At 62.2% G+C, this 56,887-nt stretch carries 51 protein-coding genes (1 of these 51 cut by a window edge); 31 read left to right on the forward strand and 20 right to left on the reverse strand.

Translation table 11 applies throughout. The features are described 5' to 3' along the window. Positions 1-114: 114 nt before the first annotated feature. Positions 115-2,268, reverse strand: coding sequence for a phosphate acetyltransferase (gene pta, locus OKC30_RS02445; protein ID WP_049637125.1), 2,154 nt, complete (start codon positions 2,266-2,268; stop codon positions 115-117). A 70-nt stretch (positions 2,269-2,338) separates the two neighbouring features. Beyond that, positions 2,339-3,541, reverse strand: a complete 1,203-nt coding sequence (locus OKC30_RS02450) for an acetate kinase (RefSeq protein ID WP_010673162.1) — start codon at positions 3,539-3,541, stop codon at positions 2,339-2,341. A 301-nt stretch (positions 3,542-3,842) separates the two neighbouring features. On the opposite strand from OKC30_RS02450, the gene yfbV reads away from it, so the two are divergent. Next, on the forward strand, positions 3,843-4,283 hold the full coding sequence (gene yfbV, locus OKC30_RS02455) for a terminus macrodomain insulation protein YfbV (protein ID WP_039040944.1): 441 nt from the start codon (positions 3,843-3,845) through the stop codon (positions 4,281-4,283). Positions 4,284-4,335: 52 nt separating this feature from the next. Here the strand turns inward: yfbV and OKC30_RS02460 are convergent, their stop codons facing one another. From OKC30_RS02460 to OKC30_RS02470, 3 genes are all read right to left on the reverse strand, one after another. After that, positions 4,336-4,836: a YfbU family protein gene (locus OKC30_RS02460; RefSeq protein ID WP_039040945.1), complete on the reverse strand. Its 501-nt coding sequence runs from the start codon at positions 4,834-4,836 to the stop codon at positions 4,336-4,338. A 195-nt stretch (positions 4,837-5,031) separates the two neighbouring features. Beyond that, positions 5,032-5,496, reverse strand: coding sequence for a thioredoxin-dependent thiol peroxidase (bcp, locus tag OKC30_RS02465; RefSeq protein ID WP_160838214.1), 465 nt, complete (start codon positions 5,494-5,496; stop codon positions 5,032-5,034). A 23-nt stretch (positions 5,497-5,519) separates the two neighbouring features. Beyond that, complete coding sequence (locus tag OKC30_RS02470; protein WP_010673166.1) at positions 5,520-6,053, reverse strand: glycine cleavage system protein R; 534 nt, start codon at positions 6,051-6,053, stop codon at positions 5,520-5,522. Between the two features lie 188 nt (positions 6,054-6,241). Between OKC30_RS02470 and dapA the strand changes: the two genes are divergently transcribed. The 3 genes from dapA (at position 6,242) to OKC30_RS02485 (ending at position 9,513) form a co-directional block, all read left to right on the forward strand. Then, positions 6,242-7,129, forward strand: a complete 888-nt coding sequence (gene dapA / locus OKC30_RS02475; protein ID WP_270661937.1) for a 4-hydroxy-tetrahydrodipicolinate synthase — start codon at positions 6,242-6,244, stop codon at positions 7,127-7,129. Further along, the gene (bamC, locus tag OKC30_RS02480; protein WP_270661939.1) at positions 7,122-8,240 is read left to right on the forward strand and encodes an outer membrane protein assembly factor BamC; all 1,119 of its coding nucleotides are present in this window, start codon (positions 7,122-7,124) and stop codon (positions 8,238-8,240) included. Before dapA ends, bamC begins: the two co-directional genes overlap by 8 nt. A gap of 169 nt (positions 8,241-8,409) precedes the next feature. After that, positions 8,410-9,513 carry a phosphoribosylaminoimidazolesuccinocarboxamide synthase gene (locus OKC30_RS02485; RefSeq protein WP_039040947.1) on the forward strand — a complete coding sequence of 368 codons (1,104 nt, stop codon included), beginning with the start codon at positions 8,410-8,412 and terminating at the stop codon, positions 9,511-9,513. A gap of 123 nt (positions 9,514-9,636) precedes the next feature. Here OKC30_RS02485 and OKC30_RS02490 read toward each other — a convergent pair whose 3' ends face one another. Continuing rightward, positions 9,637-10,239 carry a short chain dehydrogenase gene (locus OKC30_RS02490; RefSeq protein ID WP_041211120.1) on the reverse strand — a complete coding sequence of 201 codons (603 nt, stop codon included), beginning with the start codon at positions 10,237-10,239 and terminating at the stop codon, positions 9,637-9,639. Between the two features lie 97 nt (positions 10,240-10,336). Here OKC30_RS02490 and OKC30_RS02495 point away from each other — a divergent pair, with 97 nt between their 5' ends. The 4 genes from OKC30_RS02495 to OKC30_RS02510 all read left to right on the forward strand — a co-directional run bounded on the left by OKC30_RS02495 (position 10,337) and on the right by OKC30_RS02510 (position 13,268). Continuing rightward, on the forward strand, positions 10,337-11,239 hold the full coding sequence (locus OKC30_RS02495; protein WP_160838218.1) for a LysR family transcriptional regulator: 903 nt from the start codon (positions 10,337-10,339) through the stop codon (positions 11,237-11,239). Positions 11,240-11,313: 74 nt separating this feature from the next. Continuing rightward, positions 11,314-11,937, forward strand: coding sequence for a DUF2057 domain-containing protein (locus tag OKC30_RS02500; protein ID WP_128296945.1), 624 nt, complete (start codon positions 11,314-11,316; stop codon positions 11,935-11,937). Positions 11,938-12,010: 73 nt separating this feature from the next. Beyond that, positions 12,011-12,457 carry an HIT domain-containing protein gene (locus OKC30_RS02505; protein ID WP_039040966.1) on the forward strand — a complete coding sequence of 149 codons (447 nt, stop codon included), beginning with the start codon at positions 12,011-12,013 and terminating at the stop codon, positions 12,455-12,457. 118 nt (positions 12,458-12,575) lie between these two features. Continuing rightward, on the forward strand, positions 12,576-13,268 hold the full coding sequence (locus tag OKC30_RS02510; RefSeq protein ID WP_029313837.1) for a DUF3334 family protein: 693 nt from the start codon (positions 12,576-12,578) through the stop codon (positions 13,266-13,268). 61 nt (positions 13,269-13,329) lie between these two features. On the opposite strand, the gene OKC30_RS02515 is transcribed toward OKC30_RS02510, so the two are convergent. After that, complete coding sequence (locus tag OKC30_RS02515) at positions 13,330-14,328, reverse strand: DUF2860 family protein (protein WP_042881204.1); 999 nt, start codon at positions 14,326-14,328, stop codon at positions 13,330-13,332. Between the two features lie 202 nt (positions 14,329-14,530). Here OKC30_RS02515 and arcB point away from each other — a divergent pair, with 202 nt between their 5' ends. From arcB to OKC30_RS02545, 6 genes are all read left to right on the forward strand, one after another. Beyond that, a complete protein-coding gene (gene arcB, locus OKC30_RS02520) occupies positions 14,531-16,843 on the forward strand; it encodes an aerobic respiration two-component sensor histidine kinase ArcB (protein WP_103244292.1) in 2,313 nt (770 codons plus the stop codon). Positions 16,844-16,872: 29 nt separating this feature from the next. Continuing rightward, complete coding sequence (gene dgt / locus OKC30_RS02525) at positions 16,873-18,249, forward strand: dGTPase (RefSeq protein ID WP_160838212.1); 1,377 nt, start codon at positions 16,873-16,875, stop codon at positions 18,247-18,249. Positions 18,250-18,542: 293 nt separating this feature from the next. Continuing rightward, entirely contained in the window at positions 18,543-18,746 is a 204-nt protein-coding gene (locus OKC30_RS02530) for a hypothetical protein (protein ID WP_041211124.1), read from the forward strand. A gap of 144 nt (positions 18,747-18,890) precedes the next feature. Next, positions 18,891-23,093: a transporter substrate-binding domain-containing protein gene (locus OKC30_RS02535; RefSeq protein WP_442865831.1), complete on the forward strand. Its 4,203-nt coding sequence runs from the start codon at positions 18,891-18,893 to the stop codon at positions 23,091-23,093. A 62-nt stretch (positions 23,094-23,155) separates the two neighbouring features. After that, positions 23,156-24,367, forward strand: a complete 1,212-nt coding sequence (locus tag OKC30_RS02540) for an EAL domain-containing response regulator (protein ID WP_160839556.1) — start codon at positions 23,156-23,158, stop codon at positions 24,365-24,367. A 37-nt stretch (positions 24,368-24,404) separates the two neighbouring features. Next, positions 24,405-26,381: a methyl-accepting chemotaxis protein gene (locus OKC30_RS02545; RefSeq protein ID WP_270661949.1), complete on the forward strand. Its 1,977-nt coding sequence runs from the start codon at positions 24,405-24,407 to the stop codon at positions 26,379-26,381. A gap of 175 nt (positions 26,382-26,556) precedes the next feature. On the opposite strand, the gene rfaH is transcribed toward OKC30_RS02545, so the two are convergent. The 4 genes from rfaH to metN form a co-directional block, all read right to left on the reverse strand. Beyond that, positions 26,557-27,057: a transcription/translation regulatory transformer protein RfaH gene (gene rfaH / locus OKC30_RS02550; protein WP_270809554.1), complete on the reverse strand. Its 501-nt coding sequence runs from the start codon at positions 27,055-27,057 to the stop codon at positions 26,557-26,559. Positions 27,058-27,154: 97 nt separating this feature from the next. Next, positions 27,155-27,955 carry a methionine ABC transporter substrate-binding lipoprotein MetQ gene (gene metQ / locus OKC30_RS02555; RefSeq protein ID WP_010673183.1) on the reverse strand — a complete coding sequence of 267 codons (801 nt, stop codon included), beginning with the start codon at positions 27,953-27,955 and terminating at the stop codon, positions 27,155-27,157. Positions 27,956-27,981: 26 nt separating this feature from the next. Next, complete coding sequence (locus OKC30_RS02560) at positions 27,982-28,635, reverse strand: methionine ABC transporter permease (RefSeq protein WP_160837498.1); 654 nt, start codon at positions 28,633-28,635, stop codon at positions 27,982-27,984. Next, a complete protein-coding gene (metN, locus tag OKC30_RS02565) occupies positions 28,616-29,659 on the reverse strand; it encodes a methionine ABC transporter ATP-binding protein MetN (protein ID WP_103261496.1) in 1,044 nt (347 codons plus the stop codon). Before metN ends, OKC30_RS02560 begins: the two co-directional genes overlap by 20 nt. 472 nt (positions 29,660-30,131) lie before the next feature. Here metN and OKC30_RS02570 point away from each other — a divergent pair, with 472 nt between their 5' ends. Continuing rightward, complete coding sequence (locus OKC30_RS02570) at positions 30,132-30,587, forward strand: hypothetical protein (protein WP_010673186.1); 456 nt, start codon at positions 30,132-30,134, stop codon at positions 30,585-30,587. Positions 30,588-30,639: 52 nt separating this feature from the next. On the opposite strand, the gene ppgK is transcribed toward OKC30_RS02570, so the two are convergent. Together ppgK and queG are read right to left on the reverse strand one after the other, a co-directional pair. After that, the gene (ppgK, locus tag OKC30_RS02575; RefSeq protein WP_010673187.1) at positions 30,640-31,383 is read right to left on the reverse strand and encodes a polyphosphate--glucose phosphotransferase; all 744 of its coding nucleotides are present in this window, start codon (positions 31,381-31,383) and stop codon (positions 30,640-30,642) included. Between the two features lie 83 nt (positions 31,384-31,466). After that, the gene (gene queG, locus OKC30_RS02580) at positions 31,467-32,621 is read right to left on the reverse strand and encodes a tRNA epoxyqueuosine(34) reductase QueG (RefSeq protein ID WP_160837497.1); all 1,155 of its coding nucleotides are present in this window, start codon (positions 32,619-32,621) and stop codon (positions 31,467-31,469) included. A 99-nt stretch (positions 32,622-32,720) separates the two neighbouring features. Between queG and OKC30_RS02585 the strand changes: the two genes are divergently transcribed. The 10 genes from OKC30_RS02585 (at position 32,721) to OKC30_RS02630 (ending at position 43,353) form a co-directional block, all read left to right on the forward strand. Continuing rightward, a complete protein-coding gene (locus OKC30_RS02585) occupies positions 32,721-34,223 on the forward strand; it encodes a bifunctional ADP-dependent NAD(P)H-hydrate dehydratase/NAD(P)H-hydrate epimerase (protein ID WP_042016838.1) in 1,503 nt (500 codons plus the stop codon). Positions 34,224-34,240: 17 nt separating this feature from the next. Then, entirely contained in the window at positions 34,241-34,714 is a 474-nt protein-coding gene (gene tsaE / locus OKC30_RS02590) for a tRNA (adenosine(37)-N6)-threonylcarbamoyltransferase complex ATPase subunit type 1 TsaE (protein WP_109111729.1), read from the forward strand. A gap of 23 nt (positions 34,715-34,737) precedes the next feature. Continuing rightward, a complete protein-coding gene (locus OKC30_RS02595; RefSeq protein WP_202395083.1) occupies positions 34,738-36,255 on the forward strand; it encodes an N-acetylmuramoyl-L-alanine amidase in 1,518 nt (505 codons plus the stop codon). A 105-nt stretch (positions 36,256-36,360) separates the two neighbouring features. Further along, complete coding sequence (gene mutL, locus OKC30_RS02600) at positions 36,361-38,244, forward strand: DNA mismatch repair endonuclease MutL (protein ID WP_119197354.1); 1,884 nt, start codon at positions 36,361-36,363, stop codon at positions 38,242-38,244. A gap of 92 nt (positions 38,245-38,336) precedes the next feature. Then, entirely contained in the window at positions 38,337-39,254 is a 918-nt protein-coding gene (miaA, locus tag OKC30_RS02605) for a tRNA (adenosine(37)-N6)-dimethylallyltransferase MiaA (protein ID WP_119197807.1), read from the forward strand. Positions 39,255-39,326: 72 nt separating this feature from the next. Then, positions 39,327-39,590, forward strand: a complete 264-nt coding sequence (gene hfq, locus OKC30_RS02610; RefSeq protein WP_011704864.1) for an RNA chaperone Hfq — start codon at positions 39,327-39,329, stop codon at positions 39,588-39,590. Positions 39,591-39,653: 63 nt separating this feature from the next. Next, positions 39,654-40,940, forward strand: coding sequence for a ribosome rescue GTPase HflX (gene hflX / locus OKC30_RS02615; protein WP_010673194.1), 1,287 nt, complete (start codon positions 39,654-39,656; stop codon positions 40,938-40,940). Between the two features lie 93 nt (positions 40,941-41,033). Continuing rightward, positions 41,034-42,185: an FtsH protease activity modulator HflK gene (hflK, locus tag OKC30_RS02620; protein WP_010673195.1), complete on the forward strand. Its 1,152-nt coding sequence runs from the start codon at positions 41,034-41,036 to the stop codon at positions 42,183-42,185. Between the two features lie 3 nt (positions 42,186-42,188). Beyond that, positions 42,189-43,073 (forward strand): protease modulator HflC, encoded by an 885-nt coding sequence (hflC, locus tag OKC30_RS02625; RefSeq protein ID WP_010673196.1) that lies wholly within the window; start codon positions 42,189-42,191, stop codon positions 43,071-43,073. 91 nt (positions 43,074-43,164) lie between these two features. Continuing rightward, the gene (locus tag OKC30_RS02630) at positions 43,165-43,353 is read left to right on the forward strand and encodes a DUF2065 domain-containing protein (RefSeq protein ID WP_119197355.1); all 189 of its coding nucleotides are present in this window, start codon (positions 43,165-43,167) and stop codon (positions 43,351-43,353) included. An 88-nt stretch (positions 43,354-43,441) separates the two neighbouring features. Here the strand turns inward: OKC30_RS02630 and ispB are convergent, their stop codons facing one another. Further along, entirely contained in the window at positions 43,442-44,413 is a 972-nt protein-coding gene (gene ispB, locus OKC30_RS02635) for an octaprenyl diphosphate synthase (protein ID WP_270809555.1), read from the reverse strand. 242 nt (positions 44,414-44,655) lie between these two features. Between ispB and rplU the strand changes: the two genes are divergently transcribed. The 4 genes from rplU (at position 44,656) to OKC30_RS02655 (ending at position 48,371) form a co-directional block, all read left to right on the forward strand. Beyond that, complete coding sequence (rplU, locus tag OKC30_RS02640; RefSeq protein ID WP_005304210.1) at positions 44,656-44,967, forward strand: 50S ribosomal protein L21; 312 nt, start codon at positions 44,656-44,658, stop codon at positions 44,965-44,967. A gap of 17 nt (positions 44,968-44,984) precedes the next feature. Next, complete coding sequence (rpmA, locus tag OKC30_RS02645) at positions 44,985-45,242, forward strand: 50S ribosomal protein L27 (RefSeq protein WP_010673199.1); 258 nt, start codon at positions 44,985-44,987, stop codon at positions 45,240-45,242. Between the two features lie 189 nt (positions 45,243-45,431). Then, complete coding sequence (gene cgtA / locus OKC30_RS02650) at positions 45,432-46,634, forward strand: Obg family GTPase CgtA (RefSeq protein ID WP_010673200.1); 1,203 nt, start codon at positions 45,432-45,434, stop codon at positions 46,632-46,634. A gap of 366 nt (positions 46,635-47,000) precedes the next feature. Continuing rightward, positions 47,001-48,371: a YjiH family protein gene (locus OKC30_RS02655; protein WP_119197357.1), complete on the forward strand. Its 1,371-nt coding sequence runs from the start codon at positions 47,001-47,003 to the stop codon at positions 48,369-48,371. Between the two features lie 70 nt (positions 48,372-48,441). On the opposite strand, the gene OKC30_RS02660 is transcribed toward OKC30_RS02655, so the two are convergent. Continuing rightward, on the reverse strand, positions 48,442-51,327 hold the full coding sequence (locus OKC30_RS02660; RefSeq protein WP_160837496.1) for an HD domain-containing phosphohydrolase: 2,886 nt from the start codon (positions 51,325-51,327) through the stop codon (positions 48,442-48,444). Between the two features lie 216 nt (positions 51,328-51,543). On the opposite strand from OKC30_RS02660, the gene OKC30_RS02665 reads away from it, so the two are divergent. Further along, a complete protein-coding gene (locus OKC30_RS02665; protein ID WP_010673203.1) occupies positions 51,544-52,533 on the forward strand; it encodes a luciferase-like monooxygenase in 990 nt (329 codons plus the stop codon). A gap of 184 nt (positions 52,534-52,717) precedes the next feature. Then, positions 52,718-53,203: a 2TM domain-containing protein gene (locus OKC30_RS02670; protein WP_041211140.1), complete on the forward strand. Its 486-nt coding sequence runs from the start codon at positions 52,718-52,720 to the stop codon at positions 53,201-53,203. Between the two features lie 126 nt (positions 53,204-53,329). Here OKC30_RS02670 and OKC30_RS02675 read toward each other — a convergent pair whose 3' ends face one another. The 5 genes in view from OKC30_RS02675 to surA are tightly spaced (at most 50 nt apart) and all read right to left on the reverse strand, a layout consistent with a single transcriptional unit that may run on beyond the window. Then, a complete protein-coding gene (locus tag OKC30_RS02675; protein WP_119197359.1) occupies positions 53,330-54,151 on the reverse strand; it encodes a symmetrical bis(5'-nucleosyl)-tetraphosphatase in 822 nt (273 codons plus the stop codon). Between the two features lie 6 nt (positions 54,152-54,157). Continuing rightward, on the reverse strand, positions 54,158-54,520 hold the full coding sequence (apaG, locus tag OKC30_RS02680) for a Co2+/Mg2+ efflux protein ApaG (protein ID WP_010673206.1): 363 nt from the start codon (positions 54,518-54,520) through the stop codon (positions 54,158-54,160). Positions 54,521-54,524: 4 nt separating this feature from the next. Further along, positions 54,525-55,337, reverse strand: coding sequence for a 16S rRNA (adenine(1518)-N(6)/adenine(1519)-N(6))-dimethyltransferase RsmA (gene rsmA / locus OKC30_RS02685; protein ID WP_010673207.1), 813 nt, complete (start codon positions 55,335-55,337; stop codon positions 54,525-54,527). Then, positions 55,327-56,322, reverse strand: a complete 996-nt coding sequence (pdxA, locus tag OKC30_RS02690; RefSeq protein WP_080988577.1) for a 4-hydroxythreonine-4-phosphate dehydrogenase PdxA — start codon at positions 56,320-56,322, stop codon at positions 55,327-55,329. The genes rsmA and pdxA overlap by 11 nt, the downstream gene beginning before the upstream one ends. A gap of 50 nt (positions 56,323-56,372) precedes the next feature. Further along, positions 56,373-56,887, reverse strand: partial view of a peptidylprolyl isomerase SurA gene (gene surA, locus OKC30_RS02695; protein WP_010673209.1) — the 3' portion only. Its footprint extends 778 nt past the window's final position; only the last 515 of its 1,293 coding nucleotides appear in the window; the start codon falls outside the window, past its right edge; the stop codon is at positions 56,373-56,375.

Raw genomic sequence — 56,887 nt, forward strand, 5'->3', positions numbered from 1 at the left:
CAGCCTTGCTCCCCCAACTCAAGTCGCATTTATGAATAATTAGTCAAAAATGTGCTTATCTGAACAGCATTGCGCCTCTCGGCGGGTTTTTCATTGCATCGGACTGCGGGTCGATTACTCGGCCTGGGCTGCCTGGATGCCGGTCAGGGCGATGGTGTAGACGATGTCGTCCACCAGGGCGCCGCGGGAGAGGTCGTTGACCGGCTTGCGCATGCCTTGCAGCATGGGACCGATGGAGACCAGCTCGGCGGAGCGCTGTACCGCCTTGTAGGTGGTGTTGCCGGTGTTCAGGTCCGGGAACACGAACACGGTGGCCTTGCCGGCAACCGGGGAGTTCGGTGCCTTGGACTTGGCGACGTTCTCCATGATGGCCGCATCGTACTGAAGCGGGCCGTCGATGATGAGGTCGGGACGCTTGGCCTTGGCCAGCTCGGTCGCTTCACGCACCTTCTCCACGTCCGCGCCGGCGCCGGAGGTGCCGGTGGAGTAGGAGATCATGGCCACGCGCGGCTCGATGCCGAAGGCGGCGGCGGAGTCGGCGGACTGGATGGCGATCTCGGCCAGCTGCTCGGCAGTGGGATCCGGGTTGATGGCGCAGTCACCGTAGACCAGCACCTGATCCGGCAGCAGCATGAAGAAGATGGAGGAGATCAGGGAAGAGCCCGGGGCGGTCTTGATGATCTGCATCGGCGGACGGATGGTGTTGGCAGTGGTGTGCACCGCACCGGACACCAGACCGTCTACCTCGTTGCGCTCCAGCATCATGGTACCCAGTACCACGTTGTCTTCCAGCTGCTCGCGGGCAACCACTTCGGTCATGCCCTTGTTCTTGCGCAGCTCGACCAGACGAGCCACATAGCGCTCGCGCACGGCAACCGGATCGATGATCTCGACGCGGTCGGTCAGGATCACGCCCTGCTGTTCAGCGACGCGGCGGATCTCTTCCGGGTTGCCCAGCAGCACCGGACGGGCGATACCGCGCTCGGCACAGATGGCGGCCGCCTTGATGGTGCGCGGCTCTTCCCCTTCCGGCAGCACGACGCGCTTGTTGGCCTGACGGGCCAGCTCGGTCAGCTGATAGCGGAAGGCCGGCGGGCTCAGGCGACGGGAGCGGGTGGACTTGGCGGAGAGGGACTCGATCCAGTGCTTGTCGATGTGACCAGCAACGTAGTCTTGCACCAGCTCGATACGCTCGCGGTCATCTTCCGGGATGTCGACGTTGAAGTTCTGCAGGCTGACAGCGGTCTGCCAGGTGTTGGTGCCGGTGATCATGATCGGCAGACCGGTGGCCATGGCCTGTTGGCACAGGGCCATCACCTGGGGTTCCGGATGGTAGTTGCCGGTCAGCAGCAAGGCACCCAGTTTGACGCCGTTCATGGCGGAGAGGCAGGCGGAGACGATGACGTCGGAACGGTCGCCGGAGGTTACCAGCAGGCTGCCCGGACGGAAGTGCTCGATCATGTTGTGGATGGAGCGGGCGCAGAAGGTCACGGTCTGCAGGCGGCGGCTTTCCAGCTCACCCTTGTTGATGATCTTGGCGGCCAGGTGCTTGGCGAGATCCTTGGCGCGCGGTGCGATCAGCTGGGTGTTCCAGGGGATGCAGCCGAGGATGCGCAGCGGGCTCTTGCCGAAGACCTGCAGCACTTCCAGGTTGTGGCCGGTGTCGGCGCCGTGGTGGTGCGCTTCGAACATCTCGGTCAGGTCGGGACGGGTCACGCCGTGCTCGTCAACCGGGGCACCCACCTTGTTGATGACGCAGCCCACGATGCGCGGGTTGTTGACGCCACCGAAGTTGGAGCAGGCCAGCTCGATGCGCTCTTTGAGCTTCTGGCTGGAGTCGTTGCCCGGATGGGTCACGAACACCATGTCGGCGTCCAGCGCCTTGGCGACGTCGTAGTTCAGCTTGTTGGCAAAGGGTTGCTTGTCGGTCGGAACCAGGCCCTCGATCACCACCACTTCGGCACCGCTGGTCTTCACGTGCTCTTCGAAGCGGGCCACGATCTCTTCCAGCAGGATGTCGGTGTTGCTGGAGGTGATCATGTTCTCGGCGTAGGAGAGGGCGAACGGCTCGGGCGGGTTGATGTTGGCAGCGGCGCGGATCACGGCGGTGGAGCGCTCGGTACCGGTTTCACCCGGACGCGGCTGGGCGACCGGTTTGAAGAAGCTGACATTGACACCGTGACGTTCCATGGCGCGAACGACGCCAAGACTCACGGAGGTTACGCCGACACCAGTGCCGACCGGGATGAGCATAATAGTGCGTGCCACTTATTACCCCTTGTTCATTTTTTGGGATCAGGAAAAGGCCGCCCTGGGGCGGCCTTGCTCTACAGCTAATTTATGCGCCGACCAGTTCCAGCGCGTCGTGGGCGATGACCCACTCTTCGTTGGTCGGGATAACCAGGGCCTTGGTGGAACCAGCCTTGGTGATCTCGCCGCCCTTGCCGAAGCGAGCCTTCAGGTTGGCGTCGTGGTCGACGTCAAAGCCCAGCAGGCCCAGCTTGTTCAGGGTGATCTCACGGATCGGGGCGGAGTTCTCGCCGATGCCGCCGGTGAAGACCACGGCATCCAGACGACCGTCCATGGCGGCGGCGTAGGCACCGATGTACTTGGCCAGACGGTAGCAGTACACGTCCATGGCGCGCTTGGCTTCTTCCTTGCTGTCGTAGTTGTCTTCAACGAAACGGCAGTCGGAGGTGACTTCGGTCAGACCCTGCAGGCCGGATTCCTTGGTCAGCATGGTGTTGATCTCGGCAACGCTCATGCCCAGCTTGTCGTGCAGGAAGAAGATGATGGCCGGATCGATGTCACCGGAACGGGTACCCATCACCAGGCCTTCCAGCGGGGTCAGGCCCATGGAGGTGTCGACGGACTGGCCGTTCTTGATGGCGCAGACGGAGCCGCCGTTGCCCAGGTGGCAGTTGATGATGTTGAGCTCTTCCACCGGCTTGTTCAGCTGCTTGGCCGCTTCCAGGCTGATGTAGTAGTGGCTGGTGCCGTGGGCGCCGTAGCGACGGATGCCGTTCTCTTTGTAGAGCTTGTACGGCAGGGCGTACAGGAAGGCTTCTTCCGGCATGGTCTGGTGGAAGGCGGTGTCGAACACGGCGACGTTCTTCTCGGCCAGTTCCGGGAAGACCTTCAGGGCGGCACGGATACCGATCAGGTGAGCCGGGTTGTGCAGCGGTGCGTAAGGAATGGCGGCTTCGATGCCGGCAATGACGTCATCACAGATGCGAACGGAGGAGGTGAAACGCTCGCCGCCGTGTACCACGCGGTGGCCGATGGCGATCAGGTTCTTGGACAGTTCCGGGTTGAGCGGCAGGATCTTGTGAACGATGAAGTCCAGCGCTTCCTGGTGAGCGGCACCGGCACCCAGATCAGCGTTGCCTTTCTCGCCGTTCAGCTTCCACTTGATGCGGGCGTCGTCGAGGTTGAAGCATTCGGCCAGGCCGGACAGCAGGTCATCACCGGTGGTTGCGTCAATGACAGCAAACTTCAGGGACGAGCTGCCACAGTTAAGAACAAGAACCAGCTTACTCATGAATAAATCCTATCGCAGATTGGGTTGGGTTGGAGGATGCGCCGGACGCGGTGCGTCCAAAAACTATCAACTTATCCTTATGAGGGTTGGCAATCTGTTGCTTGCCCCTTGTATAGTGATACAAGACCCGAAATTCAGACGTCCCTGACTGGTCAGTGGCCGTGCCCCAGCGTAAAAATGGGCGTACAAAGGATAACCTGATTGTTGAAAAATAACAAAGTCATCCTCAACCTTTGTTATTGCCTCTCAAATATTGTCGAGGTTTTGCCGTTAATGCGTTCGAAAAGAGCTCGGAGGTAGCATGAGCATGAACATTTTTGGAACTAAATTACAGCAAGGCCGTCATTATATGACTCTTTGGCCGCGCCGTCCCGAGCTTAATTCCATGTTCCCGGAGAATCGGGTGATCAGGGCCACCGAGTTCGCCCTCAAGGTGATCCCGGCACTGGCGGTGCTCAGCGTCATGGTGCAGTTCCAGTTTGGCGAGCTTCATTACTGGCCCTCCGTGATGGCGTCCGTGCTCTTCCTGCTCAGCCTGCCGCTGCAAGGGTACTACTGGCTCGGCCAGCGCGCCGATACCCGCCTGCCCCCCTCCCTCGCCACCTGGTATCGGGAGATAAACGGCAAGATGAACGAGCAGGGCGGTCAACGTCAGCTGGTGGCCCGTCCCCGCTACGAAGAGCTGGCCGATACCCTCAACGCCGCCTTCAAGCAGCTGGACAAATCCTTCCTCTACGAATGACTTTCCGAAGTCAGACTGACGACAAAGGCGCCCTCAGGCGCCTTTTTCACATTCAGGCGGCCAGCACCTTGCTGATCTCCTGGATGGAGAGCTTGTACTGACGGGGGCACTGACGCCAGACCGCCAGCATGCGCTGGTACTTGTCCCGCATGGCGATGTCGCTGGAGAGCTCGTCGCAGGGGCAGGGCAGTTCGGGGAAGCGCTTGTCCACTTCCAGCAGGAAGCAGACGTAATCCGCCAGTTCCCGCTCCTGGCTGCGGCTGTAGCCGTTGAAGGCAAGGCGGCTCTCGTTGACATCGGCCCGAGCGCTGGCATCCAGGTTGCCCCAGGAGATGGCCAGTGCATGGTGCAGCTCCAGAGTGTCCAGCACCTCCTGGCAGGTGGCGAGATCCAGATGGCCGAAGCTCTTCTCCAGCTCGAGGATCTGCAGGCAGTAGCCGCGCTCGACGATGGTGCTGGCACGCTGGTAAAACGCCGCCTTTTCCGGATTGAGTTTGGCCAGGATCTCGTACTGGTTGCTCAGGATCAGGCGTTCGGTGTGGCTCATGTTCATGGGCTGTCTCGCTGGAAAATGAATCTGGGGTCACGTTAACCCATATCCAGGATGAATTTTTTGATCTGAGAGGGGAGGTTGGCGAGAAAAGGGGGGAAGAGGCGCCCTGGTGAGCCGCCAGAGAGTGGGGGCTGATGCCGTGGTGAAACGAGCAGGGCCCGCCATGGCGAGCCCTGCAACAATGCCGCTGGTGGCTTACCCCTTGACGAGGTTGAGCACCACCTGATGGTGATCGCTGGTCTTGAACTTGTCGAAGCGATGGGCAACCTTGCCCTCTTCGTCGATGAGGAAACTCAGGCGATGGATGCCGTCATACTCCTTGCCCATGAACTTCTTCGGACCCCAGACGCCAAAGGCATCGGCCACCGCGTGATCCTCATCGGCCAGCAGGCGGAAGTTGAGGTTGTCGCGCTCCTCGAACTTTTTCAGGCGCTTGGCGCTGTCAGGGCTGATGCCGAGCACCACCACATTGAGGGCAGCCAGCTCGCTATTGACGTCGCGCAGACCGCAGGCCTGGGTGGTGCAACCCGGGGTCATCGCCTTGGGATAGAAATAGATCAGCACCTTCTTGCCGCGCAGGTCGGCGAGGCGAACCTGATTGCCGTCCTGATCGGAGAGGGAGAAATCGGGGGCCTGGGTACCAGCTTCTAGTGGTGACATGGGGTCTCCTCGGATAAACGCCGTCAGGCGTACTTGTGATTGACGATGAATTCGAACGACTCGGCGCCCAGTCCACGACAGAAATCGGCGAAGGCTGTCTTCGAGCCAGGCTCTTCTCCCTGCTTGGAGAGATTCAACTGAAAGTTCGCCTTGAGCAGGTTGAAGGGCTGCTGTTCCAGGGTGATGGTCTGCATGGCCTGGATGTCCCAGCCGTGATCGCTGAAGAACTGGGTGCACTGACTTACGATGCCCGGCTGATCCCGGATCAGCACCTCTGCGCTGGCGCTGATGTCATATTGCAGGGAGTGGTGGCGCTCGGTGCGTTTCATCATGGTGATGAGATCCCACTCCTGGCTGCGCAGTGGGAGGCTGATTTCCAGTTGCATCAGGCTGTTCCAGTCACCGGACAGCAGCATGATGAAGGTGAATTCGTTGCCGAAGATGCCAAGACGGCTGTCGACAATGTTGCAACCGCAGCCACTGACGTGACGGGTCACCTCATTGACGATGCCAGGCCTGTCCGTGCCGATGGCCGTTACGACCAGGTAGTGAGTCATAAATCGTCTCTCGTCCATTATTGAGAATGCGTTGACCGCGGGGGCCGGCACCCTGCCGTGAGGCCTCTTGTGCGCGCGTGCATTCATACGTTTTGTGCCGGATGGTAACACGGCTTGTCCCGTGCCTCCCTTGTTTTTCAAAAGGGGCAGCTTTACCATTACGCCCCTGAAAATCGGGAGAATTATCCATGTTACGCGGTAGTATTGTTGCGCTCGTTACCCCCATGCTGCGTTCGGGCGACATCGATTGGGTCAGTCTGGCAGCGCTGGTGGAATATCATGTGGATGCCGGGACCAGCGCCATCGTCGCCGTGGGAACCACGGGAGAGTCGGTCACCCTGAGCGAGCAGGAACATATCGCCGTGGTTGAGAAGACGGTGGAATACGCCGCCGGACGCATTCCCGTCATCGCGGGCTGCGGCTCCAACAATACTGCTCATGCCATCGCCCTCTCCCGGCGTTTCGCCACCATGGGCGTGGTGGCGGGTCTCTCGGTTACCCCCTATTACAACAAACCCACCCAGGAAGGCCTCTATCGTCACTATTGTGCGATCGCCGAGGCTAGTGGTCTGCCTCAAATTCTCTATAATGTGCCCGGTCGCACCTGCTGTGACCTCAAACCCGAGACGGTGGCCCGTCTGGCCAAGGTGCCCGGCATCATAGGTTTGAAAGAAGCGACTGGCGATCTTGGCCGTACTCCGCTGCTGCGCGAACTGTGCGGGCCGGATTTTGCGCTTTATAGTGGCGATGACGCCAGCGGATGTGATTTTATGCTGCAAGGGGGCGATGGTGTCATTTCGGTCACCACCAATATTGCGGCGCCCCAGATGGCCGACATGTGTCGTGCTGCCCTGGCCGGTGATGCCGGGCAGGCTCATGACATCAACAATCGATTGATGCCGTTGCATCAGACTCTGTTCTGTGAACCGAGTCCCATCCCGGTGAAATGGGCCTGTGCCCGGCTGGGATTGATGGCGACGGCGACCTTGCGTCTGCCCCTGACCGATCTCACCCCCGAGGGGGAAGCGGCGATGGCGCGAGCACTGACGACTGCGGAGTTGATGGCGAGTGTTTAAAGCAAATGGAAAGGGAAATGCAGTGCGCCTGGTACTGAGTGTCGCGACGGTGGCCGTGCTGGCTGCCTGCAGCTCACCCCAGGAACGCAAAATGGCCAACCGTGGCTTCGAGTATGAAGAGAGCCGCCTCGAAGGCCGCGCCTTCCTTGTGCCCGCCGGGTTGAGTACCCCCGCCTTTAACAGCAATTTCGACATTCCGGCCCTGCCCGAGAGCAGCCGTGAGGGCGCCCTCGGGGCCAAGGTGGACGTGCGTCCGCCCGCCCAGTTGCTCACCGTGGTGCCGGGCAGCCAGGTGGTGGCCAATGCCAGCGAGCCAACCGTCGCCTTCTATGCCCTCAGCACCTCCCAGAGCGTGGAGCGCGATACCTGGGCCTTCCTGATGAACTTCCTGGCCGAACACAAGGTCACCACCGAGAAGCTGGATCAACAGGACGGCGTCTTGCAGACCGGCTGGTTTGACAACTCAGCGGTGCTCGATGGCTGGGCGGAAGATGACGATGACTTCAAGATCCGTCAGCGTTACCAGTTCACCCTGCGCAACGATGTGCAGCGTCACGCCATCAAGATGTCGGTACGGGTGCTGGATCACGAAGAGACCATCGACGGCGAGACCAGCACTGTGCTGACGCCGGCGGACGCCCAGCGTTATGCCACCCGCGCCCTGAACCAGTTTTCCCTCTATTACGACAAGCAGCTCAAGGCCCGTGAACAGCACAAGTCCAGCGATGGCATGGGGCTGGAGCTGGGTCTGGACAACAACGAGCTGAGCGCCTGGATTGCCGAAGGGTCGTTTGACCAGGTGTGGCGCCGCCTCAATCAGGTGCTGCCTGCCTATGGTTTCACCATCAAGGACACCCAGCAGTCCCTGGGCTGGATCGACGTGGAGTACGACGAGCCGGACAGCGAGTTCTGGAAGGCCAAGGGAGCGGAGCCCTTCAAGCTCGAGGAAGACAAGTATCGCTTCCAGCTCGGCGAGATGACGGGCGGCAAGACCTCCATCACCCTGTTCGACAAGGACAAGAAACCTGTCGCATCCGGTGTCGTCTCCCAGATGTACATCAGCCTGTCCGAGGCCTTTGCCAAGGGCTTGGCCGATCAGGGGGCGAAGTAAGCATGGAAACAGGGGCCTCGCGCCCCTGTTTTGTTATGTCCGGGTTGCCGCAGGGCCAGCGTGCCGAGCCGGTTGCCCCGGGCCTGAGTACCTGATGATGTGAATCCCCCACAGACAGGGGTCTGGTGCCCCTGCCTAACTAGTCCCACAACAGGAAGTGTTATTAGCCATGAGTCTTGCAGATCAAGTATTGGCGGTGAACGACGATTTGCCGATCCGTACCGATAAACCTGTCCATTCCGGCAAAGTGCGCAGCGTCTACTGGTTGACCCCGGCAGACAGTGCCCGGCTCATTCGGGAGAAAGGCTATGATGTGCCGGCCGATACGCCCCTGGCCCTCATGGTGATCAGTGATCGCATCTCGGCTTTCGACTGCATCTGGCAAGGGGTGGACGGTCTGAACGGCGTGCCGGGCAAGGGCGCGGCGCTCAATGCCATCTCCAGCCACTGGTTCAAGCTGTTCAAGGAGCAGGGGCTGGCGGACAGCCACATCCTGGACATCCCGCACCCCTTCGTCTGGATCGTGCAAAAAGCCCGTCCCGTGATGATCGAGGCGATTGCCCGCCAGTACATCACCGGCTCCATGTGGCGTGCCTACAAGGATGGTGAGCGGGAATTCTGCGGCATCACCCTGCCGGAAGGGCTCAAGAAGGATCAGAAGCTGCCCGAGATCCTCATCACCCCGTCCACCAAGGGGATCCTCAAGGGGCTGGATGGCGTGCCGGAAGCGGACGACGTCAACGTCTCCCGCGGCGACATCGAGCGCCACCATCAGGCCTTCGGCTTCCGCTCCCCGGCGGACATCGACCGCTACGAGGCGCTGCTCAAAGAGGGCTTCAACGTCATCAGCGAGGCGCTGGCTGCCCTGGATCAGGTCTTCGTCGACACCAAGTTCGAATTCGGTTACGTGACCGATGCCGCCGGTCGCGAGAAGCTCATCTACATGGATGAAGTGGGCACCCCCGACAGCTCCCGCATCTGGGACGGCGCAGCCCTTCGCGGCGGCGAGATCATCGAGAAGTCCAAAGAGGGCTTCCGCCAGTGGCTGCTGAACCACTTCCCGGATCCGGACATCCTGCTCAACAAGAACCGCATGCCCGAGCGCTTCGCCCTGGCCCGTGACAACAAGCTGCCCACCGAGGTGATGATGGATATCTCCCGCACCTATGTGGGGATCGCCGAGAAGATCATCGGTCAGCCGCTGGTACGCAGTGCCAATCCGAAACAGGAGATCATCGAGGTACTGCGGGAGCAGTACGGCCTGATCGACTGAGGCCGACCGCTTTTTTTGCCGCAGGCGAACAAACGTTTGCCGGTGGCAGGGGAGGCGCTTGCAACGCAGATGACAAAACGGGCCCCATGACGGGGCCCGTTTTCATTGGGTTGTCCGGAGCGCTCAGCCATTGACCCGGAAGATCTGGCCGGTCTGTACCCCCAGTACCGATTTCTTGTAGGCCTGGGCCACCCGGGCGGCGGGTACCGGCACGAAACCCGGGAAGAAGTCGGCATACTTGCCCATGGACTCTTCCAGCACGGTGGGGCTCACCACGTTGATGCGAATGCCCCTTGGCAGCTCGCAGGCGGCACCTTTCACGAAGTGCTCGATGGCACCGTTGATGGTGGTGGCGCTCACCCCCCAGTGGATGGGCTCCTCGCTCAGAATGCCGCTGATGAGGGTGATGGAGCCACGGTCGCTCAGGTGGGCAATAGCGGCCCGGGTCAGGTTGATCTGGCCCATCAGCTTGCTCTGAAGCCCCACCTGCCACTGCTCGTCCGTCATCTCGGTCAGGGCATTGAAGGCGACGCTGCCGCTGGCGACCACCAGGGCATCGAAGGACCCGACCTGCTCGAAGAGCGCCCGGATGGAGGCGGGGTCGCGCATGTCCACTCTGGCATCCCCCTGGCTGTGACCGACCCGGATCACCTGGTGATCCTGGGCAAGCAGTTCGCTGACGGCGGCGCCAATGGTGCCGGAGGCACCCACAATCACAATCTTCATATCTATCGCTCCTGGTTGAGATGAGTTGATGATAGCGGGATAAAAAGGGAGAAAAAGCGCTTATGATGAACCCATTGTTTCTATATTTGTGCTAATGATGGATATCACTCACCTGGCCAGTTTCTATGAAGTGGTGCAGCGGGGCAGTTTCTCCGCCGCTGCCGATGCCCTGGGGGTGAGCAAGGGGATGCTGAGTCGCCATGTCAGCGCCCTGGAGTCCGCCCTCAATGCCCAGCTGCTCCAGCGCACGACCCGCAGACTCAGCCTGACCGAGGCGGGGAGGGTGCTTCACCAGCAGGCCGGCGAGATCTTCGCCCTGGCCCGGGAGGCGGAGGAGGGGATCCGCGCCCTGACCGAGGAGGACAGCGGCCGCTTGCGCTTCACCTGCCCGGTCAGCACGGGGGACCGCATGGTGAGCGAACTGCTCGCCCGTTTTGCCGAGCTGTGCCCCGGCGTCCAGGTCGAGCTCAACTTCACCAATGCCATGATCGACATGAGCCAGGGGGAGAATGACATCGCCCTGCGGGCCATGGAGCTGATCCCCGACAACCTGGTGGCCCTGCCGCTCGGCAGGCTCAAGGATGTGGTGGTGGCAAGCCCCGCCCTGCTGGCCCGGGAGGGGATCCCCGCCACTCCCTATGAGCTGGGGGGGCGCTCCTGCCTGCTGCAGGGCCACAACCCGGACTGGGAGCAGTGGCACTTTCGCCAGGGGGAGGAGGAGGCGCACATCCTGGTGCAGGGGCGAGTGCGGGCCAACCACTACAGCACCCTGCTGCAACTGGCCCGGGCGGGCATGGGCTTTGCCAAGTGTCCACTGATGCTGGTGGAGGCCAGCCTGGCCCGAGGGGAGCTGGTGGCCGTGCTGACGGAGTGGCAGACCGGCCTGCACCCGATCCATGTGCTGCACGCCCAGCAGCGCCGGGTGCCGAGCAAGATCCGGCTGTTCAAGCAGGTGCTGGCCCAGTGGTTTGCCGAGCGGCCCCATTATCTGCTGGGGTGAGCCTGCATCCCGTTATTTTTCTGTCATCTGGGGCTGCTACCCTGCGCCCTTCATCTCGAAAGGAGAGTCAGGGAATGAAGCGTCATCAGGGTTGGGCAGGGGTTGCGCTGCTGTGCTGCGGCGGTGTGCAGGCCGAGGTCAGGGTCGAGGTGCCCCGGGATTTCCAGATCCTGGCAGTGAGCGCAGGCAAGGTGCAGGACGAGCAGCACGCCGTGCTGGCCGACGGAGAGCAGCAACTGCTGGTGCGCTACGAGGGGGTGATCCCGAGTCGCAACAGCAGCGACAACGATCGCCAGGTTCGCTCCGAGCCCCAGGTGCTTCGCTATGAGGCCCGCGGGCAGTCGGTGCGCCTGCAGGCTCCCGTGCCTGCGGACGAGGCCGGGATGGAACGCTACGCCAGGGCCCCTGTCCTGGGCCTGGTGGCGGGGGGACAGCCCCTCGAGGTGCGCCAGGATACGCTGGTGGTGCAGGGGATGCAGATCGGCATGGACTGGCATGCCAGGCTGATGGAGTACAACCGTGGCGAGGGGCCTGCCGTGCTCGCCGGTGCGGCGGATGTGGCTGCGGCCGCCGTGGCGACGCCCCGGGCCTCCTCCGTGCCGGCCAGCGCCCTGGAAGGGCAGTTGCAACAGCTTTTCCTGCAGGCGGACCCCGCGCTTCGCAAGCGCTTCATCGGTTGGGCCGTGCCGCGCCTTTAAGTTTGCTCCCCGTTGCAGTAACGTGGGCACATCTTTGATTCCCGATGTGCCCATGTTGATCAGCGAGGCCCCCATGTTTGAATTGCACCCCCGCCTTCAGGCGGATACCCGGATACTCGGGGATCTGCCCCTGTGCCGCGTCCTGCTGGCCAAAGACAGCCAGTATCCCTGGCTGATTCTGGTGCCCCGGGTCGCCAACCTGCGGGAGATCCATCATCTGGCCCCCGAGCAGCAACAGCAGTTGATGCAGGAGTCCTGCGCCGTCGCCACCCTGATGGAGCGGGCACTCGGCCCGGACAAGATCAACGTGGCGGCCCTCGGCAATCTGGTGCCTCAGCTGCACCTGCACCACGTGGCCCGCTTCAGCTCGGATGCGGCCTGGCCCGGTCCCATCTGGGGTGCCTGTCCCGCCATTCCCTATGAGGAGCAGGCCTTGCAAGGGGCGGCTGCCAGTTGGCAAACCCGTCTGGCTACCCTGGATGGATTTCAGCCATTTCTGACTGATAATCCAGTCAAGTGAGAGGTGGCTCGCGCTTTGGGCACCGGGATCACGCAATCTGTTAGCGTATCGCGCCGGTGCATGGTGACATGGGCGACACGAGTGACAGCCCCATTATTTCGATCAGCAGGAAGGTTCCATGATAGTGACAAGATCCGAGGATGATGCCGTATTGACCACAGAGGACGTACTGCTGAGCCTGTGCAATTCGGTGACGAGCGTATTGAGTGCGGCGACCCAGACCCAGGTGCGCTTCTCCGGCATGGTGCAGCGGATCAGCAAGACCTGCCTCAAGCCTGACATCGGCTGTTTCGTGCTGTTTGACGGCGGCTTCTCCGGGCTGGTGGTGATCAACTTCTCCGCCGCCGCGGCCATGGAGCTCTACCAGAGCTACATGCTGAGCATGGGGCTCTCCAAGGAGGATCTTGCCATCTCCCACACCTCGGACGAGGTGAGCAACGTCATGGGCGAGCTGATGAACCAGATCGTCGGCAGCTTCACCACCAAGGTGGGGCGCGAGCTGCAGACCCACATCACCCAGAACCAGCCCAAGATGCTGGCGCTCAACAAGCAGGTGATGCTGAGCGTCGACACCAACCTCGACAATCCCGAGACCCGCCGGGTGACCTTCTTCACCGCCAGCAACAACATCTTCTATCTGGAGCTGGCCATGGACAAGACGGAGTTTATCCGGATCCATGATGGCGGCGTGCAGGAGGAGGTGGATCCCGACGAGCTGATCGCCCAGGCCAAGCAGTCAGCCAAACCGGCACCGGCGGCCGCGCCGGCGAGCAACGAGCACGACGATCTGCTGGATTCCCTCGGCATCTGATGGTCGAGGGTTGTGCAAATGAAGAGGCCACCCCGGGGGTGGCCTCCTTGCTTGGGGCGGGTCAGAAGTTGTAAAGCAGCCCGGTACTGAAGCGAAGCGCCTCGGCATCGTAGAAGTCGATGTCGGAGTCGGCGCTGGAGTAGGCCGCGGTGAAGGTGGCGGCAAGGGGTTTGATGCCGAACAGGTTGTGCCAGAAGAAGGTGCCATTGAGGGCGAACTCGCTGGCATCGGCGCGCTGGCCGAACAGGGGATTCGCCTCGTCATACTTGCGCTTGCCGGCGTAGAGGTTGCTCACGATGGACCACTGGGAGGCGCGCTTGGCATAGGTCAGCTGCAGACCGGTGTTCTTGAAGCTCTCCGCACTCCCGTCCAGGCGGGCCTCCTTGTAGAGGAAGGCGGGCTCCAGCAGCTGGTCGCCGCCGAAGTGGTACTGGTAGGAGACAGCCAGGTCGTGGACCTTGCCGTTGCGGCTCAGCATGGAGGCGTAGTGGGTGCCGTGGGTCAGGTCATATTGCTGGCCGCTGCGCTCCTCGTCGAGCTCCACTTCCCGGCTGGTCAGGGTGGCGTAGACGTTGCTGCCCCAGATCCTGTCCCAGGCAAAGCGCACCCCTTTCGAGGTGAGATCGGTGGCGCTGCGGTCCACGCCGGTGGCGAAGGGATCGCTCCACACTTCCACCGGCATGAGGTTGAACACCAGGGAGGTGGCGACGATACCCTTGTCACCCATCTCCTGGCGCAGACCGAGTTGCTGGGTAAAGTCGAAGCGCACCGCGTCCTGGATGAGGTTGCCGAGGAAGACCTGGGTGCGGGTATCGGCGAAGGTGTAGCGGATATCGGCATTGAGCAGCGGGCTCAGACCGCTTTCGCGGCCGGGGGAGCCCAGATCATCGATACGGCTGTTGCTGTCGTCACCGGCATAGAAGTTGGACTTGTGGCTGCCGGCATTGACCCCGCCCAGCAGAAAACCGGACCAGCCGGTCTGGCGGGGGATCTCCCCCAGATCGGCGTGGGCGGTGGTGGCGACCAGCAGGCCAAGGCTCAACAGAACATGATTTCGCATCGGGTATGCTCCTGACATAACGAATGAGAAGGGTGACAGTGCGCCCCGGTATCCCGGTGGAACCGATGCTGACTGAAGCATGGCAGGCATGCTACCCCAGCCGGAGTGTGACGTTAATCAATAATTGAATACGCGACGGACAAGAGTTCATGGCGCCGTACTGGTATCCTGTTTGCGCAAGAAAAGGGGAGAAAACAACGAGATGAAGCAGATCAAATCCTGGGCGCAATATTACGTCGACCTGATGACCAAGCTGGGACTGGTGCGCTTCAGCATGTTCCTGGCCACCGCCATCATAGTGCTGGCCGTGTCGATCCAGATGGGGGTGACCCTGTTTTTGCGCGGCACCGTGGACATCGTCGACCTGGTGCGCTCTGTCTTCTTCGGCCTGCTGGTGACCCCCTGGGCCGTCTATTTTCTCTCCATCGTGGTGGATCAGCTGGAGGACTCCCGCCAACGGCTGACCCGGATGGTGCGCAAGTTGCAAGACATGCGCGAGCGGGATCTCGAGCTCAACAGCCAGTTGCAGGAGAACATCAGCCGGCTCAACGCCCAGATCGCCGAGACCAACCGGGCCGAGACCCTGCGCCAGCAAGCCATCGAGGATCTCGAAAACGAAGTGTTCCAGCGGGAGAAGGCCCAGCTGCATCTGGGGGAGCGTACCGCCCTCTTGCGCTCCTTCATCGACTGCTCCCCCGATCTGGTCTATTACCGCAACGAGGACGAGCAGTTCTCCGGTTGCAACCGCGCCATGGAGGAGCTCACCGGCAAGGTGGAAGCGGAACTCATCGGCCTGACCCCGTTCGATGTCTACAAGCACGACATCGCCAGCAAGGTGGTGGAGACCGACAAGCAGGTCTTCGCCCAGAACGAGCCGCTCACCTATGAGCAGTGGCTGGAGTATCCCGATGGCCGCAAGGCCTACTTCGAGCTGCGCAAGGTGCCCTTCTTCGACCGCTTCGGCAAGCGGCTCGGCCTGCTCGGCTTTGGTCGCGACATCACCGAGCGCAAGCAGTACCAGGACAAGCTGGAGAAGGCGAGTCGGGACAAGACCACCTTCATCTCCACCATCAGCCACGAGCTGCGCACCCCGCTCAATGGCATCGTGGGCCTGAGCCGGATGCTGATGGATACGCCCCTCGATGCCAGACAGCAGCAGCAGCTCAAGACCATCCACCTGAGCGCGGTGACGCTCGGCAACATCTTCAACGACATCATCGATCTGGACAAGCTCGACCGTCGCCGGCTGGAGATTGCGCCGGCTCCGCTGGATTTGCCCGCCTTCCTCGACGAGCTGGAGACGCTGTCGCGCATCCAGGCGGAGCAGAAGGGGCTCTACCTGCACTTCGACCGGGACGGCGACATGCCCCAGTTCGTGATGGCGGACGGCACCCGGCTGCGTCAGGTGCTGTGGAACCTGGTGGGCAATGCGGTCAAGTTCACCGATGAAGGGGGCGTCACCATACGCTGTCTCGCCCACGCCGCTGATGAACCGGGCAAGCTGGCGCTGCACTTCGAGGTGGAAGACACCGGGGTCGGCATTCCCCGTGCCCAGCAGGAGAAGATCTTCGCCATGTACTATCAGGTGCAGGGCAAGAAGCACGCCACCGGTACCGGCATCGGTCTTGCGGTCTCCCGCCAGCTGGTGCAGGCCATGGGCGGTCAACTCTATGTGGACAGCGACCCGGGCGAAGGCGCCTGCTTCACCGCCGAGCTGGAGGTGGACTGCGTCGAGCCCAGGGCCGCGGCCCCGGAGCCCGAGATGCCCTCCCTCGACATCCTGCTGGTGGAGGATGTGGAGCTGAACGTCACCGTGGCCTGCGCCCTGCTGAACAAGCTCGGCCATCAGGTCAAGGTGGCGCGGGATGGTGCAGAGGCGCTGGCCATGGCCAACCCGGATGATTTCGATCTGATCCTGCTCGACATCCAGCTGCCGGACATGACGGGGTTCGATGTGGCGGAGCAACTGCTCGCGCGCTACGGCGACAGCCTGCCCCCCATGGTGGCGCTCACCGCCAACGCCACCGGCGATCGCCAGTACTACCGGGATCACGGCATGCAGGATGTGATCAACAAGCCGCTGGGCTCCAAGGCGGTGCGGGAGGTGATAGGCCACCTGTTTGCGGATCTTGCCGGGGACGAGGCGGACGAGCAGGACGATGTCCACCATCAGGATGCCCTGCTGGATCTGCCCTTCCTCACCGATTACGCCAGCACGGTCGGCAAGCCGGTGCTGTTCTCCAGCGTCGAGCTGTTCGAGAAGATGATGCCGGACTACATGGCGGTGCTCGACTCCAACATGATTGCCAGGGATCAGGCCGGTGTGGTGGAGGAGGCCCACAAGATCAAGGGGGCGGCGGGCTCCATCGGCCTGCGCCGGTTGCAGCAGACGGCCCAGCTTATCCAGAGCCCGGATCACCCCGCCTGGTGGGAGAACGTGGAAGACTGGATTGAAACCCTGCGCCGGGAATACCCGGGTGACATCGCCCGCCTGCGGCGCTGGCTGCTCTCGTAGACACGACGCCTCAGGCAAGGAGCCACGACATGTATGACCGTTTGATCCCCCCCGAGCGCATTCACCCCTGGGGAGACGAAGACCTGCTGGAGGCGACGGAGCAAGACCGCACCCGCATCGTGCAGGCGGCGCCGGTGCGCCGCCTGCAGCAGAAGACCCAGGTCTTTCCGCTCGATGTGAAAGCCTCGGTGCGCAGCCGTCTCACCCATTCGCTGGAGGTACAGGAGACCGGTCGCCAGATCAGTCGCCGCATCCTGGCGGCGTTGCCAGCCGGAGTGGTGTGCGAGGGGGCCTTCATCAATCTGGTGGAGATGTCCTGCCTGTTGCACGATGTCGGCAACCCGCCGTTTGGCCATTTCGGCGAGCAGGTGATGAGTCAGTGGCTTGCCCAGGAGCTGGACGGCCTCTTCGCCCGTGCCCACGACCAGTTGCCGAGCCCCCAGTGGGCAACCCTTCGCCAGGATCTGCTGGTGTTTGACGGCAATGCCCAGAGCCTGCGACTGGTGCACAGCCTGCATGAGCTGAACCTCACCCTGGGGCAGCTGGCGGCGCTGTGCAAATACCCGCAGCAGCCCCTGCCGGGCCTGCACCATCCACAGGGCTATGGTCAGCACCACGGCTGGACCAGCAAGCGCGGCATCTTCTTCAGCGAACAACCCCTCTATCGTGCCCTCGGCCAGAGCCTGGGGCTGGCCGAGGGGTGCCGTCATCCGCTGGTCTACATCATGGAGGCGGCGGACGACATCTCTTACTGTATCGCCGATCTCGAGGATGCAGTGGACAGGCGCATCCTCACCCAAATCGAGCTGCTGGCAGCTCTGCGCGAGGCGGACGAGGGCGGTTACATGGCCGACCTGCTCGATGAGGCGCTTGCCTCCGGTCGGGGGTTCTTCCCCCATTTTCGCCAGCATCTGACCCGGGATCTGGTGGCGCTGGCCGCCCATACCTATGTGGCCGAGCACGATCAGATCCTGAGCGGGGCCTATCCCCAGGCGCTGCTGCACGGTCAGGCTCCGGCAGCCCGGGTACTCGATACCCTCAAGCGGGTGGCTCGCGGGCTGGTGTTCATGCGCCCGGAGGTGGAGGCGCTGGAGCTGGAAGGCTATGCCGCCCTGCGCGGGGTGCTCTCCACCTACGCCAGCCTGCTGGCCCTGCCCGTCAGCCAGTTCGAGCGGCTGCTCGCAGGCAACGGCGGGAGCGAGCTCTTCTTTGCCCGGCGGCTGTTCCACCGCCTCTCTGCCCGCCACCTCAAGGCGTACCGGCTGGCGGTGGCGAGCCGGGATCCCCGTTTCGAAAAGGAGAGTGAGCAGGAGTGGTACTACCGGGTGCGGCTGCTGCTCGATTATGTGAGCGGCATGACGGATACCTATGCACTGGAGGAGTTCCGGCTGTTGTCAGGGATTTGACTGAACCTCTTTTTGGCCGCATTCCACCCATATGGGTGGGAGAGATATTGCGTAAAATTCGGTGTTTTTTTACACTGCGGCAACTTGTTCAACTTTCACACGGTAAGGAGACGACCATGCAACATTCCATGTTCAACGTTGCGTTCGATCGCTGCTCTGGCAGCGCGAAGACTCGTGCTCTTTATTTGCCGCGTGGAGGGGACAGGTAACACCTGCTTTTTTCATCACCCGCGGTTGTCCCGCAGGGTGATCACCTCTCTCCGGGGGAACCGCACGTTCAACTGGAGAATATTATGTCTATCGAACTCGCACTGCTGCGCCACGTAGAGACCCTGGTTCAAAAAAGGATCACCCGGCTGGAGCGTCGCGTCAGCTACCTGCATCTTTCACCTGCCCTGCTCAAAGACATCGGGCTGGAAGGCAAGGAAGTGCAGATCGCCCACATCCGTGAGCGGGAGTTTCAAACCGGTTTCCGGCTCGGGAACCGAATAACCTGATGGGAGGGGGCCCGGCCCCCGACCTGGTGGATGGCAGGCCTGGGCCTGCCATTTTTCTTTCCTGATGAGCATTGTCTCAATTTAGTTGTCGCACATTGCGCCAAACACTCTATGATCCCCCTCCGTTTCGTATGGGAGTTGATAATGTTCCGCCGCTGCTTTCGTCTCATCCTGCTATGTGGTCTGGCTTTCTGGAGCCTGATGGTTGCGGCTGCGCCGGCGCAACTGGACCAGAGCAACTTCACCCTGGACGAACTGCACTGGCTTGCCACCCATGATGAACTGGTCGTCGGCATGCCTTCGGCGGCCTGGCCACCCTATGTCTATACCGATGGGCGCGGCAATTTCACCGGCCCCCTGGATGAGTTCGCCTCCCAGATTGCTGCCAGGCTGGGGGTGAGCCTTCGCTACCGTGCCTATGCCAACAATGCGGCGGTCCAGCAGGCCTTGCTGGATGGCAAGGTCGACATGTTGATCGGGGTGGCACCGAGCCCGACCCGCACCCTGCAGATGCAATTTACCTCCGAGCTGATGGCACTGCCCCGCGCCGTGCTGCTGACGGGGGGGCGGGAGAGCCTCTCCCTGGAGGAGGCCTATGGGGTGCGCTGGGTCTGCGTCTTCGGTGTCAGCGCCTGCGATGAGCTGCTGCGCCTTGGGATCTCGAACCTGATCACGGCCGACAGCCGGGACGAGGCGATCTTCATGCTCAAGGAGGGCAAGGCGGATGCCTACCTGGCCGAGCTGCCCATGCTGAACAGGCTGCAAGCCATGGCGGGCATGGCGCTGGCCAGGATCGACTGGATGAGGGATACCTCCCTCGCCATGGCCGTGGCGCCCAGGAATGATGTCTTGCAGGGATTGCTGGAGCGGGCCCTCGAGGATATCTCTCCCTTGGAGCGTCGCGCCATTCTGGAGGCGGGGGACATCCTCGACTATGCCCTGGTGAAAAGGAGCAGGGAGATCGTCTTCAATCCGCAGGAGCAGGCGTGGTTGCAAGCACATCCGGTCATCCGCTACGGGGTTGCCCCGGATTGGCCCGGGATGAGCGAGGTGGACGACAGGGGGCGGCTCAAGGGGCTCATTGCCGATCTGCTGACACTGATGAGCCAGCGTGCCGGGCTCCAGTTCACCCTGGTGCCGACCCGGAGCTGGGCCCAGAGCATGGCGCTCTTCCAGGATCGCAAGCTGGATCTCATCCCGGCCATGACTCCCACCGCGGAGCGTCAGCAGTTTGCCCGCTTTACCCCCAACTACGCGTCGATCAACCGGGTGGTCGTGGCGAGGCAGGGGATGGCCGAGCTCACCGCCGCCAGGGCACTGAAAGGGCACAGGGTGGGCATGGTGGGGGGCTCGGTGGAGCAGGTCTTGCTGAACGAGGTGGGGGCCATCGCCGTGCCGGTGGCCAGCGATGCCGAATTGCTGCCCCTGCTGGACCAGCAGAAGGTCGACTATGTGCTGATGAGCACCACCACCCTGGAGCAGTCGTTGCAAAAGGGATTCAGCGACCGCTACCAGGTGGTCTTCTCCGGCAGCGACCTGCGGGTACCCATCGCCATGGCGACCCAGTTGCAGGACCCCATGCTGCAGCAGATCCTCACCAAGGTGCTGATCGCCATTCCCCCCGACGAACTCTCCGCCCTGGAGAAAAAGTGGCTCTCCCTGACCATACAGACGGGACTGGATCCGAAGACGGTGCTGCTCTGGTCCTCCCTTGGCGGCGGCATCTTCCTGCTCTGCCTCTTGCTGTTCATGGGCTGGAACCGGACGTTGCGCCGCCAGATCAGCCAGCGGCGGGAGGCCGAGCGGCGGCTCGAGGAGCAGTTGATGTTTGTCCAGATGATGCTGGATGCCCTGCCCAACCAGGTGGTGCTGACCAACGAGCGCTATGAAGTGGCAATGACGAACCGGGCGTATCGGCAGATGTTTCTCGGCGGGGAGAACCTGACGGGCTCCTATGAGCGGTTGCTCCAGGATCGATTGCCCGAGTCGATCCGTGTCAGGGTGATGGAGGAGGATGCCAGCGTCTGGGAGAGCGGAGAGGAGCTCCATGGCCGGGGCGAGATCCGGTTTGATGACGATCGCCTGCACCAGATGATATACACCAAGCGGCTCTTTGCGGGGCCCGATGACAAGCGGCTCGGGATCCTGACCGTGCTGACCGACGTGACCGAGCTGGAGCAGGCGCGGTTTGCGGCCCAGGAGGCGCAGACCCGGCTGACCCAGATCACTGACAGCATGCCGGGTCTGGTCTATCAGTATCACTGGCTTGGGCCGGGCAAGGGGCACTTCCTCTACACCTCGCAAGGGGTCAGGGAGATGGTGGGGGTCGAAGAGGACCTGGTCGGCATGGCGGTCACCGGTGCCTCCATCCTGGGGCTGACAGGCAAGGCGCACGAGGACTTCGTGGCCACGGTGGATCGTCATGCCCTGAGCATGCAGCCGCTGGATCTCGAGGTGGAGATCCGGCGCCAGGGGGAGGCGGGCTATTTGCAGATCCGTGGTCATTTCGTTCACCAGGAGGGGCTTGAAGGGGTCATATTGAACGGCGTGGTGCAGGACATCACCAAGCTCAAGCGCCAGGAGCTGGAGCTGCGCCAGGCCAGGCGGGTGGCGGAGGAGGCGACCCAGGCGCGCAGCCGCTTCCTCGCCACCATGAGTCATGAACTTCGCACTCCCATCTCCGGCATGCACGGCATGCTGGAGCTGCTGCAAATGAGTGCGCTGGACGACGATCAGCGCTACATGTTGCGCAATATCTCGACCTCCACCAACCATCTGCTCTATCTGGTGAACGACATCCTGGACTTCTCCAAGATGGAAGCCGGGCAGTTGCAACTGCACCCCCATCACTGCCGCCTGACCTCGGTGATTTGCGATGTCATCCGGGGACATGCGGCCCTGGCCTATGGCAAGGGGCTTAACGTGACGCTGCGGTGGGGGAAGACGGTGCCGGATCTGGCCTGCATCGACGGGATAAGGGTGGGGCAGGTGATCTCCAATCTGTTGAACAACGCGGTGAAGTTCACCGAGGCAGGGGCGATCGCCATCCAGGTGGATTATGAAGACGACCGGCTGGCCTTCCGGGTCCGGGATACCGGGATCGGCATCGCCCTGGAGCAGCAGCGCACCCTCTTCATCCCGTTCAAGCAGGTGGAGTCCGACACCAATCGCCGGTTTGGCGGCACCGGGCTTGGGCTTGCCATCTGTCATCAACTCACCCAGAAAATGGGGGGGAGCCTGACCCTGGAAAGTACCCCCGGAATGGGCACCTGCGTGACCTTCACGCTGCCCCTGGCCGAGTGCCAGTGGGAAGCGCCGCCCCTGACCGGTCAGGTATGGTGGTGGTTTGGGGAGGATGAGGGGCTGGAATCGGTGATGGCCAGGCTGGGCGCCAGACTGGTTCGCATGGAGGCACACCATTGGCAGCAGCCCCTCGAGGGGCATCTGCTGGCGCAGGAGAATCACCTGGAACAGGCCCTTGGCAGTGACTGGCTGGCCTGTTTGCAGCGTTCGAACCTCAAGGGCATAGTACTCTCTCCCCATGAGGCCCTGCGGGGGCGCATGGGGGGCGACGCCTGGTGGCGACTGGGACAATCGCCTCTCTACCCCGATCTGTTGCTGGAAACCTGCCAGTCACTGTTCAACCAGCAGGCGAGCCAGTCGATGGGGATGGAGGGGAAGAAGCTCAGGGGGTGGGTGCTGGTGGCGGATGATCACCCCGTCAACCGGGCATTGCTGACGAGGCAGCTCGCTATCCTGGGGCTCGAATCCGAGGTGGTGGAAGATGGCGAGGAAGCGCTGCGCGCCTGGCAGGGGCAGGACTTCGCCCTGCTGCTGACCGACTGCCACATGCCGGTGATGGATGGCTATGCCCTCACGCGAGCCTTGCGGGATGCCGGGGACAGAGCTCCTATTATAGGGGTGACAGCCGATACCTCTGAGGAGGCGAGCCAGCAGATGCGTGATGCCGGCATGAACGACATGCTGTTCAAGCCCTACAGCCTGGATGCCCTGAGCCAGACCCTGGGACGCTGGTTGCCGACTCAGGAAGAACAGCTCGCCTCGGAGGCGCCCCGGCAAGCCAGGGTTCAGCTGCCAGGCATAAGCTGGTTAACCCTGTTCGGGGATGAGGCGGTGGCTCGCAGCATGGCCAGCGAATACCTGGAAGCCAACGAGCAGGATGGCGAGGACATGAGGATGGCGCTGGCCAGCCAGGATACCCAGGCGCTGGTGGAGACGGCACATCGCATCAAGGGGGCCGCGCATGGTAGGACAGCAGGCATTGGCAGAGGAGGCGGCCCGGCTGGAGGCGGCGGCCAGATTGAAACAACTGGACAAGCTCGATGACCTGGCCAGGGCGGTACAGGCATTGATGGACTCTATCAGAGGTGAAACGGGGTTATGGCTCGATGAATAGCGCACGGCATGAGTTGGCGATCATGGTGGTGGAGGATCACAACTTCCAGCGCAAGGCCCTGATGCACCAGATCCGCGGACTGGGCTACGGCAACCTGCTGGAGGCGCAGGACGGGGAGGAGGCGCTGGCACAGTGCCAGCACCACAGGGTCGACATCCTGTTCTGCGATCTGCGCATGCCGGGCATGGATGGCATAGCGCTGCTGCGCCGCCTCTCCCTTGGCGGGTTCCGCGGCGGCATTGTGCTGTGCAGCGCCCTGGAGGATGACGTGGTCGATGCCGTGCTGCGCATGAGCCGGGCCTATGGCCTGCAGGTGTTGGGGCGCATCGAGAAACCCGCGTCTCCCCAGCAGATCGCGCAGCTCATCGGTGCCTGGCGGCCCCAGCAGGTGCGCAGCCAGGAAGAGGATGGTTATCACCTGACCCTGGATGAGCTGCGCCGGGCGCTGGATCAGGACCAGTTGCTGCCCTGGTATCAACCCAAGGTGGGTTTTCACAACGGGGAGTGGCTCGGCATGGAGGCGCTTGCCCGCTGGCAGCACCCCGAATATGGCCTCATCTCGCCGGCCCGTTTTATCCCGCTGGCGGAGCACAACGGGCTCATCGACCCGCTCACCGAGGTGATCATCGGCAAGGCGCTGCGGGACGGCCACCTGTGGGAGAAGACCGGGCTCTCCCTGAACCTGTCGATGAACCTCTCCACCACCTCCCTCATCGAGGGAGATCTGTGCAACACCCTGCTCAGCCACTGCCAGCGCTGGAGCATCAACCCCGAGCTCATCACCCTCGAAGTGACCGAGAGCGCCTTCGTCAAGGATCTCGGCAAGTCGCTGGAGGTGCTGACCCGCTTGCGGATGCACGGTTTTGGTCTCTCCATCGATGATTTCGGGACCGGCTACTCCTCCATGCAGCAGCTCGCCCTGCTCCCCTTTACCGAGTTGAAACTGGACAGATCCTTCGTGGATCGCTGCTATGAAGATCCCTCTCGCCTAGCCATCATCGAGTCCAGCATCGAGCTGGCTCGCAAGTTGGGCTTGAAATCGGTGGCCGAGGGGGTCGAAGATGAGGCGACCTGGCAATTGCTGGCGAAGCTGGGGTGCGATCAATGCCAGGGCTTCTTCTCCGCCCGTCCCATGCCCCGTGAGGAGCTGATGGGATGGCATCAGGGTTGGCAGGCTCGTTTGCCCGCGCTCATCAGACGCTAATCCCGGGCAGGATGCCCGACGAATTCCAAGGATGGCCATGAAAATATCAAGCAAGTTGTTGTTGAGCTTCTGTTTTATCAACCTGCTCATCATTCTCTCCTCCGCCCTTGTCTATCATCAGCTCGGCCGGATCGAAGGCTCGCAAGATGCCTTGCTGGCCCAGGCCCTGCCCGCCCTGCAGCGGGACGAGGCGAGCCAGAAAGCCCTGATTGCCACCGTTTCATCCCTGCGGGCCTATCTCATCCTCGGCAAGGATCCGGCACAGGGTGATCGCATCAAGCAGGAGTGGGAAGATGCCTGGCACGCCATCGATCGCCAGCGTTTCACCCCCGACCTGACCCGGGCACTCAAGGATTTCAAGGGGGCACAGTCACAGGTGTGGGCCCTGGCTCACACCGAAGAGAACCTGCCCGCCCACACCCTGATGCTGCTGGAGGCCGGCCCCCTGGCGGAGTCGGCCCTCGATCAGTTGCAGTCTTTTGCCAATGAAGAGGTGGCGACGCCCCAGGCGACGTTGCCCGGTGACAGGCGCCTGCTGCTCAAGCAGGTGGGGGATGCCTACAACAGCCTGGGCAATGCGCTCTCCGCCCTGCGGGATTTCCTCATCTCGGGGGAGAAGGAGTACCTGGACAAGTACCGGGACTACTACCAGTTTCACCAGCAGCGGGTGGCCGAGCTGAAACAGCAGGAGGCCAACTTCACCGAGGCACAAAAGGGGCTCTGGACGCTCTTTGAAGAGATGTCAGCCCCCTTTGCCGAGCTGGTCGGCCAGGTGATCGAGAAGCGCCAGGCCCCGGACTGGGACAGGGCCAACCACCTGATGGCCACCGAGATAGAGCCCGCCCTGACCCGGCTGGCGGGTCAGCTGGCGACTCAGGTGACCCATACCCGTGCCGAGGTGGACAAGATGGCGGGGGAGATGGCGGCCGCCAGTCAGGCTATTCACCGCACCCTGCTGCTGGCCACCACCAGCGTCATCCTGCTGGGCACCCTGGTGGCCCTGCTGTTCAGCCGGCGCCTGACCCGGGACATCGCCAGCCTGGTGAAACGGGCGGGCCTGGTGGCCGATGGCCGCCTCCCCGTCATCCCCTTGCCCGTGCTTCGTCAGGATGAGCTGGGAGGGCTCACGGGCTCCATCAACCGGATGTCGGCACAGTTGCGCGAGCTGGTGGGGGAGATCCAGGGGGCGGTCGGTCAGGTGGAAGGGGCTGGCCGCGAGGTGGGCCAGACCACCAATGCCATCGTGGATGATCTGGCAAGCCAGAATCAGCGGCTCGATGCGGTGGCAGCCGCCATCGAGCAGATGTCGGTCAGTACCCGGGATGTGGCGGGCAACATTGCGGACGCGGCGGGAGCGGCTCGCCAGACCGAGCAACAGGCAAGGGAGGGGGAGCAGGCCCTCGCCCGCATGGGGACCACCATGGCGCAGATTGGTGCCATGATTGCCCAGGCAAACCAGGCGATGACGCAGCTCAGCAGCCAGAGCGAGCAGGTGGGGAGGGTCACCGAAGTGATCGCCACCATCGCCGAGCAGACCAATCTGCTGGCACTCAATGCGGCCATCGAGGCGGCGCGGGCCGGTGAGCAGGGACGGGGATTTGCCGTGGTGGCCGATGAAGTGAGGCAGTTGGCCAGCCGCACCAGCGCATCGACCATGGAGATCAACCAGACCATTGCCAGCATCCAGCAGCAGACCCGGGAGACCGCGGATACCGTGGGCAGCGGCACCCTGCTGGTGGAGCAGGGGCGCGGCGCCGTGGCCTCGGTGACCGAGACCCTGGAGTCGATGGCGACGCTGGTGCAGGATCTCAGCGGCCAGCTTGCCGCCATCGCCACCGCCACCGAGCAGCAGTCAAGGGCGGCGCAGGAGGTGGCGGGCACGGTGGAGGAGATTGCCGGGCTCAGCCATCAGTCCAGCGAGCATGGCCAGCAGGGGGAGCAGATCGCCGCCCGCCTGACCCGGGAGACCGGGAGACTGACATCGGCCATCAGCCGCTTCGAACTGGATGCCTGACGCAAGGGAGAGAAAAATGGGGCAGACCTCTGGGTCTGCGGGTCTGCCCCGTTTTTTTCGGCCCGATAACCTGGTGGTGGAAGGATGCACGTCGCAGGTGCGGTCCTGACCGTTCGGAATCAGGGGGATGGTGTCTTGTGTACTGCCCTGTGGCTCTTTCTGCCGACAGGACGGGTCACTCCAGGCGGCGGAAGGCCTGGTTTTCGAAGCTGCTGCAGGTCTCCTGGTTGAGCAGGTTGACCAGCAGGATGGCCCGCTTTTCGCCATCCGGCTCCAGATAGATGGCTTCAAACCCGGCGAGGGGGCCGGATTCGATAAGTACCTTGTCTCCCTGGGTCGGCAGACGGGCATAGCTGGCGCGCGCCTCGTCGCTGTCGTCCCGGCTCATGAGCCGGTAGATCAGCTGGCTGCTGACGGGGGTCCACTCCTTGCCGAAGTGGATGATGCGACTGATGCCCCGGGTCGATTTCAGGGTGACCGGGGTGACCTCTTCCAGATCCACGTAGATGAAGAGATAGTTGGGGAACATGGGCTCGCGCTGGGGCACGCGCTTGCCTCGCCGCAGTTTTTCAATCTCGACCATGGGGTAATAGGATTCAATGCCCTGGGCTGCCAGGTGGGCGCGGGCGCGGGCCTCTTCCTTGGGTTTGCAGTAGGCCAGATACCATTTCTTCATTGTTGTTCTGTTTTTCGTGTTGCCGTGCTTGCGGCTATCATAACGGGGGTAAAAAAAAAGGCCACGCTTGACGTGGCCTTTTTTCCAGAGTGAGTGATTACCAACCTTTCACCAGACCGCCCTTGAACAGCTCGGTCCCCTTCTTGAAGACCTCGTCGGTCTGGAAAGACTGGACGAACTCCTTGACCTTCTCGTCGTCCTTGTTGTTCTCGCGAGCAACGATCAGGTTGACGTAGGGGGACTCCTTGTCTTCGACAAACAGGCCGTTCTCGGTCGGGGTCAGACCAATCTGACCGGCGAAGGTGTTGTTGATGATGGCCAGATCCACGTCTTCCAGGGAGCGCGGCAGTTGTGCGGCTTCCAGCTCGACGATCTTGAAGTTGCGCGGGTTGCTGGCGATGTCCAGTACGGTCGCTTCCAGACCGGCACCCTCTTTCAGCTTCAGCAGGCCCTGCTTCTCCAGCAGGATCAGGGAACGACCCAGGTTGGTCGGATCGTTCGGCACCGCGATCTGGGCACCGTCTTTCAGCTCGGACAGGGCCTTGACCTTCTTGGAGTAACCGGCGATCGGGTAGACGAAGGTGTTGCCGACCGGCACCAGCTTGAAGCCGCGATCACGGATCTGGGCATCCAGGTAGGGCTTGTGCTGGAAGGCGTTGACGTCGACGCTGCCGTCGTTCAGGGCCACGTTCGGGGTGACGTAGTCGGAGAAGGTGACCACTTCGACGGTCAGGCCGTATTTTTCCTTGGCCACCTTGGCCGCGGTCTCAACCAGCTCGGTCTCGGGACCGGCGATGGCGCCCACCTTCAGGGTCTTGTTCTCTTCCTTCTGGCCGCAACCGACCAGTACCAGGGTTGCCAGCAGCGCAGCTGCTGCGGATTTGATGCCCAATTTCATAAAAACCTCCTGTCAGAAATCGACGATTAACGATGATCACATTGTTTGACCAGGCGCTCACCCGCGCTCTGGATGAGTTGAACCAGCACCACCAGAATGACCACGGTGACCAGCATGACGGTGGGATCGAAACGCTGGTAGCCGTAGCGAATACCCACATCACCGAGACCACCGCCTCCGATGGCACCTGCCATGGCGGAGTAGTTCACCAGGGTGACGAGGGTGATGATGACACTGTTGAGGATCCCCGGCAGGGCCTCGGGCAGCAGCACCTTGGTGATGATTTGCAGGGGTTTGGCCCCCATGGCCTTGGCCGCTTCCAGCAGGCCGTCAGGCACCTCCATCAGGGCCCCTTCCACCAGGCGGGCGATGAAGGGAATACAGCCCACGGTCAGCGGCACGATGGCGGCGATGGTGCCGATGCTGGTGCCGACGATGAAGCGGGTCAACGGAATGATGGCGACCAGCAGAATGATGAAGGGCACCGAGCGACCGACGTTGACGATGACGCCCAGGACCTTGTTGAGCAGCGGATTGGCCAGGATCTGGCCCGCCTTGGTCACGTGCAGCGCCACGCCGAGCGGCAGGCCGAGCAGGCAGCCGAACAGGGCGGAGGCAAACACCATGATGAGGGTGTCGCCCAGAGCCGAAATCAGCAGATTAATCATTGCTTCGGACATAACCCATTACCTCCAGCTGAATGTGGTTGTCGATGAGGAACTGCTGGGTGGCCTCGCACTGGGCCTCGTCCCCGAACAGTTCCGCCAGCAGGAAGCCGAACTTGACGCCACCGGCGTATTCGATGTCTGCGCTCAGGATGCTGATGTCGATGTTGAAACGGCGGCTCGCCTCGGAAATCAGCGGCGAATCCACCGTGGTCCCGGTAAAGCCGAGCTTCACCAGGGGATAGCTGCCGGGCACCCGCTCGGCACTCATCCGATCCTGATACTCCTGGGGCACTTCCAGGTGGATGGTGGAGTGGATGAAATCCCGGGCCAGCTGGGTCTTTGCATTGCTGAAGAACCAGGCCACTTCCCCCTGCTCGATGAGATGGCCGTCGCTGATGATGGCCACTTCGTCGCAGATCCCCTTCACCACGTCCATTTCGTGGGTGATGAGCAGTATGGTGAGCCCCAGCTTGACGTTGATCTCCTTGAGCAGGGTCAGGATCGAGCGGGTGGTCTGCGGGTCGAGGGCCGAGGTGGCCTCGTCACACAGCAGGACCTTGGGAGCCGGTGCCAGGGCACGGGCGATGGCGACGCGCTGCTTCTGCCCGCCGGAGAGCTCGGACGGATAGGCGTGGGCACGGGCTTCCAGCCCGACCAGGGCCAGCAGTTCGCTGACCCGGCTCTGGATCTTGTCCTTGCTCCAGCCCGCCAGCTCCAGCGGGAAGGCGATGTTGGCGGAGACGGTGCGAGAGGCCAGCAGGTTGAAGTGCTGGAAGATCATGCCGATCTGGCGGCGAGCCTGAGTCAGATCCCGCTCGCTGAGGGCGACCAGGTCCTGGCCATCGACGATGACCTGCCCCTCGGTGGGGCGCTCCAGCAGGTTGACGCAGCGGATGAGGGTACTCTTGCCGGCACCGGAGGCACCGATCACCCCGAAGATCTTGCCTTGGGGCACATGCAGGCTCACGTCACGCAGGGCGTGCACGGCATCACTGCCTTTACCGTAGACTTTGTTGAGACCGATCAACTTAATCATGGATTCTTCCGTGCTAACAGCCTTAAAGCACAGGGCGCTACAGGCGGGTAAATTGGGCAGAGGTTTCACTGGGTAGCTCTGTCATCATGGAGGATGATGCTAAGATGTCCGGATGGCTGTGTCAACGCATGTTTTTACGTCTAGACGTCTAAAAAATGGATAAGGATTCCCGCCATTTGACTATGGTGTGGAGGTATAACCACCAGCATCAATATAAGATTCCGATTTGATGACATTGGTCCGAATATAAGCTGGTAAATATCTTTTATGTCGTCGATTTGATGTCTCCCCTTCGGACAAGGTACCCGGTCGTCCGGGCAGCATCGCTGCCGGTTTCCCCTTCCTCCTGCCGTCTCTTTTTCTGTTTTCTTTTCCATCTCCTTGATGCAGAACAATAAATGACCAGTTCGTGGCCGTGTCGACATGCCAGCTCCCTATACTGGCTGCAGGTAGATGCCAGGAGGGAGGCGAGATGCGATTCCAACAGATCAAGGACCTGATGCTCTATCTCGAGGAGCTTCATCATCGGCAAGGGCACATTTACGGGCGCCAGATCCCCCGGGTGGATGCTGAGCGCAGCAGGATGTTGCTGGCCTATTTGCAAGGGCGGGAGGATGCCGCGGCGGCTCATCTGCACGATTATCGCGAGCAGATGGGAAGCGCGGTGAAGGAGACCTGGCTGGATCAGGGATTTGGCGAGGATCTGCTGGCCGAGGGGGATCGTCTGGCACTGCCCGCCACAACCCAGCCCGCGGAGATAGTGGCCCTGGTGTCACGCCAGGAGGAGAGGCTCATCGGCGAGCTGGAACGTCTGGCCCGGGAGTGCCCCACGCCCGACACGGCGGCGCTGCTGAAAGCCCTGGCCTCCATGGCCCAATCCCGCCTGACCCGTCTGGTACACGGTGCTCATCGCCTCGACGATCTCTGAGCCCGGATGAGAGAGACCCGGCACGGGCCGGGTCTTCTGATGTTGCTGGCGGTCAGCCCCCTTGCCGGGCCGCGCCATAGAGGGCGGCGCCTATGATGCCGGCCTGGTTGAGGTTCGCGGCCGCCACCAGGGGAGCCCGGGTCTCAATCTTGTCGATGAACTTGTCGAGCTTGGCGGCGCTGCCGCCCCCCAGGATGAAGAGGTCGGGGGAGAACAGAAACTCCAGGCGAGCCAGGTATTTGTTGAAACGTTTGCCCCAGCGGCCCCAGGAAAGATCCTCGCGCTTGCGCACCGCATCGGAGCAATAGTGTTCGGCCACCATGCCTTCCAGCATCAGGTGACCCAGCTCGGTATTGGGCAGCAACTGACCATTGACGAAGACGGCGGTACCGATGCCGGTGCCGACGGTGATGAGAATGATGACGCCCTGGCGATCCTGCCCGGTGCCAAAGCGCATCTCCGCCAGACCGGCCGCATCGGCGTCGTTCAGGACATGGCAGGGCAGGCCGGTCACATCGGCAAACAGGTGGGCGGCATCGGTCTCAATCCAGCTCTTGTCGATGTTGGAGGCATTCTTGGCGATGCCGTTGTGGATGGTGGCGGGAAAACCGCACCCCACGGGACCCTTCCATTGGAAGTGTTCGACCAGCGCCTTGAGGGTGTGTGCCACGGCGGCCGGGGTTGCCGGTTGCGGTGTGGCGATGCGGTGGCGTTCGCCAATCAGCTCCCCGGTTTCGGTGTCGACCAGGCAGCCCTTGATCCCGGACCCCCCAATATCTACTCCCAGCATCTGCATCAGAATCTTCCTTTTATTGTGCCGATGTTCAATGGTCGGCAGAGCATGAAAAAATGGCTGCGATCCGGCAAGGGCCAGATCACTTATGCGTGATCCGGCAGACCTTTTTCGATGCAGCGGATCAGCAATCGCGTCTTTTTATTCTCTTCCTGCTGACGCCTGGCCAGGGTCGCCAGCGCCCACTCGATATGCTCGGCCACCATGGGCGCCGCCTCAGGCAGCGCCTGTTGCAGGGCGGCCAGGACCTCGCTGCTGGCCGGTCCGTTGCCAAGGGCCACCGCCAGGTTGCGGCGCCAGCGCTGATAGCCGATGCGGCGGATGGGGCTGCCTTCCGTGTGCTTGAGAAACTCGGCCTCGCTCCAGCCCCACAAGGTCAAGAGGGGCGGGCGGTGCAGATTGGGGCGCGGGCTGAAGTCGGGCTCCGGGCTGGCATTGGCATAGCGGTTCCAGGGGCAGATGAGCTGGCAGTCGTCACAGCCATAGATGCGATTGCCCATGAGCGGCCTGAACTCCTCGGGAATGGGGCCGTCGTTCTCGATGGTGAGATAGGAGATGCAGCGCCGTCCGTCTACCACATAGGGGGCGATGATGGCACCGGTGGGGCAGATATTGATGCAGGCCACGCACTTGCCACACAGCTCCTTCTCCACCGGGGTATCCACGGGCAGCGGCAGGGCGATGAGCAATTCTCCCAGAAAGAAGAAGGAGCCGGCGGACTCGTTGATCAGCAGCGAGTGCTTGCCCACCCAGCCAAGGCCCGCCTTGGCCGCTAGCGGCCTTTCCAGAATAGGGGCCGAGTCGACGAAGGGGCGCCACTCGCCCAGGGTTTGTCCCGCCGCCTGCAACAGGGTTTCGCACCGCAGCTCGATGCGCTCCCCCAACTGTTTGAGCCGGTTGCGCAGCACCTTGTGGTAGTCGCGGCCGAGGGCATAGCGGCTGATGTAGCCGAGGGTGGGATTGCGCAGGGTGGCGGCAAAGCCCGCCTCGAACGGGAGGTAGTTCATCCGCACCGAGATGACCCGCAAGGTGTCCGGCAACAGCTCGTGGGGGCGGGCCCTCATCATGCCGTGGCGCGCCATGTAGTCCATGGTCCCGTGATAACCGGCATCCAGCCAGGCCTGCAACCTTGGCTCTTCCAGGGTGAGGTCGGTGTCGGCGATGCCGACCTGGTCAAATCCTAGCTCCCTTGCCCAGAGCTTGATATCGTGGGCCAGTTGCGCAAGTTCGGCAGCCGTCATGCAGCATCCCCCCTCTGCCTGTAGGAGTGTGGCAGGCGCAGGGCGGCAATATGGCGTGCCAGTTGCCGGGTCATGGGATGATGAAACGTGGGGGCCGTCATGGTAGAGGTGTTCGGGGACGCTATCCGCAAAAATGAGTGGGAGAGTCTAGCACAACCCCTGTGGCGGGCCGAGCAGATCCGCAGCATGGAACGGCGCTGGGCCGAGCAGGAGGGGTTGCCCCTCTATGTGCTGATGGAGCGGGCCGGGAATGCGCTGTGCAACTATGCCTGTCACCACTGGCCCGACAGCCGCCAGTGGTGGATCTTCGTCGGCCCTGGCAACAACGGTGGGGATGGCTACGTGCTGGCCCGCCTTGCCCGGCGCATCGGCCTCGAACCTCTGGTGATTGCCGCCCGGGCTCCCGGCCTGCTGAGGGGAGATGCCAGGCGGGCTGCCGAAGAGTGGCTCGCATCGGGGGGGAGCGTGACCATGGCCGAGGATCTGCTGCCCGCCACGCTGCCGCCGCCGGATCTGGTCATAGACGCACTGCTCGGTACCGGCGTCCAGCTTCCCCTCTCCTCGTCAATGACAAAGATCGTCGCAACAATCAATGGCTTGAACGCGCCCGTGCTGGCGGTGGATCTCCCCTCCGGTCTCAATGCCGACACCGGCCGCGCCATGGGCGCACTGGTGCGTGCCACCCGCACCCTCACTTTCATCGGCATCAAGCAGGGCATGCTCACCGCCGACGGGGTGGACGGAGTCGGCCACCTCGACCGGGATCCCCTGGGAGTGACGCCGGGGGAGGAACGGGTTCCCGCTGCCGAGCGGATCGATTATCCCAGCCTCAAGGGGTTGCTGACCCCGCGCAGGCGCTCGGCTCACAAGGGACACAGCGGCAAGGTACTGCTGACGGGGGGGAACCTCGGCATGCAGGGGGCCATTCTGCTGGCGGGTCAGGCCTGCCTGCGGGCGGGGGCGGGATTGGTACGCCTGCGCCAGCACCCGGATTGCCCGGCGGCCAGCCTGGTTCAACCCGAGCTGATGGGATGCCCGGCGGACATGGATGAAGGGTGGGCATCGGTGCAGGTACTGGGCCCCGGGCTCGGTCAGGATGGGTGGGGCCGGGCCCGGTTCGAACAGGGCATCGGAGCCGCCGTGCCACTGGTATTGGACGCCGATGGATTGAATTGGCTGGCGCAGGCCCCCCGTCATCAGGATAATTGGGTGCTCACGCCCCACCCCGGGGAGGCGGCTCGCCTGCTGGGTTGCTCCATCGCCGAGGTCGAGGGGGACAGGTTTGCGGCCGTCTCGCGACTGCAACAGCGCTACGGTGGTGTGGTGTTGCTCAAGGGGGCGGGGTCGCTCATCTGCGACGGCAGGCGCATTTCCCTGTGCGACGAGGGCAACCCCGGCATGGCCAGTGGCGGCATGGGTGACCTCTTGTCTGGTATAATCGCCGCCCTTCTGGCTCAGGGCTGGTCTGCGGGCATGGCCACCCGACTCGGGGCCGTGATCCACGCAGAGGCCGCCGATCTGGCCGCTGCCGAGGGTGAGAGGGGCATGCTGGCATCGGATCTGCTGCCCTGGATCCGTCGTCTGGTCAATCCGACACAGTAACAAGTAACAAGAAGAACATGGCAAAAACCTTGATGATGACACTGCCGGACGAGGCAGCAACAGTGGCGCTGGGTGGCCGTCTGGCAAAGGCGTGCCAACAGGCCACCACGGTATTTCTGCACGGTGCCCTCGGGGCCGGCAAAACCACCCTGACCCGAGGCTGGGTGCAGGGACTGGGTCATGAGGGCAAGGTCAAGAGTCCGACCTATACCCTGGTGGAGCCCTATGAGCTTGCCCAGTGGCAGGTCTATCACTTCGATCTCTATCGACTGGCCGACCCGGAAGAGCTGGAGTTCATGGGCATTCGCGACTATTTCGCCGCCGATACCCTCTGCCTGGTGGAGTGGCCAGAGAAGGGCGAGGGCTGGCTGCCAGCCCCGGATCTCGAGATCACCCTGAGTTATGCAAACGAGCAGCGCGCGGTGCAGATTGATGCCCGCACTGCTATCGGCGAAGCCATTCTGGAACGGTTGTCATCTCAGTGCGCGTGATCCTTGTTTTTGTTCTCTCCCTGATGGCATTGCCCACCTGGGCCAATCAGCTCAAGAGTGTGCGGGTGTGGCCATCACCGGACAACACCCGGGTGGTGCTCGACATGAGCAGCGCCCCCAATTTCAACTACTTCACCCTGACCGGTCCGAACCGTCTGGTCATCGACCTGAAAGGGGCGAGCAACGCCACCAACCTGGCCCGCATCGAGAACAAGAGCGAGCTGGTGCGCAAGATCCGCGAGAGCACGCCGCTGGAGAAGGGCGGCCTGCGACTGGTGCTGGATCTCGGCTCTGCCATCAAGCCGGTGGTCTTCCCGCTGGCGCCGGCAGGTCCCTATGGCCACCGTCTGGTGATCGATCTTCCCTATGAAGAGAAGGGGAGCGCTGCGGCGCAGCCCGCTCCCGTCGGGGGGCACGGCAAGGCCATCGTCATCGCCATCGATCCTGGTCACGGCGGGGAAGACCCGGGCTCCATCGGCCCGCGCCGCACCTACGAGAAACGGGTGACCCTGGCGGTCTCCCAGAAGCTGGCGACCCTCATCGACCGGGAGCCCGGCATGCGCGCCGTGCTGACCCGCCGTGGCGACTACTTCGTCGATCTCAACAAACGCTCCGAGATTGCCCGCAAGGCCAAGGCAGACCTGCTGGTGTCAGTGCATGCCGACAGCTTCCACAACTCGACTCCTCGCGGCGCCTCCGTCTGGGTGCTGTCGACCAACCGCGCCAACCGCGAGATGGGTAGCTGGCTCGAGAAGCAGGAGAAACAGGGGGAACTGCTGGGAGGCGTTGGCAAGGTATTGGCCGAGTCTGATCCCAACCCCTATCTGGCGCAGACCTTCCTGGATCTCTCCATGGACAAGTCCAGGGCCGAAGGCTATGACGTCAGCCGCCAGATCCTGCGCTCGCTCGGGCGGGTGGCCAGATTGCACAAGAAGGCGCCGGAACATGCGAGTCTGGCGGTGCTGAAGGCGCCGGACATCCCCTCGGTACTGGTGGAGACGGGCTTTATCTCGAACCACGCCGAGGAGAAGCTGCTGGCCACCGCCAGCTATCAGGATCAGCTGGCCCGGGCCATCTTCGAGGGGATCCGCAACTATTACCGCAGTCATCCGACCAAGGGGCCCATGCTCACCGGCAAGGGCCAGGTTGCTGCCCCGCCGCGTCAGGCGCCTGCCAACAAGCCGGTCGCTGTCAGCAAGCCGGCTGCCCAGCCAACGCAGCAGGTCGTGACCAACCGGATGCCGGCGAGCGAGCCCTATCGCGTCGGTGAGGGCGGCGCCCCGGTCAGCAGCGTCGGCAGCGCCTCCGGTGCCGGCGTGATCAAACCTTACAAGGTCGCAGCCCAGGAGCCGAGTGCGCCGGTAGCCAGCGTGCAGAGCAACGACAAGTCCAACATGATCCGCCACGTGGTCACCCGTGGTCAGAGTCTCTCCCGGCTCGCCGAGAAACATGGGGTGAGTCAGGCGCGACTGGTGGAGATCAACAAGCTTAAGTCGCGGGACATCCAGATAGGGCAGGTGCTCTATATTCCGCGAAAATAGCGCGGGTGAAGAACGCCGCCCTTCTCTGCCGATGGCAGGGAGGGGCGGTGAGCATTGATGGCGCCAGGTCCACCTCTTCCCCTTTTTCATCTGCAGGAGCAAGCGATGCCAATCCGTATATTGCCGCCGATTCTGGCCAACCAGATTGCTGCCGGTGAGGTGGTGGAGCGGCCCTCCTCCGTGGTCAAGGAGCTGGTGGAAAACAGCCTGGATGCGGGGGCTGACCGGGTCGAGATCGACATCGACAAGGGAGGCGCCAAGCTTATCCGCATTCGTGACAACGGCTGCGGTGTCGCCAGGGATGAGCTGGTGCTGGCGCTGTCGCGCCACGCCACCTCCAAGGTGGCGACCCTGGACGATCTGGAAGGGATCAACAGCCTGGGCTTTCGCGGGGAGGCGCTCGCCTCCATCAGCTCCGTCTCCCGCCTCACCTTCACCTCCCGTACGGCAGAGCAGAGCGAGGCCTGGCAGGCCCAGGCGGAAGGGCGTGAGATGAGCGTCACCGTCAAGCCGGCGGCCCACCCGGTGGGCACCACGGTGGAGGTGGTGGATCTCTTCTTCAACACCCCGGCGCGGCGCAAGTTCATGCGCAGCGAAAAGACCGAATTTGCCCACATCGACGAACTGGTGCGCCGCATCGCGCTCTCCCGCTTCGACGCCACCCTGATCCTGCGTCACAACGGCAAAGTGGTGCGCCAGTACAAGGCGGCCAACACGGTGGCGGAGCAGGAGCGCCGCCTTGCCGCCGTCTGCGGCTCCCCCTTCATGCACCATGCCCTGGCGGTATCGAGCGAACACAGCGACGTGCGGTTGTGGGGCTGGCTGGCCACTCCGGCAGGGGCCAGGCCGCAGAACGACCTGCAATACACTTATGTCAATGGCCGCATGATGCGGGACAAGCTCATCAATCACGCCATCCGCCAGGCCTATGACGAGCTGCTGCCCGCCGATCGCTTCGCGGCCTATGTGCTTTATATCGAGCTGGATCCCCGCCAGGTGGACGTCAACGTCCATCCGGCCAAGCACGAAGTGCGTTTCCATCAGGCGCGTCTCATCCACGATTTTATCTTCCAGGCGCTGTTTACCGCCCTGCGCCAGGACGGAGCAGGGAGCGCCACCGATGAACCCCTGGCCGAGACCCAGGTCGAGCTGCCGGGCAGCCCGGAGATCACCTATCCGGGTCAGGCGCCGCGCACCGAGTGGTACGGTGCCGAACACGGCTATCGGGCTCCTGCCCCTGCACGAGATGGCGACGGCGTGCGGGAAGGCGGTGGTGGCAGGGGAGGACACTACCAGCCTCCCGAACCCCCGAGCCGGGCCGCGATGCGAGGCATGGGCGCCTTGCTCACCACCCTGCCCGAGGTGGCGACGCCGGCATCCCGGCCCGGAGCCGAGAGCGGTGCCGTCGAGACGCCAGCCCGAACGGGGGAGTGGCGCGCCCTGAGCCTGGTCGAGCAGGCCTATCTGCTGATGGAGCGTCAGGGGCAGCTGGCGCTGCTCTCCCTGGTGCGCGCCGAGCGTCTGTTGTTGCGCCACTGGCTGCTGGATGCCTGGGGCCAGGGGCTGGCGGCCCAGCCTCTATTGCTGCCGGTCTCCTTCAAGTTGCCGAAAAACCTGGTAGCCCTGGTGGAGGAGCGGGAACGCCTGCTCAAACGCATGGGGCTGGAGTTGAAAAGCGGGGGGCGCGACACCATGATCCTGACTCGGGTGCCCGCCCTGCTGCGCCAGACCGATCTGGCCCGCCTCTTACCCGAATTGTTGCAACTGGTCGAGAGCGGATCTGACAGTGATGCCGACGCGCAGGCTGGGGTACTATGCCAGTGGTTGGTGGAACAAGGCATAAGTGACGAAAAAATATACGATTTTGCCACTGCCACCCGGTTGTTGACGGAACTTGTTGCCGATTTCAGTGACCAACTGGCAGACGTTCGCATGGTGCGCCCGTTGTCGCTGGCGAACGTGCTGGCCGAGTTTGCCGATGGCAACTGACGGCGTCTCGTCGTCTGTTGCATCCATATGACCAGTTTTATGCCGGCTCGCCCGTGAAGGGGCGGCCGAAGGGAGTGTTTAACGTGGCTGACTTGCCGACTGCAATTTTTCTGATGGGGCCGACGGCCTCCGGCAAGACGGATCTCGCCATTGAACTGTGCCAGGCCCTGCCCTGCGACATCATCAGCGTGGACTCTGCGCTCATCTATCGCGGCATGGACATAGGCACCGCCAAGCCGACGCCAGCCGAGCTGGCGCAGGCCCCGCATCGGCTGATCGACATCCTGGATCCCGCCATGAGCTATTCGGCGGCGGATTTTTGCAAGGATGCCCTGCGGGAGATGAAAGAGATCGCCGACCGTGGCCGCATTCCGCTGCTGGTGGGCGGCACCATGCTCTATTTCAAGGCGCTGCTGGAGGGGCTTTCTCCGCTGCCTTCCGCCGATCCCACCATTCGGGCCGGCATCGAGGAAGATGCTGCCCGCCTCGGCTGGCAGGCGCTGCACGACGAACTGGTGCGCATCGACCCGGTGGCCGGTGCACGCATCCACCCCAACGATCCCCAGCGCCTGTGCCGGGCGCTCGAGGTTTACCGCATCAGCGGCAAGACCCTCACCGAGCTGACCCAGGTACAGGGAGAGGGGCTGCCCTACCGGGCGCTGCAGTTTGCCATCGCGCCGAGGGATCGGGCCGTGCTGCACCAGCGCATCGAACAGCGGTTTGACAAGATGCTGGGCAGCGGCTTCGAGCAGGAGGTCAGGGCGCTTTACGAGCGGGGGGATCTTACCCCGGATCTTCCCTCCATTCGCTGCGTGGGATACCGCCAAATGTGGGACTACCTGGCGGGGGAAGTCGAGTATGATGAGATGCGTTATCGCGGTATTGTTGCCACCCGCCAGTTGGCCAAGCGTCAGATGACCTGGTTGCGCGGTTGGCCTGATGTGACCTGGTTGGAATCTGGTGAGTCTGGCAATCTGGCCAGGGTCGTCGCCCAAGCTGGTCCGGCTTGACACTCCTGTATAATCAGGTTGTTATATTGAATATCCGGTGTTTAAAAACAACAAACTATAAGGAAAAGAAAGATGGCTAAGGGGCAATCTCTCCAAGACCCGTTTTTGAATGCGCTGCGCCGTGAGCGTATTCCTGTTTCTATCTATTTGGTGAACGGTATCAAACTGCAGGGTCAGATCGAATCGTTTGACCAGTTTGTCATTCTGCTGAAGAACACCGTGAGCCAGATGGTCTACAAGCACGCCATTTCCACCGTGGTGCCGGCCCGTGCCGTCAACCATCACCAGCACGCCCCGGGCGCCGCCGGTGAAGAGCAGGGTGAAGCCGAGGCGTGATATCCTGCGGCGAGTTCACTCGCCAACTCAGATCCATCATGATACCTGTCAAGGAGCAAGCGCTTGTTTGACCGTTACGAAGCTGGTGAACAGGCCGTTCTGGTACATGTCAACTTCAGCGATGAGGGCGAGCGGGAGGATCTGGACGAGCTCAAGATGCTGGTGAGCTCGGCCGGGGTCAATGCACTGGGGGTGATCACCACCAGTCGCAGCGCACCCAGCGCCAAATTTTTTGTCGGCAGCGGCAAGGCGGAAGAGATCGCGTCCCAGGTCCAGATGCTGGACGCCGACGTGGTCATCTTCAACCATGCCCTGACCCCCGCCCAGGAGCGCAACCTGGAGCGTCTGTTCCAGTGCCGGGTCGTGGACAGAACAGGCCTTATCCTCGATATCTTCGCCCAGCGCGCCCGCACTCACGAAGGCAAGTTGCAGGTCGAACTGGCCCAGTTGCGCCATCTTTCCACTCGTCTGGTGCGAGGCTGGACCCACCTTGAGCGACAAAAGGGGGGGATCGGTCTGCGCGGCCCGGGTGAAACCCAGCTTGAAACCGACCGACGCCTGCTGCGTGAGCGCATCAAGGCCATTTTGCGCCGCCTCGACAAGGTGGCCAAGCAGCGGGAGCAGGGGCGCCGTGCCCGCAACCGCAACGAAGTGCCGACCGTTTCTCTGGTGGGGTATACCAACGCCGGAAAATCCACTTTGTTCAACCAACTTACAGATGCCAGCGTGTATGCTGCCGACCAATTGTTCGCAACCCTGGACCCCACCCTGCGCAAATTGGTGATCCAGGATGTGGGTGATGTGATCCTGGCGGATACAGTTGGATTTATTCGGCACTTGCCCCATGATCTGGTCGCGGCCTTCAAGGCGACCCTGCAGGAGACTCGCGAAGCGGACCTGCTGCTGCACGTGGTGGACTGTGCCGATGAACAGATGCAGGAGAATATCGAGTCGGTCCAGCGTGTGCTGGCCGAGATCGAGGCGGATGACCGTCCCCAACTGATGATCTGCAACAAGATCGACAAGCTGGGGGATCGTCCGGCTGGTCTTGAACGGGATGAGGCTGGACGACCGGTGCGAGTCTGGTTGTCGGCCCAGACTGGCGAGGGCAGTGAATACCTGTTCCAGGCACTGACCGAACTGCTGGCCGGCTCCATGGTGCATCACACCCTGCAACTGCCCCCTTCCGCCGCCAGACTGCGCAGTGCGCTCTATCGGCTGAAAGGTATCGAGCAGGAAGGTTTCAGCGAGGAGGGGGACTTTGTGCTGGAAGTTCGCCTGCAACTGGCTGACTGGAACCGCCTCATGAAACAAGAAGGTGAGAGTTTACAACGCTTTATCAGGCATTGATGGGTCGATGAACATAACTGGTTTGCTGACTTCATCGCCCCTCTGTGGCCCGATAGAGATGATATCCATCCGCATGTATTAATGGAGACGCTGATGGCTTGGAATGAGCCTGGTAACAATGGCAAAGACCGTGACCCCTGGGGGAACAACGGCAAGAATCAGGGCCCCCCTGATCTGGACGAGATGCTTCGCAAGGTGAGCCGTCGTTTTGGCGGTCTGCTCGGTGGTGGCAAATCCGGTGGTGGTGACGTCGGCAAGTTCGGCCTCTCCATCGCCTTGGTGGTGGCCGTGGTGGTGTGGGTCGTCAGCGGCTTCTACACCATTCGCGAAGCCGAGCGAGGCGTGGTGCTGCGCTTTGGCGAATACTCCCACAACGTGGATCCCGGCCTGCGCTGGAAACCGACCTTCATCGACCGGGTGATCCCGGTGGACGTGGAGTCTGTCCGTTCCCTGCCGGCGTCCGGTTTCATGCTGACCCAGGATGAGAACGTGGTACGGGTCGAGATGGACGTGCAGTATCGCGTGGTCGATCCCGAGCAGTACCTGTTCAGCGTGACCAACGCCGACGAGAGCCTGAGCCAGGCCACCGACAGCGCCCTGCGCTACGTGGTGGGTCACACCCGGATGGACGATGTGCTGACCACGGGTCGTGAGAAGGTGCGTCAGGAAACCTGGCAGGTGATCGACAGCATCATCGAGCCCTATCAGATGGGTCTGCAGATCGTGGACGTCAACTTCCTGCCGGCGCGTCCGCCGGAAGAGGTGAAGGATGCGTTTGATGACGCCATCTCCGCCCAGGAAGATGAGCAGCGTTTTATCCGTGAAGCGGAAGCCTATGCCCGTGAAGTGGAGCCCAAGGCTCGTGGCCAGGTCAAACGTCTGGAGCAGGAGGCCGAAGCCTACAAGTCCCAGATCGTGTTGAAGGCCAAGGGTGAAGTCGCTCGCTTCAACGAGCTACTGCCCCAGTATCAGGCCGCGCCCGAGCTGACCCGTGATCGTATCTACCTGGAAACCATGGAAGAGCTCTATCAGCAGGCCAACAAGGTGGTGGTCGACATGCCGGCTGGCAACAACAGCATGATCTATCTGCCGCTCGACAAGCTCTCTGGCAAGGCGAATGCCGTGCAACCGGCACGTCCTGCGGGCACCCCGGCAGTCGAGGCGGCCCAGCCGTCCAACGAAGGGGCCAACTCCACTCCGACCCCGCTGCGTGGCGGTGATCGTTTCAGCACAGGGAGAAACTGATAGATGAAAAAGCTAGCTATTGGTGTCATCGCTGTGGCCGCCATGGTCTGCTTCTCTTCCATCTTCATCGTCGATGAAGGACAGAAGGGGATCGTGGTGCAGTTTGGCAAGGTGAAACGGGTCGACTCCGGTGAACCGCGCCTGTACGAGCCGGGTCTGCACTTCAAGGTGCCGCTCATCGACCAGGTACGCAAGATGGATGCCCGCATCCAGACTCTGGAAGGCCAGGCGGATCGCTTCGTTACGTCCGAGAAGAAGGACCTCATCATCGACTCCTACGTGAAGTGGAAGATCGAGGACTTCTCCAAGTACTACCTGGCGACCGGTGGTGGCAACAAGATCCAGGCTGAAGACCTGCTCAAGCGCAAGATCAACAACGGCCTGCGTTCCGAGATCGGTAACCGCACCATCAAGGACATCGTCTCCGGCGAGCGCAGTACCGTGATGGAAGATGCCCTGATGAAGATGGCGCGCTCCTCCGAGCTCGGCATCAAGGTGGTGGATGTGCGCATCAAGCAGATCAACCTGCCGGTGGAAGTTTCCAGCTCCATCTATCAGCGGATGCGTGCCGAGCGGACCGCGGTTGCCCGTGAACACCGTTCACAGGGCCGCGAGCAGGCCGAGATCCTGCGTGCCGACATCGACCGCAAGGTGACCGTGATGATCGCCGACGCCGAGAGTAATGCCCGTCAACTGCGTGGTGAAGGGGATGCCGAAGCCGCCAGGATCTATGCCGACAGCTACAAGAAGGACCCGGAGTTCTTCAGTTTCGTGCGCAGCATGGAGGCCTATCGCAAGAGCTTCGCCGGTGGCAACGACCTCATGGTCCTGAAACCGGACAGCGAGTTCTTCCGCTACCTCAAGTCGCCGCACGGCAACAAGCAGTAAACATGTGTTGATATGACCCAAGGGCCTGATGATTCAGGCCCTTTTGTTTGCCGGCCACAGACCGGCAGGGGAACAGGGATAGGGAGAGGTGATGCTGACATCCATGTTGATGGGGCTGGGGTTGCTGCTGCTCTTCGAAGGATTGGGGCCCTTGCTCGCTCCCAGGGCATGGCAGCAGATGCTGCGCCTGCTCGGGGAGTTGCCGCCGGAACAGCTGCGCCGCATCGGCGGCTGTCTGGTGGTGGCAGGTGGCGTCATCTTGTGGGCGTTGGCCTGTTAGAACCTGTGTTGATACGACAGTGGCACGGCGAATTCAGACAATAAAAAAGAGGCCAGAGGGCCTCTTTTTTATTGTCCGCCGGCTGGCATCAGGCGCTGCGCTGCACCGCCATGTGGGCCAGGGTCTCCAGCGCTTGCTTGTGCCGGGAGTCAGGCAGGATGGCGAGGGCGGCGATGGCCTTGTCAGCCTCTTTCCGAGCTCGCTGGCGGGAGTATTCGAGAGCTCCGGTGCGATCCAGGATGCCCAGAATACGCTCCAGATGATCCATACCGTTGCGGTGCTCGATGGCATCGCGCACCAGTTGACGCTCTTCCGGGGTACCCACTTCCATGGCGCGCAACAGCGGCAGGGTCGGCTTGCCTTCGGCCAGATCGTCACCCACGTTCTTGCCCATCTCCTCGCTCTGGGAGCAGTAGTCCATCACGTCGTCGATGATCTGGAACGCGGTACCCAGGTACTTGCCGTAGTCGGTCATGGCCTGCTCGACGGGCTCGGGCTGATGGGTCAGCACGGCGGCGAGTCGGGTCGCGGCTTCAAACAGCTTGGCGGTCTTGCAGTAGATGACCGTCATGTAGCTCTCTTCCGTGGTATCCGGATCGTTGCAGTTCATCAGCTGCAGCACTTCGCCTTCGGCGATGGTGTTGGTGGCATCGGAGAGGATCTCCATCACCTTCAGGTTGGAGAGTTCGCTCATCATCTGGAAGGAGCGGCTATAGAGGTAGTCACCCACCAGAACGCTGGCGGCGTTGCCAAACAGGGCGTTGGCGGTTTCCCGGCCGCGGCGCAGGTCGGATTCGTCGACCACGTCGTCGTGCAGCAGGGTGGAGGTGTGAATGAACTCGATGATGGCGGCCAGTTTCAGGTGATCTTCACCCTCATAGCCCAGTGCGCGTGCGGCCATCACGGTCAGCATGGGGCGCATCCGTTTTCCGCCTGCACTGACAATATAGAAACCCAGCTTGTTGATCAGGCTGACATCGGACTGGAGTCTCGTCAGGATCAGTTCATTGACCGCCGTCATGTCGGCGGCACAGAGCGCACGGATAGTCTGTTGGTCCATAAGTCTCGTAACGTGACGGCAGCATTTACTGCGTTTTTAGCAATGGCGGGGATTCTACACGATTTCACAATGGGTTACAGTTAGGCGTTTATTCACGGGGGCAGATATGCGCACAAAATAAACTTTTTGCTAAATTGGCCTTGCCTCGGCAAATCGTTCTGCGTAGAATGCCCGCCCATTGTTATAGGTTTTTGTGCGTGTCTGGCCTTGAGCAAAAGACACGCCTTTACGGAGTTAATCAAATGTACGCGGTATTCCAAAGCGGCGGAAAACAACACCGTGTGGCCGAAGGTCAAATCGTTCGTCTGGAAAAGCTGAACGTTGAGACTGGCGCTACCATCGACTTCAACGAAGTGCTGATGGTTGCTGCAGGCGACACTTTCAAAGTAGGTGCTCCTTTCGTTGAAGGTGGCAAGGTTGTGGCTGAAGTTGTGGCTCACGGCCGTGGCGAGAAAGTGACTATCGTCAAGTTCCGTCGTCGTAAGCACCACCGTAAGCAAGCGGGCCACCGTCAGTGGTTCACTGAAGTCAAAATCACTGGCATCAGCGCTTAATTAGAGGAGTACGATAGATGGCACACAAAAAAGCTGGCGGTTCATCCCGCAACGGTCGCGATTCTGAAGCTAAACGCCTGGGCGTGAAGCGTTTCGGCGGCGAAACAGTTCTGGCTGGCAGCATCATCGTTCGTCAGCGCGGCACCAAGTTCCACGCTGGTGAGAACGTTGGTCTGGGCAAGGACCACACTCTGTTCGCTACCGCGAACGGTAAAGTGCAGTTCGAAGTTAAAGGTCCGCAGAATCGTAAGTACGTCAGCATCGTTGCTGAGTAATTACGGACCGCAAGGATCCGAAGCCCCGCCAACCTGGCGGGGCTTTTGTTTTTCTGATGAGTTTGACGAAAAAACGGCACGCGGATGAGCCGGCGCTGACAGCCCTCATCGGCCAGATGCGCCTCGCCCGAAGGGGCCCGTATCACTGTAATTGCGTATCGGTTTTTCGAATTAAGGTGACGGTTACCTATGAAGTTTGTTGATGAAGTCCAGATTCGAGTCGATGCCGGTGACGGTGGTAACGGTTGTGTGAGCTTCCGCCGCGAGAAGTACATCCCGAACGGCGGCCCGGACGGCGGTGACGGCGGTGATGGTGGCGACGTGTATCTGGTGGCCGATGAAAACCTGAACACCCTGATCGACTACCGTTTCGAGCGCTTCCACGCCGCCGAGCGTGGCGAGAACGGTCAGAGTGCCAACTGTACCGGTCGTCGCGGCAAGGACAAGATCCTGCGCGTGCCGGTGGGAACCCGTGCCACCGATGAAGACACCGGCGAATTGCTGGGGGATTTGACCAGTCACGATCAGAAGCTGCTGGTTGCCAAGGGCGGCTTCCACGGCCTTGGCAACACCCGCTTCAAGAGCTCGGTCAACCGGGCGCCGCGCCAGAAGAGCAACGGCACCCCGGGTGAAGTGCGTACCCTGAGGCTGGAGCTGCTGCTGCTGGCGGATGTCGGCATGCTGGGTCTGCCCAACGCAGGCAAGTCCACCTTCATTCGCGCCGTTTCTGCGGCCCGTCCGAAAGTGGCAGACTACCCCTTCACCACCCTGGTACCGAATCTGGGTGTGGTACGCGGTGAAAACTCCCGCTCCTTCGTCATTGCCGACATTCCTGGCCTCATTGAAGGGGCTGCCGAGGGGGCAGGCCTGGGGATCCGCTTCCTCAAGCACCTGGAGCGTTGCCGCGTCCTGATCCATCTGGTGGATATCTGCCCGGTGGATGGTTCAGATCCTGCCGAGAACGCCGTGACCATCGTCCGGGAGCTGGAAAAATACAGCCCCGAGCTGGCGGGCAAGCCGCGCTGGCTGGTGTTCAACAAGATGGACCTGATCCTGGAAGAAGAGGCTCAGGAAGTGATGGACAGAGTCAAGGCAGCCCTCAACCACGAAGGTCCGGTCTACGCCATCACCGCCATCAGCAAGGAAGGTACCAAGAAGGTGTGCTACGACATCCTGGATCTGCTGGACACCATGCCCCGTCAGCTGGCGGAAGATGCCAGAGACGCCATCGAGAAGGTGGAGTTCAAGTGGGACGACTATCACAAGAACCAGCTTGCCAAGGCGGAAGCCGATGCCCTGGCGGCGTCCAAGGCCTTCGATGATGGTCTGGACGATGACGACTGGGACGATGAGGACGACGACGGCGTCGAAGTCATTTACGTTCGCGATTGAGCATCATGTTCGTGACAAGACCGGAGCCAGACAGGCTCCGGTTTTTTTATGGGAGGATCGACGGGATCACCCTATAGATATATTTTTCATGTCTCTTATTGCCTGACAGTGGCTGCGGATTATACTGCGCACCTGAATGTAACCTGTATGAAACATTATGCTAACCATTCAAATTGAATCGATATGCATGACTGTTTTGGTTTGTTCTTATGGATGGTTCGCCTGATAAAATATTTATGCTTGAAATGATCAATTAACGGCTTGTTTGTGCAGTTTTTTGGGTTATTCTTGCGCCCGTTTTCCGGGCGAGGGCATGAGTATGCAGGCGGCCCGGCTGAAGGAAAAGTCACATTTAAGGCTGTTTATATGTTGGAAAAGACCCTGGAAGCACCGGCAATCCGTACTCGCCGCAACGTGCTGATGTTTTTGATCCCGTCACTGATCGGGATCCTGCTGTTCATGACCCCGGTCATCTATGACGGCAATGTCACCATTCCCGTCGCCGTGCTGGCGAAGCTGGTTCAAACGGTGTTTGCCGATCATCTGGTGGCCATGGTCAGCGCCATCATCACCACCACCATGCTGATGACCCTGATCGCCTGGCTGTTCAAACCGGCGATCCTAGTAAAACGCCCCTTCCTCAACAGCCTGTTCAACGTCTCCCCCTTCTGGGCGTGCGTGCGGGTGCTGGGCGGGGTCTTCGTGCTGTTGACCTTCTTTGAAGCCGGTCCCGAGGTGCTGCGCTCAGGGTCGACCGGCGGCCTGGTGCTGCATGATCTGTTGCCGGTACTGTTCTCCGTCTTCATCTTTGCGGGCCTGCTGCTGCCCTTGCTGCTGGATTTTGGTCTGCTGGAGTTTGTCGGTACCATGATGACCCGCATCATGCGTCCGGTGTTCCGTCTGCCGGGTCGTTCTGCGGTGGACTGCTTCGCCTCCTGGCTCGGTGATGGCAGCGTCGGGATCCTGCTGACCAGCAAGCAGTATGAGGGCAAGTTCTATACCCAGCGGGAAGCGGCCGTCATCGGTACCACCTTCTCCGCCGTCTCCATCACCTTCTGTCTGGTGGTGATCTCCCAGGTGAAGCTGGAGCACATGTTCGTCCCCTTCTACCTGACCGTCTGCCTGGCCGGTGTGGTGGCCGCCATCGTGGTACCGCGCCTGCCGCCGCTCTCCTGGAAGAAGGATGTCTACAGCGACGGTACTCCCCTGTGCCGCAAGCAGGAGGCCATCCCCCATCAGCACAGCGTGCTGAGCTACGGCTACCATCGTGCCCTGACCAAGGCCGACGGCATGACGGATCTCGGCGCCGTGGCGCGTGAAGGGGTGAAAAACGCCCTGAACATGGTGTTTGGCGTGCTGCCGGTGGTGATGGCCGTCGGGACCTGTGCCCTGATGCTGGCGGAGCACACCCCGGTGTTCAACTGGCTGGGAGCGCCCTTCGTGCCTTTGCTCGAGCTGCTGCAATTGCCGGAGGCGGAAGCCGCTTCCAAGACCATCATGGTGGGCTTCGCCGACATGTTCATCCCGGCGGTGCTGGCCTCCACTATCGAGAGCGACATCACCCGCTTCGTGATCGCCGCCATGTCGGTCACCCAGCTCATCTACATGTCGGAAGTGGGCGCTCTGTTGCTGGGCAGCAAGATCCCGGTCAAGTTGTGGGAGCTGTTCGTCATCTTCCTGCTGCGCACCCTGGTCACCCTGCCGGTGATTGCCGGTGTGGCGCACCTGCTGTTCTAAGGGGCGAAGTGGAACGAAAAACGGTCAACCCGGGTTGACCGTTTTTTTATGGGCGAGTGTCAGCGGAAGGTCAGTGTGATCCTGCCAGCAGGGCCTGGCATTCGACCTCGTCCAGCTGCTCGGGGGCGAGGAAGCGTCTGGCGTAGTCCCGCCAGATGCCGCTCTCGATGAAGAGGGCAAACAGGGCCGGGTCTATGTGCTGTTCCTGCACCATCTTCACCATGATGGCCAGGGACTGGGAGACCGTTTTGCCAGACTTGTAGGGGCGATCGCTCGCCGTCAGCGCCTCGAAGATGTCTGCAATGGCCATGATGCGGGCTGGAATGCTCATCTGCCCCCCTTGCAACTGGCGCGGATAGCCCGTGCCGTCCATCCGCTCGTGATGGCCCCCCGCAATCTCCGGCACCTTGCGCAAATGGCGGGGGAAGGGGAGCTTCTCCAGCATGCGTATGGTCTGGATGATGTGATCGTTGATCTTGTAGCGCTCCTCTTCGGTGAGGGTGCCACGGCCGATGGCGAGGTTGTAGCGTTCCCCCCGGTTGTAGAGGTGGGTGGGCACCCGCACCTTGAAGCCCCATGGGTTGTGTCGGGCGAGATTGTCGTGCTCGGGGCGAGGGACGAGATGCACCGCCTTGTCGGCGAGCAGCGACTCTCGGCAGGGGAGGGGAGAGGGGGCCTCCTGGTGGCGCTTGCGTTCCTCCTGACTGATGCCGAGCCGATCGTCCAGAGTGCGCAACCAGGTGCGGCTGGCAATGGCATCCAGCCTGGCGAGTTTCTCCGGCGCCATCCACTCGCCCCCCAGATTGCACTCGGCCACGAAGGCGAACTCCTGATCCAGGGTGTGCCAGAGGGGGAGCACGGCCTCGAGGGCGGCCTGCTGCCCGGATGGGGGCAGCAGGCTGCAGAGCGCCTCGATGTGGGCATCCCGCTTGAGCACCTCGAAGCGGGTGCGGACCTCGTGGATCCTGTCGTAAATGGTCTCGAGCTTGGTCGCCTTGTCCACCACGAACTCCGGGGTGGTGACCTTGCCGCAGTCGTGCAGCCAGCTCGCGATATGGATGGCCTCCCACTCCTCTTCGTTGAGCCGGAAATCGGCAAAGGGCCCCGTCTGCTGTGCGCAGGCAGCCTGGGTCAGCATCCTGGCCAGTTCCGGCACCCGCTGGCAGTGGCCGCCGGTGTAGGGGCTCTTGGCATCGATGGCACCGGCGATGAGCTCGATGAAGGCTTCCAGCAGTTGCTTCTGCTCCTCCAGCAGGCGCTGGTTTTCGATAGCGGAAGAGGAGGTGCCCGCCAGCGCCTCGATGAGGCTGATGCGCGAGGCCAGTTCGCGGGCCGAGCAGTCTGGCAGGATCAGCAGCAGGCAGCCGATCAGCTCCTGACGGTGGTTGTGAAGGGGCTCGACCAGCAGTTGGCAGGCACCGGGGAAAGGGCCCCAGTCGGTGAGGAAGCGGGCCCACTGTGCCTCGTCGAGGGGCAGGCAGAGGCGCTCCGTGTGGTAGAGACCGCCGAGCAGCGCCGCCTGCCACTGTACCTGTTCGCACGCCAGCGGCTGCCCCTGCCAGATGGCGTGAACGGCCTGCATCTCGCTCTCCTGGGCCAGGAATAGGCAGCCGCCCTCGGCCTGGGCTGCCGCCACCGTCTCGTGCAGGATGCGGCTGAGCAACGAATCGAAGCGATGCTCTGCCGCCAGCGCCCGGCCCATGTTCATGAAATTGCCGAGGGTCAGGCGCATGCTGGACATGGCGCGGGCGAGGTCGTCAATTTCGCGGATCGCCGAATCCGGCCCCGGGCTTTCGCCAAAGTCGAAGTGCTGGATCCGCTCAGCCTCCCCGGTCAATACCAGCAAGGGGGCGGCAGTGCGCCGGGCGGCCAGCCAGATGACGGGCAGCAGGAGCAGCAGACCGGCAAGGGCCCAGGCGAGATTGTGCAGCGCATCCTGGCGCGCCGGGGCGGTGAGCACCTCGGTGGGCACCAGGAGGGCGAGATAAAACGGAGACTCTTCCCCGAGGGAGGAGAGGTTGACCAGCCACTCCTGACCCTGAACCGTTGCCAGGGTCAGCTCGGCGGGGTGATGCAGCAGGGCAGGCCGCGCAGCCATCTCCTGTTGCAGCCTGGTGAGAATGGGGTGATTGAGGGCCGACAGCATGGGCAGGCGGCTCAGTTGCTCGAAGCTTGGAAGGCGCTCGGGATCCGTGGCCAGCAGGGTCCCGACCTCGTCAAACAGCACCAGCTGGCTGTGACCGGGCAGGGGCAACTCGCCGATGAGGGAAGAGAGTCCCTCCACGCCCGCATCGAGCCCGATCACCGCCCGGCGATCGTCGCTCTCCACCGCCAGTGTCATGCCTGGCTCCCGGGTAGTGAAGAAGAGGTAGGGGTGGGTCACTATGATGCCCGTGCTCCAGCGCGCCTCCTTGTACCAGCCCCGATCTCGCGGATCGAAACGGTAGTCCGGCATGGGGCGCCGCTCCAGCAGCCGCAGCCGCTGGTCGAAATAGAGGAACTCTCCCTGTCCCTGATGCAGGCTCTGGACCAGCAGGCGGCTCTCGGGCGGAGGCGCCTCCAGCGCCCCTCTCGCCCGTTCGGTCAGCTTGCGAACCAGAAAGAAATCGCCGTCCTCGTAACCGGCATAGATGGCGCCGTAACTGGTGCTGTTGGCCAGTACTTCCGCCAGCTGGGGCAGGAAGGCGAGCCGCGTCTCGAGGTCTGTCATGGCAGACAGCTGGCCGCTGCGCAGCAGATTCAGGGACATGCGGGCTGGTCGCTGGTTCAGCTTGATGGCGAGGGCAAGCTGCTCCCGGTATTGCTGGAAGCTCTGACGTTCGTGCTCCAGCCCCTGCTGCATGCCCTGCTGGAACTGCAGCACGATGAGGGCGCCCCCCAGCAAGGAGAAGAGCAGGATGAAAAGGGTGGCAATGTGTACGTAAAAGGGTCTGCGACTGAGACTTGCGTTTGTCATGGACGGATCCTTGTCCCCTGGCGATCGCCGTATTGGTCACCTAACAGTGTGCTTGCTGGATGACAAAAAGCCTAGGACTCGATCTTGCGCTCTTCGGCCCGAAATCAACAGTCGGCCTCCGGGCTGCCCCCTTGCTCTGTGGTGAGATGATTCGTTCAGATATCTCGTGCTACATTGCTCCCCTGATAAACGCCCTGTGAACCAATGGAGTGTCCCATGTCTGTCGTCCCCTATTCCGTGCTGGATCTGGTGCCCGTTCCCGAAGGTGGTCTACCGGCCGAGTCGTTTCGCCACTCGCTGGATCTGGCTCGCCATGCGGAGCGCTGGGGTTACCACCGCTACTGGCTGGCGGAGCACCACAACATGCCGGGCATTGCCAGCGCCGCCACAGCGGTGCTGATTGGCCACCTGGCAGGGGGCACCACGACGTTGCGGCTCGGGGCTGGCGGCATCATGTTGCCGAACCACTCCCCCCTGGTCATTGCGGAGCAGTTCGGCACGCTGAGCTCCCTCTATCCGGATCGCATCGATCTCGGCCTGGGCCGCGCCCCTGGCAGCGATCAGCGCACCATGCAGGCGCTTCGCCGCCAGCGCAGCGGCGAGGTGGATGACTTCCCGGCGGATGTGCGCGAACTGATGAGTTATTTCGGCGACGAGGTCGGTGCCGTGCAGGCGGTGCCGGGTCAGGGACTCCATGTGCCCATCTGGCTGCTGGGATCCAGCCTCTACAGTGCCCAACTGGCAGCGGCCATGGGGTTGCCGTTCGGCTTTGCTTCCCACTTCGCTCCCGCCATGTTGCTGCAGGCGCTGGAGATCTACCGTACCCAATACCGTCCCTCTGCCCGCTGGCCCAAACCCCATGCGGTGGTGTGCGTCAATCTGATCGCCGCCGACACCGATCGTGAGGCCCGCTTCCTGTTCACCACCCTGCAGCAGCAGTTCCTGCGTCTCTACCGGGGGGATGCCGGCAAGCTGCCACTGCCGGTGCAGACGCTGGGGGATGAGTGGTCTCCCCGCGAATTGATGGCGATGGAGCAGACTCTGGCTCGCTCCCTGGTAGGGGAGCCGGATCGGGTACGCCACGGCCTCAAGGCTCTGCTGGCAGAGACCGGAGCGGACGAGCTGATGTTCAACGGCCCCATCGTCGATCATCAGGCGCGCCTGCGCTCCTTCGAGATTGGTGCCGAGCTGATGCAGGGGTTGTAACCCCCCGTGACGTCTGGCCGCCAGCGGCACGCCAAGCCTGGCTGCTCGGGGCGCAAAAGCCACGATTGCGTGGTAGTAAGATTTTGATTTTTAAAGGAAGTCAGGTGAGTGTCGGCCATCTGTCGTGTCGCCTCTCATCCCCTTTCCCTATGCTGGCCCTGTCAATCACCACAAGGAGCGTAAGATGATCGTCAGGAAGTTGAGATTGCAACGGGGATGGTCCCAGGAACAGCTGGCGACCCTCACTGGCCTGAGCGTTCGCACCATTCAGCGAATAGAGCAGGGACAACAACCCGGACTGGAATCCCTCAAGGCCCTGGCCGCCGTCTTCGAGCTCGATGTGACCCAACTGCAGGAGAGCGAGATGAAAGGGAATGAGGGCGAAGATCGGGGACGCGTGCAGGTGGCGCGGGATGAGCGGGAGGCGATGAAGTTCGTGGAGGGGCTCAGGGGCTTCTACGGCCACCTCATGAGCTATGTGCTGGTGATAGGGGGGCTGTTTGTCATCAACTACCTGAGCAACCCGGACTATATCTGGGCCTGGTGGCCCATGCTGGGATGGGGGTTGGGGCTGGCTTCTCACGCCATCAACCTGTTCCAGCCCTTCAAGCTGTTTGGCCCGGAATGGGAGCGGCGCCAGGTCGAGAAACGGCTGGGGCGCAGGCTCTGATCCGCTCATCATGAAAAAACGGGCCCGGCATTGCCGGGTCCGTTCTGTTTTCAGCTCCATTTCGCAGGAGAGGGCATTGCTCTCCTCTCAACGGCGGATCATTCCCTTGTTCCGCAGAGAGCCGATCTACTTGGCATAGGCCGGGCAGGGGGTGGCGATCAGGGCGTCGTCCTCGTAGCGCCACAGGGTGAGGCTGTTGCCCCAGACGCACCCGGTGTCGAGTCCCTTGATATCGGATTTGCCGGTGTCGCCCATCAGGGCCGCCCAGTGGCCGAAGACCAGGATGGGGTCATCTATATGGTGCTCGCGCTGCTCGAACCAGGGGCGCAGGCCCGGGGTCGATTCGGTGGGGCCCTTCTTGCATTTGAAGTCGAGGCGCCCGTCGAAGTAGCAAAAGCGCATCCGGGTGAAGCTGTTGATGATGTAGCGGTAACGCTCTATGCCCAGCAGGTTGTCGTTCCAGCTGTCGGGCTGATCGCCATACATGTTGTGCAGCAGCCAGCTGTACTGATCCCCGCGCAGCAGGCTCTCCACCTCCCGGGCACAACTGCGGGCGGTGTGGGCGTCCCAGGCGGGGGAGAGGCCCGCATGCACCATCATGATGGGCAGGTCGGGGTGTTCTGCCAGCAGGGGACGGTGACGCAGCCACTCCAGCAGCTCGTCCCGATCCGGCGCCTCCATCAGCGCCTGCAGCTTGTCTTTCTTCTTGAGCGGGGCGACCCCGTGGGCCACCGCCAGCAGGTGCAGGTCGTGGTTGCCGAGCACGGTGACGGCCTGCTGCCCCAGTGATTTGACGAAACGCAGGGTGTTGAGGGAGTCCGGCCCCCGGGCGACGAGATCGCCACACAGCCAGAGCGTGTCGTTATCGAAGTCGAACTCGGCAAGATCCAGCAGACGGCGCAAATCGTCGTAGCAGCCCTGGATATCACCGACGAAACAGTTCGCCATGAAACCTCAGTTGATTATGTTGGGGACGGCCAGCGTGAAGGGGGCGATGGGGGCTTCGAATTGTTGCCCCGATTCATCCTGCAGGATGTAGCTGCCTTCCATCACGCCAAGCGGTGTGGCGAGGGGAACGCCACTCTGGTAGGAAAAGGTCTCGCCGGGGGCGATCAGGGGTTGTTCACCGACCACGCCGGGACCTTCCACTTCCAGCATCTTGCCATTGGCATCCGTAATGAGCCAGCGTCGATGCAGCAGTTGCACCGTGCCCGGACCCAGGTTCTCAATCTCGATGCGATAGAGAAAATGGTAGGGATCTGCGGTTCCCGCCACATAGCTGGGGTGGGGGCGGACCACTATCCGGGCTTGGGTCATGGGATCAGGCCTGTTGCTGGTCGGCCAGCCAGTTGGCGATCGTGACGAACTGCTCGAGGGAGAGATTCTCCGGGCGCAGGTTGCCATCGATGCCAAGCTCGGTCAGCTGGGCGTCGGTGATGAAGTTGGAGAAGCTGTTGCGAATGGTCTTGCGACGCTGGCCGAAGCCTTCGGTGCAGACCCGGTTCAGGCAACGAATGTCTTTCGCGACGATAGTCGGGTTCTTGTGCGGGATCAGACGCACCACGGCGGAATCCACCTTCGGCGCCGGCTTGAAGGCGCCCGGACCCACTTCCAGCACCGGCACTACCTGACAGTAGTACTGGGTCATCACGCTCAGACGGCCATAGGCCTTGCTGCCCGGGCCGGCGGCCAGACGCAGTACCACTTCCTTTTGCAGCATGAAGTGCATGTCCTCCACCCGGTCGGCAAATTCGCACAGGTGGAAGATGAGCGGGGTGGAGATGTTGTAGGGCAGGTTGCCGAAGATGCGCAGCGGCCCCTTGCCTTCCCCCATCAGGGTACTGAAGTCAAAGCGCATGGCATCGGCTTCGATGACGGTCAGCTTCTCTTTCAGGGTGGGGTGTTCGCGCAGACGTGCGGCAAGATCCCGGTCCAGCTCGACCACGGTCATCTTGTCCATCTGGGCAGCGACCGGCTCGGTGAGCGCGGCCAGACCCGGGCCAATCTCCACCAGATTCTGACCCGGTTGCGGGTTGATGGCGGCCACTATCTGGTCGATCACATACCGGTCGTGCAAGAAGTTCTGACCGAAACGCTTACGGGCCGTGTGGCCCATGTGCACCTTACTGCTCATATCTTTTTTTCTCTACCATCTGGATGGCGTGGTTGATCGCGGTGGTGAGGCTGCCGGGGTCTGCCAGGTTCTTGCCTGCCAGATCCAGCGCGGTGCCGTGGTCCACCGAGGTACGGATGAAGGGAAGTCCGAGGGTGATGTTGACCGAGTTGCCAAAGCCCTTGTACTTGAGCACGGGCAGCCCCTGATCGTGGTACATGGCGAGTACCGCATCCGCATCCTTGAGGTATTTGTCCTGGAACAGGGTATCGGCCGGCAGCGGGCCGACCAGATCGATCCCTTCCTGGCGCAGGGCGGCCAGGGCGGGTTCGATGACATCGATCTCTTCACGGCCCAGATGACCCCCTTCCCCGGCATGGGGATTGAGGCCGCAGACATAGATCCGGGGCTGCTCGATGCCGAATTTGCGCTTGAGATCCGCATCCAGGATGCGGATCACCTTGCCAAGGCGATCCTCGGTGATGGCCTTGGCCACATAGGCAAGGGGAATATGGGTGGTCGCGAGGGCCACTCTCAGCCCTTCGGTGGCTAGCAGCATCACCACATCGGCGGTGTCGGACTGCTGGGCGAAGAACTCGGTGTGACCGCTGAACGAGACGCCAGCCTGGTTGATGATCCCCTTGTGCACCGGCCCGGTCACCACGGCGGCAAATTCGCCGTTCAGGTTGCCGTCGCAGGCGCGCTGCAAGGTAGCCAGCACATAGGCGCCGTTGCCCTCATCCAGCTGGCCTGGCACCACGGGGGCGCCGAGCGGCACGGGGCAGACGGTCAGAGTCCCCGCCCGCTGCGGACGGGTGGGGGCGTTTTCGTCATAGGGTTCAAGCTCGACGGACAGCCCCAGCAGGGCGGCCCGTTCGCGCAACAGGGCGGGATCGGCGATCACCACCAGCTGATGGGGCCAGGCCCGCTGGGCAATCTGCAGCACCAGATCCGGGCCTATGCCAGCCGGTTCACCCGGGGTGATGGCAAGCCGGTGGCAGCTCAGCTGTGCCTCGGCGTGCCCTGGATGCGCCTTGTTCATCTGCTTGTCGCCCATCAATTGGGTTCGATCTGGATGTAGGCTTCGTCGCGCAGCTCATCCAGCCAGGCCTGGGACTCTTCGGCGAAGCGGCGGTTGAAGATGAGCTGGTAGGCGCGTTGCTCCTGGGCCTTGCCGGTGGCGTCCTGGCTGCGGCGATCCTCGAGCTGCACGATGTGCCAGCCGTGGCTGGTGCGGAAGGGTTCGCTGATCTGGCCCGGTTGCAGGCGCCCCAGCATGTCGCGGAATTCCGGCACATAGACGTTGGGATCAGACCAGCCCAGCTCACCACCCTGCACCGCAGAGCCCGGATCCTCGGAGTATTTCTCTGCCATGCTGGCAAAGCTGGCCTTGCCGCTCTTGATGTCGTGCAGGATGCCGTCCAGGGTGCCCTTGGCCTTCTCCTCGCTCAGGATGATGGAGGGCTTGATCAGGATGTGGCGCGCCTTGACCTCGGTCTGCATGACCTGTTGCTGACCCTTGGTGTCGAAGATCTTGATGATGTGCAGACCGGCGCCGGAGCGCAGCGGGC

Origin of the sequence: Aeromonas sp. QDB18, from assembly GCF_027705325.1 — a bacterium.
Lineage (GTDB): Bacteria > Pseudomonadota > Gammaproteobacteria > Enterobacterales > Aeromonadaceae > Aeromonas > Aeromonas caviae.

Excerpts from the sequence above, each read along its gene's own strand:
- rfaH (WP_270809554.1), bottom strand. The coding sequence starts at position 27,057 with ATGAAGAAATGGTATCTGGCCTACTGCAAACCCAAGGAAGAGGCCCGC.
- OKC30_RS02510 (WP_029313837.1), top strand. The coding sequence starts at position 12,576 with ATGATAGTGACAAGATCCGAGGATGATGCCGTATTGACCACAGAGGAC.
- apaG (WP_010673206.1), bottom strand. The coding sequence starts at position 54,520 with ATGACCCAAGCCCGGATAGTGGTCCGCCCCCACCCCAGCTATGTGGCG.
- OKC30_RS02545 (WP_270661949.1), top strand. The coding sequence starts at position 24,405 with ATGAAAATATCAAGCAAGTTGTTGTTGAGCTTCTGTTTTATCAACCTG.
- OKC30_RS02570 (WP_010673186.1), top strand. The coding sequence starts at position 30,132 with ATGCGATTCCAACAGATCAAGGACCTGATGCTCTATCTCGAGGAGCTT.
- rsmA (WP_010673207.1), bottom strand. The coding sequence starts at position 55,337 with ATGAGCAGTAAGGTGCACATGGGCCACACGGCCCGTAAGCGTTTCGGT.
- arcB (WP_103244292.1), top strand. The coding sequence starts at position 14,531 with ATGAAGCAGATCAAATCCTGGGCGCAATATTACGTCGACCTGATGACC.
- hflC (WP_010673196.1), top strand. The coding sequence starts at position 42,189 with ATGAAAAAGCTAGCTATTGGTGTCATCGCTGTGGCCGCCATGGTCTGC.
- OKC30_RS02515 (WP_042881204.1), bottom strand. The coding sequence starts at position 14,328 with ATGCGAAATCATGTTCTGTTGAGCCTTGGCCTGCTGGTCGCCACCACC.
- hflK (WP_010673195.1), top strand. The coding sequence starts at position 41,034 with ATGGCTTGGAATGAGCCTGGTAACAATGGCAAAGACCGTGACCCCTGG.
- OKC30_RS02665 (WP_010673203.1), top strand. The coding sequence starts at position 51,544 with ATGTCTGTCGTCCCCTATTCCGTGCTGGATCTGGTGCCCGTTCCCGAA.
- OKC30_RS02660 (WP_160837496.1), bottom strand. The coding sequence starts at position 51,327 with ATGACAAACGCAAGTCTCAGTCGCAGACCCTTTTACGTACACATTGCC.
- rpmA (WP_010673199.1), top strand. The coding sequence starts at position 44,985 with ATGGCACACAAAAAAGCTGGCGGTTCATCCCGCAACGGTCGCGATTCT.
- tsaE (WP_109111729.1), top strand. The coding sequence starts at position 34,241 with ATGGCAAAAACCTTGATGATGACACTGCCGGACGAGGCAGCAACAGTG.
- hfq (WP_011704864.1), top strand. The coding sequence starts at position 39,327 with ATGGCTAAGGGGCAATCTCTCCAAGACCCGTTTTTGAATGCGCTGCGC.
- OKC30_RS02560 (WP_160837498.1), bottom strand. The coding sequence starts at position 28,635 with ATGTCCGAAGCAATGATTAATCTGCTGATTTCGGCTCTGGGCGACACC.
- OKC30_RS02595 (WP_202395083.1), top strand. The coding sequence starts at position 34,738 with ATGGCATTGCCCACCTGGGCCAATCAGCTCAAGAGTGTGCGGGTGTGG.
- OKC30_RS02500 (WP_128296945.1), top strand. The coding sequence starts at position 11,314 with ATGAAGCGTCATCAGGGTTGGGCAGGGGTTGCGCTGCTGTGCTGCGGC.
- OKC30_RS02535 (WP_442865831.1), top strand. The coding sequence starts at position 18,891 with ATGTTCCGCCGCTGCTTTCGTCTCATCCTGCTATGTGGTCTGGCTTTC.
- OKC30_RS02490 (WP_041211120.1), bottom strand. The coding sequence starts at position 10,239 with ATGAAGATTGTGATTGTGGGTGCCTCCGGCACCATTGGCGCCGCCGTC.
- yfbV (WP_039040944.1), top strand. The coding sequence starts at position 3,843 with ATGAGCATGAACATTTTTGGAACTAAATTACAGCAAGGCCGTCATTAT.
- dapA (WP_270661937.1), top strand. The coding sequence starts at position 6,242 with ATGTTACGCGGTAGTATTGTTGCGCTCGTTACCCCCATGCTGCGTTCG.
- dgt (WP_160838212.1), top strand. The coding sequence starts at position 16,873 with ATGTATGACCGTTTGATCCCCCCCGAGCGCATTCACCCCTGGGGAGAC.
- OKC30_RS02540 (WP_160839556.1), top strand. The coding sequence starts at position 23,156 with ATGAATAGCGCACGGCATGAGTTGGCGATCATGGTGGTGGAGGATCAC.
- OKC30_RS02655 (WP_119197357.1), top strand. The coding sequence starts at position 47,001 with ATGTTGGAAAAGACCCTGGAAGCACCGGCAATCCGTACTCGCCGCAAC.
- OKC30_RS02670 (WP_041211140.1), top strand. The coding sequence starts at position 52,718 with ATGATCGTCAGGAAGTTGAGATTGCAACGGGGATGGTCCCAGGAACAG.
- mutL (WP_119197354.1), top strand. The coding sequence starts at position 36,361 with ATGCCAATCCGTATATTGCCGCCGATTCTGGCCAACCAGATTGCTGCC.
- bcp (WP_160838214.1), bottom strand. The coding sequence starts at position 5,496 with ATGTCACCACTAGAAGCTGGTACCCAGGCCCCCGATTTCTCCCTCTCC.
- metQ (WP_010673183.1), bottom strand. The coding sequence starts at position 27,955 with ATGAAATTGGGCATCAAATCCGCAGCAGCTGCGCTGCTGGCAACCCTG.
- cgtA (WP_010673200.1), top strand. The coding sequence starts at position 45,432 with ATGAAGTTTGTTGATGAAGTCCAGATTCGAGTCGATGCCGGTGACGGT.
- queG (WP_160837497.1), bottom strand. The coding sequence starts at position 32,621 with ATGACGGCTGCCGAACTTGCGCAACTGGCCCACGATATCAAGCTCTGG.
- OKC30_RS02470 (WP_010673166.1), bottom strand. The coding sequence starts at position 6,053 with ATGACTCACTACCTGGTCGTAACGGCCATCGGCACGGACAGGCCTGGC.
- OKC30_RS02450 (WP_010673162.1), bottom strand. The coding sequence starts at position 3,541 with ATGAGTAAGCTGGTTCTTGTTCTTAACTGTGGCAGCTCGTCCCTGAAG.
- metN (WP_103261496.1), bottom strand. The coding sequence starts at position 29,659 with ATGATTAAGTTGATCGGTCTCAACAAAGTCTACGGTAAAGGCAGTGAT.
- OKC30_RS02675 (WP_119197359.1), bottom strand. The coding sequence starts at position 54,151 with ATGGCGAACTGTTTCGTCGGTGATATCCAGGGCTGCTACGACGATTTG.
- OKC30_RS02460 (WP_039040945.1), bottom strand. The coding sequence starts at position 4,836 with ATGAACATGAGCCACACCGAACGCCTGATCCTGAGCAACCAGTACGAG.
- rplU (WP_005304210.1), top strand. The coding sequence starts at position 44,656 with ATGTACGCGGTATTCCAAAGCGGCGGAAAACAACACCGTGTGGCCGAA.
- OKC30_RS02630 (WP_119197355.1), top strand. The coding sequence starts at position 43,165 with ATGCTGACATCCATGTTGATGGGGCTGGGGTTGCTGCTGCTCTTCGAA.
- ppgK (WP_010673187.1), bottom strand. The coding sequence starts at position 31,383 with ATGCAGATGCTGGGAGTAGATATTGGGGGGTCCGGGATCAAGGGCTGC.
- ispB (WP_270809555.1), bottom strand. The coding sequence starts at position 44,413 with ATGGACCAACAGACTATCCGTGCGCTCTGTGCCGCCGACATGACGGCG.
- OKC30_RS02485 (WP_039040947.1), top strand. The coding sequence starts at position 8,410 with ATGAGTCTTGCAGATCAAGTATTGGCGGTGAACGACGATTTGCCGATC.
- OKC30_RS02495 (WP_160838218.1), top strand. The coding sequence starts at position 10,337 with ATGGATATCACTCACCTGGCCAGTTTCTATGAAGTGGTGCAGCGGGGC.
- OKC30_RS02530 (WP_041211124.1), top strand. The coding sequence starts at position 18,543 with ATGTCTATCGAACTCGCACTGCTGCGCCACGTAGAGACCCTGGTTCAA.
- OKC30_RS02505 (WP_039040966.1), top strand. The coding sequence starts at position 12,011 with ATGTTTGAATTGCACCCCCGCCTTCAGGCGGATACCCGGATACTCGGG.
- OKC30_RS02585 (WP_042016838.1), top strand. The coding sequence starts at position 32,721 with ATGGTAGAGGTGTTCGGGGACGCTATCCGCAAAAATGAGTGGGAGAGT.